General features: G+C 64.2%; 46 protein-coding genes (2 of these 46 only partly in view). 21 read left to right on the top strand and 25 right to left on the bottom strand.

What is annotated here, in order from left to right; translation table 11 throughout:
* Window positions 1-1479, top strand: partial view of a YifB family Mg chelatase-like AAA ATPase gene (locus CAG18_RS18430; RefSeq protein WP_085721338.1) — the 3' portion only. It extends 12 nt beyond the left edge of the window; 1479 of the gene's 1491 nt are visible here — the last part of the coding sequence; its start codon lies beyond the left edge, outside the window; it ends in the stop codon at window positions 1477-1479.
* 128 nt (window positions 1480-1607) lie between these two features.
* Here CAG18_RS18430 and CAG18_RS18425 read toward each other — a convergent pair whose 3' ends face one another.
* Together CAG18_RS18425 and CAG18_RS18420 are read right to left on the bottom strand one after the other, a co-directional pair.
* A complete protein-coding gene (locus CAG18_RS18425) occupies window positions 1608-1976 on the bottom strand; it encodes a response regulator transcription factor (RefSeq protein ID WP_178075734.1) in 369 nt (122 codons plus the stop codon).
* Entirely contained in the window at window positions 1973-2965 is a 993-nt protein-coding gene (locus CAG18_RS18420) for a response regulator (protein WP_085721337.1), read from the bottom strand. Before CAG18_RS18420 ends, CAG18_RS18425 begins: the two co-directional genes overlap by 4 nt.
* Window positions 2966-3203: 238 nt before the next feature.
* On the opposite strand from CAG18_RS18420, the gene CAG18_RS18415 reads away from it, so the two are divergent.
* The gene (locus CAG18_RS18415; protein ID WP_085721336.1) at window positions 3204-8252 is read left to right on the top strand and encodes an ATP-binding sensor histidine kinase; all 5049 of its coding nucleotides are present in this window, start codon (window positions 3204-3206) and stop codon (window positions 8250-8252) included.
* A gap of 54 nt (window positions 8253-8306) precedes the next feature.
* On the opposite strand, the gene ycaC (CAG18_RS18410) is transcribed toward CAG18_RS18415, so the two are convergent.
* Window positions 8307-8933, bottom strand: coding sequence for an isochorismate family cysteine hydrolase YcaC (gene ycaC, locus CAG18_RS18410; protein WP_004375560.1), 627 nt, complete (start codon window positions 8931-8933; stop codon window positions 8307-8309).
* Between the two features lie 73 nt (window positions 8934-9006).
* The gene (locus CAG18_RS18405; protein WP_013974756.1) at window positions 9007-9369 is read right to left on the bottom strand and encodes a helix-turn-helix domain-containing protein; all 363 of its coding nucleotides are present in this window, start codon (window positions 9367-9369) and stop codon (window positions 9007-9009) included.
* Window positions 9370-9549: 180 nt separating this feature from the next.
* Between CAG18_RS18405 and CAG18_RS18400 the strand changes: the two genes are divergently transcribed.
* From CAG18_RS18400 to CAG18_RS18390, 3 genes are all read left to right on the top strand, one after another.
* Window positions 9550-10527: a GlxA family transcriptional regulator gene (locus CAG18_RS18400; protein WP_085721335.1), complete on the top strand. Its 978-nt coding sequence runs from the start codon at window positions 9550-9552 to the stop codon at window positions 10525-10527.
* 439 nt (window positions 10528-10966) lie between these two features.
* The gene (locus tag CAG18_RS18395; protein ID WP_085721334.1) at window positions 10967-12754 is read left to right on the top strand and encodes a monovalent cation:proton antiporter-2 (CPA2) family protein; all 1788 of its coding nucleotides are present in this window, start codon (window positions 10967-10969) and stop codon (window positions 12752-12754) included.
* Window positions 12755-13476: 722 nt separating this feature from the next.
* Complete coding sequence (locus CAG18_RS18390; protein WP_015272306.1) at window positions 13477-13770, top strand: hypothetical protein; 294 nt, start codon at window positions 13477-13479, stop codon at window positions 13768-13770.
* A gap of 177 nt (window positions 13771-13947) precedes the next feature.
* Here the strand turns inward: CAG18_RS18390 and ycaC (CAG18_RS18385) are convergent, their stop codons facing one another.
* Window positions 13948-14577, bottom strand: coding sequence for an isochorismate family cysteine hydrolase YcaC (gene ycaC, locus CAG18_RS18385; RefSeq protein WP_085621550.1), 630 nt, complete (start codon window positions 14575-14577; stop codon window positions 13948-13950).
* Between the two features lie 280 nt (window positions 14578-14857).
* Between ycaC (CAG18_RS18385) and CAG18_RS18380 the strand changes: the two genes are divergently transcribed.
* The 3 genes from CAG18_RS18380 to CAG18_RS18370 all read left to right on the top strand — a co-directional run bounded on the left by CAG18_RS18380 (window position 14858) and on the right by CAG18_RS18370 (window position 18835).
* Window positions 14858-15769: a LysR substrate-binding domain-containing protein gene (locus CAG18_RS18380; protein WP_075046740.1), complete on the top strand. Its 912-nt coding sequence runs from the start codon at window positions 14858-14860 to the stop codon at window positions 15767-15769.
* A gap of 203 nt (window positions 15770-15972) precedes the next feature.
* Window positions 15973-17235: an OprD family porin gene (locus tag CAG18_RS18375; RefSeq protein ID WP_085721333.1), complete on the top strand. Its 1263-nt coding sequence runs from the start codon at window positions 15973-15975 to the stop codon at window positions 17233-17235.
* A 1-nt stretch (window position 17236) separates the two neighbouring features.
* A complete protein-coding gene (locus tag CAG18_RS18370; protein WP_085721332.1) occupies window positions 17237-18835 on the top strand; it encodes an MFS transporter in 1599 nt (532 codons plus the stop codon).
* A 169-nt stretch (window positions 18836-19004) separates the two neighbouring features.
* Here the strand turns inward: CAG18_RS18370 and CAG18_RS18365 are convergent, their stop codons facing one another.
* The 4 genes from CAG18_RS18365 to ycaC (CAG18_RS18350) all read right to left on the bottom strand — a co-directional run bounded on the left by CAG18_RS18365 (window position 19005) and on the right by ycaC (CAG18_RS18350) (window position 23133).
* Window positions 19005-20846: an amidohydrolase gene (locus CAG18_RS18365; RefSeq protein WP_015272310.1), complete on the bottom strand. Its 1842-nt coding sequence runs from the start codon at window positions 20844-20846 to the stop codon at window positions 19005-19007.
* A 376-nt stretch (window positions 20847-21222) separates the two neighbouring features.
* The gene (locus CAG18_RS18360) at window positions 21223-22041 is read right to left on the bottom strand and encodes an alpha/beta fold hydrolase (RefSeq protein WP_085721331.1); all 819 of its coding nucleotides are present in this window, start codon (window positions 22039-22041) and stop codon (window positions 21223-21225) included.
* A gap of 39 nt (window positions 22042-22080) precedes the next feature.
* Window positions 22081-22389, bottom strand: coding sequence for a hypothetical protein (locus tag CAG18_RS18355; protein ID WP_085721330.1), 309 nt, complete (start codon window positions 22387-22389; stop codon window positions 22081-22083).
* A 114-nt stretch (window positions 22390-22503) separates the two neighbouring features.
* Complete coding sequence (gene ycaC / locus CAG18_RS18350; RefSeq protein WP_015272313.1) at window positions 22504-23133, bottom strand: isochorismate family cysteine hydrolase YcaC; 630 nt, start codon at window positions 23131-23133, stop codon at window positions 22504-22506.
* A 320-nt stretch (window positions 23134-23453) separates the two neighbouring features.
* Between ycaC (CAG18_RS18350) and CAG18_RS18345 the strand changes: the two genes are divergently transcribed.
* Window positions 23454-24881, top strand: coding sequence for a mechanosensitive ion channel family protein (locus CAG18_RS18345; protein ID WP_085721329.1), 1428 nt, complete (start codon window positions 23454-23456; stop codon window positions 24879-24881).
* Window positions 24882-24983: 102 nt separating this feature from the next.
* Here the strand turns inward: CAG18_RS18345 and CAG18_RS18340 are convergent, their stop codons facing one another.
* Together CAG18_RS18340 and CAG18_RS18335 are read right to left on the bottom strand one after the other, a co-directional pair.
* Window positions 24984-26270 carry an FAD-binding oxidoreductase gene (locus tag CAG18_RS18340; protein ID WP_013974769.1) on the bottom strand — a complete coding sequence of 429 codons (1287 nt, stop codon included), beginning with the start codon at window positions 26268-26270 and terminating at the stop codon, window positions 24984-24986.
* A 167-nt stretch (window positions 26271-26437) separates the two neighbouring features.
* Window positions 26438-27928, bottom strand: a complete 1491-nt coding sequence (locus CAG18_RS18335) for an aldehyde dehydrogenase family protein (protein WP_003253547.1) — start codon at window positions 27926-27928, stop codon at window positions 26438-26440.
* Window positions 27929-28064: 136 nt separating this feature from the next.
* On the opposite strand from CAG18_RS18335, the gene CAG18_RS18330 reads away from it, so the two are divergent.
* On the top strand, window positions 28065-28955 hold the full coding sequence (locus CAG18_RS18330; RefSeq protein ID WP_015272315.1) for a LysR family transcriptional regulator: 891 nt from the start codon (window positions 28065-28067) through the stop codon (window positions 28953-28955).
* A gap of 221 nt (window positions 28956-29176) precedes the next feature.
* On the top strand, window positions 29177-30571 hold the full coding sequence (locus tag CAG18_RS18325) for a VOC family protein (RefSeq protein ID WP_085721328.1): 1395 nt from the start codon (window positions 29177-29179) through the stop codon (window positions 30569-30571).
* A 194-nt stretch (window positions 30572-30765) separates the two neighbouring features.
* Here CAG18_RS18325 and CAG18_RS18320 read toward each other — a convergent pair whose 3' ends face one another.
* Window positions 30766-31692 carry a LysR substrate-binding domain-containing protein gene (locus CAG18_RS18320; protein ID WP_015272317.1) on the bottom strand — a complete coding sequence of 309 codons (927 nt, stop codon included), beginning with the start codon at window positions 31690-31692 and terminating at the stop codon, window positions 30766-30768.
* Window positions 31693-31848: 156 nt separating this feature from the next.
* On the opposite strand from CAG18_RS18320, the gene CAG18_RS18315 reads away from it, so the two are divergent.
* Window positions 31849-33237, top strand: coding sequence for a NorM family multidrug efflux MATE transporter (locus CAG18_RS18315; RefSeq protein ID WP_085721327.1), 1389 nt, complete (start codon window positions 31849-31851; stop codon window positions 33235-33237).
* 100 nt (window positions 33238-33337) lie between these two features.
* Here CAG18_RS18315 and CAG18_RS18310 read toward each other — a convergent pair whose 3' ends face one another.
* Window positions 33338-35005, bottom strand: coding sequence for a bifunctional diguanylate cyclase/phosphodiesterase (locus CAG18_RS18310; RefSeq protein WP_085721326.1), 1668 nt, complete (start codon window positions 35003-35005; stop codon window positions 33338-33340).
* 253 nt (window positions 35006-35258) lie between these two features.
* On the opposite strand from CAG18_RS18310, the gene rep reads away from it, so the two are divergent.
* Window positions 35259-37268: a DNA helicase Rep gene (rep, locus tag CAG18_RS18305; protein ID WP_015272320.1), complete on the top strand. Its 2010-nt coding sequence runs from the start codon at window positions 35259-35261 to the stop codon at window positions 37266-37268.
* Between the two features lie 64 nt (window positions 37269-37332).
* Window positions 37333-37905, top strand: coding sequence for a xanthine phosphoribosyltransferase (locus CAG18_RS18300; RefSeq protein ID WP_003253535.1), 573 nt, complete (start codon window positions 37333-37335; stop codon window positions 37903-37905).
* Between the two features lie 121 nt (window positions 37906-38026).
* On the opposite strand, the gene CAG18_RS18295 is transcribed toward CAG18_RS18300, so the two are convergent.
* From CAG18_RS18295 to dadA, 5 genes are all read right to left on the bottom strand, one after another.
* On the bottom strand, window positions 38027-39889 hold the full coding sequence (locus CAG18_RS18295; RefSeq protein ID WP_085721325.1) for an acetyl-CoA hydrolase/transferase C-terminal domain-containing protein: 1863 nt from the start codon (window positions 39887-39889) through the stop codon (window positions 38027-38029).
* A 275-nt stretch (window positions 39890-40164) separates the two neighbouring features.
* Complete coding sequence (locus CAG18_RS18290) at window positions 40165-40569, bottom strand: cytochrome c5 family protein (RefSeq protein ID WP_038408395.1); 405 nt, start codon at window positions 40567-40569, stop codon at window positions 40165-40167.
* 154 nt (window positions 40570-40723) lie between these two features.
* Window positions 40724-41272 (bottom strand): cupin domain-containing protein, encoded by a 549-nt coding sequence (locus tag CAG18_RS18285; RefSeq protein WP_013974777.1) that lies wholly within the window; start codon window positions 41270-41272, stop codon window positions 40724-40726.
* A gap of 109 nt (window positions 41273-41381) precedes the next feature.
* Window positions 41382-42455 carry an alanine racemase gene (alr, locus tag CAG18_RS18280; protein ID WP_085721324.1) on the bottom strand — a complete coding sequence of 358 codons (1074 nt, stop codon included), beginning with the start codon at window positions 42453-42455 and terminating at the stop codon, window positions 41382-41384.
* Window positions 42456-42603: 148 nt separating this feature from the next.
* Complete coding sequence (dadA, locus tag CAG18_RS18275; protein ID WP_013974779.1) at window positions 42604-43908, bottom strand: D-amino acid dehydrogenase; 1305 nt, start codon at window positions 43906-43908, stop codon at window positions 42604-42606.
* Window positions 43909-44064: 156 nt separating this feature from the next.
* Between dadA and dadR the strand changes: the two genes are divergently transcribed.
* Entirely contained in the window at window positions 44065-44553 is a 489-nt protein-coding gene (gene dadR / locus CAG18_RS18270; protein ID WP_003258963.1) for a transcriptional regulator DadR, read from the top strand.
* Between the two features lie 2 nt (window positions 44554-44555).
* Here the strand turns inward: dadR and CAG18_RS18265 are convergent, their stop codons facing one another.
* Window positions 44556-44909: a YkgJ family cysteine cluster protein gene (locus CAG18_RS18265; protein WP_013974780.1), complete on the bottom strand. Its 354-nt coding sequence runs from the start codon at window positions 44907-44909 to the stop codon at window positions 44556-44558.
* Between the two features lie 200 nt (window positions 44910-45109).
* On the opposite strand from CAG18_RS18265, the gene CAG18_RS18260 reads away from it, so the two are divergent.
* A complete protein-coding gene (locus CAG18_RS18260) occupies window positions 45110-46402 on the top strand; it encodes an FAD-binding oxidoreductase (protein ID WP_085721323.1) in 1293 nt (430 codons plus the stop codon).
* 150 nt (window positions 46403-46552) lie between these two features.
* Here CAG18_RS18260 and CAG18_RS18255 read toward each other — a convergent pair whose 3' ends face one another.
* Window positions 46553-46783 (bottom strand): DUF1127 domain-containing protein, encoded by a 231-nt coding sequence (locus tag CAG18_RS18255; protein ID WP_015272324.1) that lies wholly within the window; start codon window positions 46781-46783, stop codon window positions 46553-46555.
* 178 nt (window positions 46784-46961) lie between these two features.
* On the opposite strand from CAG18_RS18255, the gene CAG18_RS18250 reads away from it, so the two are divergent.
* Window positions 46962-48392 (top strand): PLP-dependent aminotransferase family protein, encoded by a 1431-nt coding sequence (locus CAG18_RS18250; RefSeq protein WP_178075733.1) that lies wholly within the window; start codon window positions 46962-46964, stop codon window positions 48390-48392.
* Window positions 48393-48452: 60 nt separating this feature from the next.
* A complete protein-coding gene (locus tag CAG18_RS18245; RefSeq protein WP_085721321.1) occupies window positions 48453-50009 on the top strand; it encodes a phospholipase D family protein in 1557 nt (518 codons plus the stop codon).
* 121 nt (window positions 50010-50130) lie between these two features.
* On the opposite strand, the gene CAG18_RS18240 is transcribed toward CAG18_RS18245, so the two are convergent.
* Entirely contained in the window at window positions 50131-51270 is a 1140-nt protein-coding gene (locus CAG18_RS18240; protein ID WP_085721320.1) for an MFS transporter, read from the bottom strand.
* Between the two features lie 130 nt (window positions 51271-51400).
* Window positions 51401-52894: an aldehyde dehydrogenase gene (locus tag CAG18_RS18235; RefSeq protein WP_013974786.1), complete on the bottom strand. Its 1494-nt coding sequence runs from the start codon at window positions 52892-52894 to the stop codon at window positions 51401-51403.
* Between the two features lie 196 nt (window positions 52895-53090).
* Here CAG18_RS18235 and CAG18_RS18230 point away from each other — a divergent pair, with 196 nt between their 5' ends.
* Window positions 53091-53450: a cupin domain-containing protein gene (locus CAG18_RS18230; protein WP_003258971.1), complete on the top strand. Its 360-nt coding sequence runs from the start codon at window positions 53091-53093 to the stop codon at window positions 53448-53450.
* Window positions 53451-53520: 70 nt separating this feature from the next.
* Here the strand turns inward: CAG18_RS18230 and rpmG are convergent, their stop codons facing one another.
* Complete coding sequence (gene rpmG, locus CAG18_RS18225) at window positions 53521-53676, bottom strand: 50S ribosomal protein L33 (RefSeq protein WP_003253507.1); 156 nt, start codon at window positions 53674-53676, stop codon at window positions 53521-53523.
* A 10-nt stretch (window positions 53677-53686) separates the two neighbouring features.
* Window positions 53687-53923 (bottom strand): 50S ribosomal protein L28, encoded by a 237-nt coding sequence (rpmB, locus tag CAG18_RS18220; protein ID WP_003258972.1) that lies wholly within the window; start codon window positions 53921-53923, stop codon window positions 53687-53689.
* Between the two features lie 361 nt (window positions 53924-54284).
* On the opposite strand from rpmB, the gene CAG18_RS18215 reads away from it, so the two are divergent.
* A complete protein-coding gene (locus CAG18_RS18215) occupies window positions 54285-55892 on the top strand; it encodes an ABC transporter substrate-binding protein (protein ID WP_085721319.1) in 1608 nt (535 codons plus the stop codon).
* A gap of 117 nt (window positions 55893-56009) precedes the next feature.
* On the opposite strand, the gene radC is transcribed toward CAG18_RS18215, so the two are convergent.
* Window positions 56010-56690, bottom strand: a complete 681-nt coding sequence (gene radC, locus CAG18_RS18210; protein ID WP_054572025.1) for a DNA repair protein RadC — start codon at window positions 56688-56690, stop codon at window positions 56010-56012.
* Window positions 56691-56818: 128 nt separating this feature from the next.
* Here radC and coaBC point away from each other — a divergent pair, with 128 nt between their 5' ends.
* Window positions 56819-57671, top strand: partial view of a bifunctional phosphopantothenoylcysteine decarboxylase/phosphopantothenate--cysteine ligase CoaBC gene (gene coaBC, locus CAG18_RS18205; RefSeq protein WP_085721318.1) — the 5' portion only. Its footprint extends 359 nt past the window's final position; only the first 853 of its 1212 coding nucleotides appear in the window; the start codon lies at window positions 56819-56821; the stop codon falls past the right edge of the window.

Below are 57671 nucleotides of genomic sequence, written 5' to 3'. Positions count from 1 at the left end.
CTCGTCCACAGCCGCGCCCAGGTGGGCGTGCAGGCACCGGCGGTCAGCGTCGAAACCCACCTGGCCAACGGCTTGCCCCATCTCACGCTGGTCGGTCTGCCGGAAACCACGGTCAAAGAGAGCAAGGACCGGGTACGCAGCGCCATCGTCAACTCCGGTTTGAACTACCCGCAGCGGCGCATCACCCAGAACCTCGCCCCCGCCGACCTGCCCAAGGATGGCGGGCGCTATGACCTGGCAATTGCCCTGGGTATCCTCGCCGCCGATGGCCAGGTACCAACGGCCACCCTTGCCGAGGTCGAATGCCTGGGCGAACTGGCGCTGTCTGGCAAGTTGCGCCCGGTGCAGGGCGTGTTGCCCGCAGCACTGGCGGCACGCGAAGCTGGCCGGGCGCTGGTGGTGCCGCGGGAGAATGCCGAGGAAGCCAGCCTGGCAGGCGGGCTGGTGGTGTATGCAGTGGGGCACCTGCTGGAACTGGTCGCCCACCTGAACGGCCAGGTGCCGTTGCCACCGTATGCCGCCAACGGCCTGATCCTGCAGCAACGTCCGTACCCGGACCTGAGCGAAGTGCAGGGCCAACTGGCGGCCAAGCGTGCGCTGCTGCTAGCGGCGGCCGGGGCGCACAACCTTTTGTTCACCGGGCCTCCCGGTACCGGCAAAACCTTGCTTGCCAGCCGCTTGCCGGGGCTGCTGCCACCACTGGACGAGCACGAAGCACTGGAAGTGGCGGCGATACAGTCGGTCAGCGGCCATACGCCACTGAGCTGCTGGCCGCAGCGGCCCTTCCGCCATCCGCACCACTCCGCCTCCGGCCCGGCACTGGTCGGCGGCAGCAGCCGGCCGCAACCGGGCGAAATCACCCTCGCCCACCATGGCGTGCTGTTTCTGGATGAACTCCCTGAGTTCGAGCGTCGCGTGCTGGAAGTGTTGCGCGAACCGCTGGAGTCGGGCGAGATCGTGATTGCCCGGGCCCGCGACAAGGTGCGCTTCCCCGCACGTTTCCAGCTGGTGGCGGCAATGAACCCCTGCCCTTGCGGCTACCTGGGCGACCCCACTGGCCGCTGCCGCTGTAGCACCGAGCAGATCGCGCGGTATCGCAACAAGCTGTCCGGGCCATTGCTGGACCGTATCGACCTGCACCTGACCGTGGCCCGGGAGAGCACCACGCTGAACAACCAGCCCTGCGGCGAGACCAGTGCCGATGTGGCGGCCAAGGTAGCCGAAGCACGTGAACTTCAACAGCGGCGGCAAGGGTGTGCGAATGCATTTCTCGACCTTGAGGGGTTGCGCTGCCATTGTGGGTTGGCGGCGGCGGACCAGGCCTGGTTGGAGGGGGCCTGTGAGCGGCTGACCCTGTCGTTACGTGCGGCTCACCGGTTACTGAAGGTGGCGCGGACGCTGGCGGACCTGGAAGGTAACCAGGCAATTGGCCGGGCGCATCTGGCCGAGGCCCTGCAGTACCGGCCGGGGAGCAGTTAGATTGCCGGGGGCTGCTTTGCAGCCCATCGCGACACAAGGCCGCTCCCACAAGAGTGACCACAGTTTCAAGGGTTGTGGATCCCTTTGGGAGCGGGCAAGCCCGCGAAAGGGCCGGCACAGGCAAAGCATCACTGGCTGCCCACCAAAGCATCCTCAACCACCTTCAGCAGCACCTCTTCAGAAAATGGCTTGCCCAGGCAGACCAGCGCCCCAAGCGCCATCGCCGCCCGCACCGCCCCTTCATCCCAGTGCGCCGACATGCAGATCACCGGCAAACGCCACTCCAGTCGGGCCAGTTCGCGCTGCACCGCCAGCCCGCTCATTCCAGGCATCCTCAGGTCGAGCAGCACACACCCCGCTTGCCGCGCCAGTGCCGAGGCCAGGAACAGGTCCCCGGCAGCAAAAGACAAGGTCTCGAAACCTGCCGAACGTAGCAGGTTGGCCAGGCTTTTGCGCACCGAAGCATCGTCGTCAACGATGCACACCGTGCTGCTCATGCGCCGCCCAGGCCCTCAGGCTGCGCCCCGATAACGTTGTGCATGGCCACCAGTTCAAGCAGCGAGCGGGACTGCATCTTGTTCATGATGTTCTTCTTGTGCACCTTGGTCGTCACCTCGCTGGTGCCGATCTGCCTGGCGATCTGCTTGTGCGACAGGCCACCGACCACCAGCGAGAACACCTGGCGCTCGCGCTGGGTCAGGCGCTGGTACTTTTCCTCGACCTGCCGCGCATGGTGCCATTTGCGCCCTTCGGCCACGGCACGCGTGCGCACCGCCTGCAGCAGTGTCAGCAGTTGGTCTTCGTCGAACGGTTTGGTCAGGAACTCCACGGCCCCGGCACGCATGGCCTGGACGGTCATCGGGATGGTGCCGAAGCCGGTCATGAACACGATCGGCCAAGGCAGCGCCAGTCGGCGCAGCGCATCTTGGACCTCCAGGCCGCTGGTATCGGGCAGGTGCATGTCCAGCAACAGGCAGGCATAGGGGGTTTCCAGGCGGGCCTCGAACAACGCCTCGGCACTGGCGAACAAATGATGCGGAATGTCCTGCGAGCGCAGCAGGCGGCCCAACGCCGTGCGCACCGACGGGTCGTCATCCACCACCAGCACCGGCACGTTCAAGTGCTCATCGAACAACTCGACAGGTTCGGCCGCGGCGCACAGCGGCGATTTGCCCGCCGCCTTGCCAGGCAACTCGAGGCTGATCTCGGCGGCCAGGCGGTAGCCCCGGCGTGGCACGGTCTGGATCAGGCCACGGTCGCCAAAGGCCTTGCGCAGCAAGGACACCTGCACCTGCAGGTTGTTGTCCTCGACTACCGTGCCGGCCCACACCTGGCTGAACAGCTCGTCCTTGTCGACCACCCGCCCCTTGGCCTTGATCAGCGTCGCCAGCACTTCGAATGCCCGCCCCCCCAACAGGACAGGCTTACCGTCAATAAAGGCTTCGCGCCGCTCCAGCGACACCTGGGCATTACCTATTCGGATCATGGCTTCCTCGCGCGGGCACGGGCGTTTCCCAGCCCAGGGCAGCCTAGGCCAGCGTACGCCTTCAGACAATTATCCCGAGGGATAGGTTGGCCTGAGGACTATACAAAAGCCCGCCAGCCCCCAGGGGACGATAACGGACAACAGCGTACCCTTTCCTGCCAAGCAGCCTGCAGCCCGCATCCCTGCTGGGTCCGCTGCGTATACTCGTGCGTCAGGATGTCGCTAGCAGGGGTGCCTTATGCTCGATGAACGCCTTGCCCACAGGCCCATCGATTACGACCAGTCCGTCGACGAGGGTTGGCTGAACCGGTGCGACATCAACGCGCTGGGCCAGGAAGGTGAACTCAGTTACTTCCGCCTTCGCGATCCAGCCACCGACCAGGCATGGATCGCCGTGCGCGCCCCGCGCGAGGTCCCCGCCGCCTGCCAGCGCCTGGAACGCGACTACCGCCTGCAACTCGACCCGCAATGGGCGGTGATCCCCTCGGCGTTCGTGCGCTCAGCCGAAGGCCCCCTGCTGGTGTACCCGGCCGGCCGCTCCATCGCCGACCTTATCGCAGAGGGCCCTGCCGCCCTGGCGCCGTTTCTCGAGATTGCGGTGAATGCAGCCACTGCCTTGGCCCAGGCACACGAACGCAATGTGCTGCACGGCGCGCTGCAGCCCGAACATGTGTGCCTGCGCGCGGACCAGCGAGTGCGACTGGGCTGCTTTCGCGCCGACCCGGCGGAACTGATCAGCGAACAGGGCACCCCGCTCGGCAACTGGGCTTACCTGGCGCCTGAACAGGTCTGCCCGCACGGCAGCAGCAGCGACCGACGCACCGACATCTATGCCCTAGGCGCGATCCTCTACCAGCTACTGCTGGGCGAATTGCCGCTGGCCGGACGCGACACCCAGCACTGGCGCCAGCTGCATGCCGGCGTGCAGCCACGAGCGGCCTGCGAAGTGGACAGCAATGTGCCGCAACCTCTCAGCCGGATCCTGGCCAAGGCCTTGGCCAAAGAGCCGGACGCCCGCTACCAGAGTGCTCGCGCCCTGGCGGTGGACTTGGCCTATTGCCAGCGACAGTGGGCCGCCAGCAAGTCCATGGAGGCCTTCGAACCAGGCTGTGCCGACCCGATGACGCCCGACCGCGCACGCCTGTATGGCCGCAGTGCCGAACAGAAGGCCATCGCCCTGCTGCTCAAGGCACAGCGCCGTGACAGCAAGCCACAAGCCCTGTTCATCAATGGGGCTACGGGCATGGGCAAGTCGAGCCTGGTCGAGGCAGCGCTCAGGGCCAACGCCCAGGGTTACTGGGCCATCGGCAAGTGCAACGGCGTTGCCCAGGCCGTGCCCTACGCGCCCTGGGTCGAAATTCTCGGCGCGCTGACCACCCAGTTGCTGGCCAAGAACAGCCAGGACCTCGACGCCTTGCGCTGCGAGATTCTGCGCCGTATCAAAGGCCACGGCCGGCTGCTCGGCAAGCTGGCACCAGACCTGCAACTGATCCTCGGCCCCTTGCCCGACTTGCCGGCCAAGCCCACGCGTCTGGCGCTACAGAAGGAGCTGCGGGCGATCGTCGAATTCCTGCAGGTATTCAGCCGCCCCGACCAGCCGCTGGTGCTGTTCTTCGATGACATGCATTGGGTCGACGACTCCAGCCAGCAACTGCTGGCGCAACTTCTGGCTCACTCGCCCGGCAACCTGTTGCTGATCTTCGCCCGGCGCAGTGATGCGCCAGCCAGCAGTACACCCCTTGCCCTGCCCGCAGCGGTGCGCAGCACCACGCTGAACCTGCGGCCCCTGGCGGTGAGCGCGGTGACCGAGTTGATCGGCGAGCGCTACCACGTCGGCCCCGAGGACGCATTGCAGGTGGCCGAACTGGTACACGACAAGACTGCGGGCAATCCGTTCTTCATCAATCAGATCCTCCGGGCCATGGTCGAGGACCAGCTGTTCACCTTCGATACCCAGGCCATGCGCTGGTCATGGTGCCTGAAGGCCGTGGCCCGCCACCGCTATTCCGACAATGTCGCCGACCTGATGATCCACCGCCTGGTGCGCCTGCCCGAGCCGCAGCGCGACCTGCTGCGGGTGGTCAGTGCGGCTGGCAGCCGCTGTGATGAACGCCTGCTTCACCAGGTACTCTCTCAAGCGCCCGGCGAGCCGTTGAAAGCCTTGATTGGCGCGGGTTTCCTGCAACCGGGCCAGAACGGCCTGGGCTTCGCCCATGAACGGGTGATGGAAGCTGCGTACGCTCTCACGCCAGCGCGCGCACGTGCCCAACTGCATGCACGTATTGCCCAGGCCATGCGCCAGGCCTGGCCGGGACGCCTGCAGGAGGTACTCTTCGAGCTTGCCAACCAGCTGCAACGCGCCAGCCCATGCGGGTTTGCAGCGGATGACTGCGAAGCTTTTCTGCAGCTTTTACGCGAGGCAGCAGCACGCGCACGCGATGGCGGCGCATTCGAACAATCGGCTGGCTACCTGCACACGGCCGAGCAGTTGCTGCAGCGCGGCGCAACGCTGGAAAGCCGCGCCACGCATGGCTTTGCCATCGCCTGCATGGCCACCGAGTGCGACATGCAACTGTCGCGAATGGTCGCGGCCGAGGCCCGCATCACTGAATGCCGCCTGCGCGCGCGCTCGGCGTTGGACCAGGCGCGGGTATGCCGCCTGCAGGCGCTGCTGTACACCTTGCGCGGCGACTATCAGGCGGCCATCGACAGCGCCATTTCCGGCCTGGACTTGCTGGGTATGAGCCCGGTGCGAGGTGTCGACTGGCAACAGGTCGAAGCCAGTCATGCCCATGTACAGACCTTGGTCGAACAGAAAGGCCGACACTGCCTGGAATCGCTGCAGCGCACCGATTCGGAGGAAGTGACAGTTGCCATCAGCCTGCTGGCCACCCTGTCGTCATCGTTTTTCGTGAAGGACGACATCTGCTTCCTGCACCTGGCCAAGCTCATGGAGCTGTCACTGCTGCACGGCGTCGCCCCGGGCAGCACCTACGGCATGGCCTGGTACGGGGTGATGATTGCCGAGCGCTTCGGCGCCTACCATGATGGCCACGCTTGCTGCCTGGCTGCGCTCAAGCTGATAGAGCGGCACGGTTTCGACGCTGACTTGACCAGCGCGCTGCTGGCCCTGGACCAGGTCAGCGCCTGGACCTCGCCCATGGAGTTCGCCCGCCGTACCGCACTGGATGCGGTCGACTCGGGGCGCCTGAGCGGCGACCTGGCGATGAGCTGCTATGCCTGCAACCACTTGGCTTCCGATTCGCTGTTCATGGGCCGCTACCTGCCGGACGTGGTGGAGGAACTGGCGCAAGGCCTGGCCACCGTGCGTCGCTACGGTTACCGCGACATCGAGCAGATCCTGCAGGCCCAGCAAGCGTTCGTCGCCAAATTGAGCGGCACGCCCTGCCCGGCCTCGGCCACAGCCTCGAAATCGCCCACCACGCGGTTCTTCCAGTACCTGATGGCCGGCATGGGCGACTTCTACCTGGGTAACATCCCGCAGGCCATGCGCAACCTGGCACTGGCCGGGGACAACACCTGGGCGGTACCGGCGCACATCAACCTGGCCGACTATCACCTGTTCCGCGGCCTGGCCCTGGGCAGCCCCGAGGCCATTGGCAGCCTTGCCGACAAGCTGCGCGAGCTGCAGGCCCTGCGCGAGCGCTTCGGCCGCTGGGCCGGCTTCAACCCGGCCACCTTCCGCAACAAGCTGTTGCTGATCGAAGGCGTGATCGCCAAGCTCGAAGGCGACGGCCTGGCCGCCATCCGCTGCTTCGACCAGGCACAGATCGCCGCCACCGCCGCCGGTTTCATCCACGAGCAGGCGCTGGCCCACGAACAGCTGGCCGAGGTATGCATCCCCAGCGGCCTGATCTCCGGCGCCAACCTGCACCTGCGCATCGCCCGCGACTGTTTCCATATCTGGGGCGCGACCGGCAAGGTGCACCAGCTGGAGGCGTTGCACCCGTTCCTGCGCACCCAGCCAATCCAGGAAAGCCACCGCGCAACCCACCAGGCCAAGCTCGACCTGGAAGCCGGCATCGAGGCAGCACGGGCACTGTCCGAGGAAGTGCTGCTCGAAGGCCTTATCGAAACCCTGATGGGCCACCTGACCCAGCATTCCGGCGCCGACCACGGTGCGCTGCTGATCGTCAGCGGTGCCGAATTCCAGATGGCTGCCCTCGCCTACATCGACGACGCCGGGCTGCACGTGAGCATGGACGACTGCCAGAAGTTCATGACCCAGGCACCGCTGTCGATCATCAACGCCACCATGCGCACCAAGAAGCCCCTGGTACTCAACGATGCCCAGAGCGATTGCCCCGAGGCCTTCCGCCAGCAGTTGCAGGCGCGCAAGGCCCGTTCGGTACTGTGCCTGCCGCTGGTGATCCAGGGCGTGCTGATCGGCCTGGTGTACCTGGAAAACCGCCTGGTACCGAACCTGTTCGGCAGCCAGCGCCTGGCCATGCTGGAAATCCTCGCCTCGCAGGCAGCGGTGTCGCTGCAAACCGCCAAGTTCTACACACGCCTGGCCGAAGACAACCAGACCCGCGCCCAGATGGAGGCCGAGTTGCGCCGCTCCCGCGCGGAGTTGGCGCGCACGGCGCACCTGCAGGTGATGAACGAGCTGTCCGCGTCCATCGCCCACGAGATCAGCCAGCCGCTGCTGGGCATAGCCTCCAACGCCGCTGCCAGCCTGCGCTGGCTGAAGCGCGCCAAGCCCGACCTGGAAGAGGCGATTGCCGGCCTGGAAGACATCCGCAACGACAGCGAACGGGCCGCTAACATCGTGCGTGCACTGCGCTCGCTGGCCAAGCAGTCACCGATGCAGCTCAAGGTAGTGAAGCTGGACGAACTGATCCGCGAAGTGGTGCGCCTGACCTCGGCCGATGCCGCCAAGGGCACGGTGGACGTGCAGATGCGCTTGCAGGCGGGGGTGAGCGTGATGGCCGACCCGGTGCAGTTGCAGCAGTTGGTGTTCAACCTGATTACCAATGGCCTGGAGGCGCTGGCGGGGTATCGCAGCGATGGGGTGCTGCGGATTGCGTCGGCGGTGGTCGGGGATGGGGTGGAAATCTGCGTGGACGACAACGGGCCGGGGATTGCAGCGGATGAGCGCGAGCGAGTGTTCGATGCGTTTCATACCACCAAGATCGGTGGCATGGGGATGGGCTTGGCGATCTGCAACTCGGTGGTGCAGGCCCATGGTGGGCAGTTGCAGGCGCTGGTGTCAGAGCTGGGGGGGTGTCGGATTCGCCTCACTCTGCCTGTGAATCATTCTTAGCCTGTACCGGCCTCTTCGCGGGCGTGCCCGCGAAGGGGCCGATACAGGTTTACATCAACGGGCGCTCAGGGCCGCATAGCTGTTCATCAGGTTGCGGTAGTTGGGAATGCGCTGCGACAGCAGGTTACCCAGCCCTTCGATGTCATTGCGCCAGTCGCGGTGCAGCTCACAGGCCACCGAGAACCAGTTCATCATCTGTGCACCCGCCTGGGTCATGCGCACCCAGGCCGCCTGCTGCACGGTTTCGTTGAAGGTGCCCGAAGCATCGGTCACCACGAACACTTCAAAACCTTCCGCCAGCGCCGACAGGGTCGGGAACGCCACGCACACATCGGTCACCACGCCTGCGATGATCAGCTGCTTGCGACCAGTGGCCTTGATCGCCTTGACGAAGTCTTCGTTGTCCCAGGCGTTGATCTGGCCAGGGCGGGCAATGTACGGCGCATCCGGGAACATCTCTTTCAGCTCGGGCACCAGCGGGCCGTTCGGGCCTTGCTCGAAGCTGGTGGTGAGGATGGTCGGCAGGCCGAAGAACTTGGCCAGGTCGCCCAATGCCAGCACGTTGTTCTTGAACTCGTTGGGCGAGAAGTCCTGCACCAGCGAAATCAGGCCGGTCTGGTGGTCGACCAGCAGCACCACGGCGTCGTCTTTGTTCAGGCGCTTGTAATCGGGTTGGCTCATCGGGGTGACTCCTTGGGTTGGGAAAACGGGCCAGCACTGTCCACAAGGGGCTATACCGGCGGATAGGTTCGGCTTAAGGATGGGCCTGCGCCTGGCGCCAGGCCTTGGGCGGCTGGCCGACCAGGCGGCTGAAGGCGCGGGTGAAATGGGCCTGGTCGCAGAAGCCGCATTCCAGGCTCACGTGGGTGATCGGCGCCTCGGTGGCGAGCAGGCGCTTGGCCTTTTCCATGCGTGCCAGCAGGCGCCAGGCCTGGGGCGAGAGGCCGGTGTTGACCTTGAATGCGCGGGAGAAGTGGCTGCGGGTGAGGTTGCATAACCCGGCGATTTCGATGATCGACAACGGGCTGTGCAACATCAGTTCCTTGGCCCGGCGCAAGCGCGCCGGCGTCAGTGCGCCGGGGGTTTGCAGCGGCGCTTGGGGCGTCCCGGGGTGCATGGCGGCTCTCCTGTTCAATGCAGAAAGTCTCGCCCCCGGCACATGACAAAGTCCTGAGCCAAACCTGAATTGTTATTAATTGCGCGCTGCTGGCCCTGACGGTTTTGCCGATACCTTAAGATGCGTTTCGTATTCAGCTTCGGGCCGCTGGTGGCGGCCGGCATTTAAGGCATAAGAGCGATGCAGGAAAAAACCGCCCACCGCACCGTGGCCATGGTGTTGTTCAATGATGTGCTGTTGCTGGACGTGACCGGGCCCATGGACGCGTTTGCCATTGCTAACCGCTTCCTTCCTGCTGAGCGGAAGTACCGGCTGCTGACCCTGGCCGAAGGGCAGGCAGCGGTGCGCGGCTCCTGCGGGTTGAAAGTGGTAGCCGACCTGCGTCTGGAGGATTTGCCGGAAGCCGTCGACCTGTTGCTGGTGCCAGGCGGCCCGGGCGCCTATGACATCGCCCTGCCAGGCATCGAGCGCTGGCTGCCCCAGGCCGTGCGCCGGGCCAAACGCTTTGGTGCAATATGCACCGGGGTATTCCTGCTGGGCCGGGCCGGGCTGCTGGACGGCTATCGCTGCACCACCCACTGGAACTACGTGGAGCGCCTGGCACAAGCGTTCCCCGAGGCGAAGGTCGAGACCGAGCAGATCTACGTGATCGACCGTTGCCTGATTACCTCGGGCGGCATCACCGCAGGCATCGACCTGGCACTGGCAGTGGTGGCCGAGGACCACGGCAAGGCGCTGGCCCTGGAAGTGGCCAAGGTGCTGCTGGTCGCCCGCCATCGCCAGGGCGGGCAAACGCCTTACGGGCCACTGCTGGCGGCTGTACCGCGGGATGATTCGCCGATTGCACGGGTGCAGGCGTATATCGTCGACCATATCGAGCAAGCCTTCACTGTGCAGAAGATGGCCGACCTGGTGGCCATGAGCGGGCGCAACTTCGCCCGCACCTTTCAACGCGAGGTGGGCATCACGCCGCTGCAATACTTGCAGAACGCACGCATCGACCGCGCGCGCAAGCTGCTGGAAAGCAGCGACCTGCCATTGAAAGTGGTGGCGACGCAGTGCGGTTTTGGCAGTGACCGGCATTTGCGCAAGGTTTTCTGCGAGCGGATTGGCATGACGCCGGCGCAGTATCGGGCGCAGTTTGGTGGCGGTGAATAGTCAGATCTGCGCTGCCTTCTTCGCGGGCACGCCCGCTCCCACAGGGATAACAACGGCCTCAGGGGCAGTGTTGTACCTGTGGGAGATTACCCAGCCCTTTTGGGCTGCGCTGTCGCGCAGAGAACAAATATCGCTCGTCTGACGCGTCCTTTGTAGGAGCAGCCTTGTGCTGCGAAGAGGCCGGTACTGACAAAGCCTGTCTGTTGCTTGTACCGACCTCTTCGCAGCACAAGGCTGCTCCTACAGAACCTCGCCGAACCAATGAGTCATGTGTTGTTCTATGAGAGCGGGCGTGCCCGCGAAGAGGTCACCACAGGTTGTCACCTGTACCGGGACAATGTTTCTCCCCGATAGCAGATTGTCTGACTTCATCTCAACGCCCAGAATTGTCCGCCAAACTGATCTAACGCTGCCCCGGCAGCTCATGGAGTACGAGCCAATGCCACACGAAGGCAGCCTTCTGCAAACCGCGGTGATCTTTCTGCTTGCCGCTGTTCTCGCCGTCCCGCTGGCCAAGCGACTGAAACTGGGGGCCGTGCTCGGCTACCTGCTCGCCGGCGTGATCATCGGCCCGCAGGCGCTGGGCCTGATCCGCGATACCGAAAGCGTGGCGCACATTTCCGAGCTGGGCGTGGTCCTGCTGTTGTTCATCATCGGCCTCGAGCTGTCGCCCAAGCGCCTGTGGCTGATGCGCAAGTCCGTATTCGGCGTCGGCACCGCCCAGGTGCTGCTGACCGGTGCGCTGATCGGCGCCATCGCCCTGTTCGGCTTCAGCCAGACGCTACCGGCGGCCATCGTGCTCGGTCTGGGCCTGGCGCTGTCGTCCACCGCCCTTGGCCTGCAGAGCCTGGCCGAGAGCAAGCAGCTCAACGCCCCGCACGGCCGCCTGGCGTTCGCCATCCTGCTGTTCCAGGACATCGCCGCCATCCCACTGATCGCATTGGTTCCACTGCTGGCCGCCAGTGGCCCGGACACCAGCCACGGCGACAGCCTGGAGCATGGCCTGAAGGTATTCGCCAGCATCGCCGTGGTTATCGTCGGTGGCCGCTACCTGCTGCGCCCGGTGTTCCGCACCGTGGCCCGCACCGGCCTGCCGGAAGTGTCCACCGCCACCGCGCTGCTGGTTGTGATCGGCACGGCCTGGCTGATGGAAGAAGCCGGCATCTCCATGGCCCTGGGTGCCTTCCTCGCCGGCCTGCTGCTGGCCGACTCGGAATACCGCCACGAGCTGGAATCGCAGATCGAACCGTTCAAAGGCCTGCTGCTGGGGCTGTTCTTCATCAGCGTCGGCATGGGTGCCAACCTGCGCCTGCTGCTTGAAATGCCTTTGGTGGTGCTGGGCCTGACCCTGCTGCTGGTGGCCGTGAAGCTGGTACTGCTGATCGGCGTCGGGCGCCTGGCCGGTGGCCTGAACAGCGCCAGCGCCCTGCGCCTGGGCATGGTGCTGGCTGCCGGTGGCGAATTTGCCTTCGTGGTGTTCAAGCTGGGCAAGGACCAAGGCCTGTTCGACACCCAGACCTACGACCTGCTGCTGATGACCATCACCCTGTCGATGGCCATTACCCCGCTGCTGATGATTGGCTGCGCCCACGCCCTCAAGCGCCCGCAACCTGCGCGTGAGGTGCCGGAGCATTACAAGCAGATCCAGGCTGACACGCCACGGGTGGTGATCGTCGGCATGGGCCGCATGGGCCAGATCGTCGCGCGCATCCTGCGGGCACAGAAGATTCCGTTCATTGCCCTGGAAACCTCGGTGGACACCATCGAGATGACCCGTATGTTCGAACAGGTACCCGTGTTCTACGGCGACCCGCTTCGCCCCGAGGTGCTGCATGCCGCCAAGGTGGGCGAGGCGGAATACTTCATCATCACCATCGATGACCCGGAAGCTGCCATTCACACGGCGGAACGGGTGAAACGCCTGTACCCGCACCTGAAAGTGCTGGCCCGCGCGCGTAACCGCCAGCATGTGCACAAGTTGGCGGATGTCGGCGCCGAGCCGATTCGCGAGACGTTCTACTCCAGCCTGGAGATGACCCGCCGGGCATTGGTGGGGTTGGGGTTGAGCGAGGCGCAGGCGGCGGACCGGATTGCGCGGTTTACCCAGCATGACGAAGAGGTGCTGGTGGCCCAGGGGCAGGTGCGTGATGACCGGGCCAAGGTGATGCAGACGGCCAAGGAGGCCCGGGCGGAGTTGGAGCGGTTGTTTGATTCGGATGCGGATTGAGGATCTCGAGCGCATGACTGTAGAGATGCAGCGCCCTTGCGATCGAGCGCCGCCCGCGCGGCGCTTCGCGGGACAAGCCCGCTCCCACATTTGTTTCGGGCCAATTATTCCTGTGCCAGGTGGGTTGCAGCCTTGGTGTATGGCTGAAGATGAATGAAGAGCAATTGCGCCCCCTTCGATATCGAATGGAACAAACAAGGCGGACAGAGGTGACTTCACAGGAGTGACTGGCCCGAAACAGATGTGGGAGCGGGCTTGTCCCGCGAAGCGCCGCCCGCGCGGCGCTCGGTCTCATAGGCGCCAGAAATCTATCGCCAGGCACCTGGAGGCCATTCTGCAACCTCCCGACGGTCACCTCCCTGCCATTACGCGGATACCAAAAAACCATCAAAAAATCGTCCGTCTCTCAGCAAGGTCCTACCTCCTAGCGAACCATTTCCTACGTTAATGCTGACCCTGACGAATTATCCTACGCACCGTGTCGAAGCCCGTCTGATTGTCCGGGGAAAGCCTGCTCTCTAGGCTTGCCGGGTCGCTGTCGGTTCAGCGATCGGGTGTGGAAACCCGGCAGGTAAATCGGAATAGCTGTTGTCATGGCAGCTGCGCGCGGGAGGCCGAATGGCCTGCCGGGGTTCCGATAGCCTGGCTTTCCACCCCGCGTGCAGCCGCCACCCTTCGCGTGGAAACGGATGGTGCCGGCCAACCTCTATCGGAGTTTGGCTATGAAAAAAATTGTCCCCAATCCACCTCTTCCCGACACCAAAGAGCGCGCTTTCAGCCGCTGCGATGCCGGCCATCCACCTTTGTTTACAGTAAACCCGGGCGTCTCTGCCCACGACGCCCTGGTGCATGTCGCCCAGTACCTGCGCGGCGCCTACGACTGTGGCTACAAAGCCCTGGAACACCTGGATGAAACCGGCAAGAGCCTGTTCTGGAGCAACCTGAATGCGCTCGAAATGGCGGAAGGATTGGTTGAGGCATTGCTGGATGGGATTGAGTCGCAGCCCATGAATTGATGTTGTCCTTGCTGGCCTCTTCGCGGGTGAACCCGCTCCCACAAGGATCACCACAGGCGCTGAAACTGTGCAGTACCTGTGGGAGCGGGTTTACCCGCGAAAGGGCCAGCGCAGCAAACAAAAAAGGCCAGCTCCCTACAGAGGGAGCCGGCCTTTTTGCATTCAACTAACGGGCTGTTACTTACCCGCAGTCAACGCGCTGTAGCTGGTAATCAGGTTGCGATAATCCGGAATGTGGTTGGAGCACAGCGCCGCCAGCCCTTCGATGTCGTTGCGCCAGTCGCGGTGCAGCTCACAGGCCACGCCGAACCAGGTCATCATTTGCGCGCCGGCGCGGCTCATGCGGTCATGGGCAGCATCGCGGGTCATTTCGTTGAAGGTGCCGGAAGCATCGGTCACCACGAACACTTCGAACTCCTCTTCCAGGGCCGACAGCGCCGGGAACGCTACACAGACCTCAGTCACCACGCCAGCAATGATCAGCTGCTTCTTGCCGGTGGCCTTCACCGCCTTGACGAAGTCCTCGTTGTCCCAGGCGTTGATCTGGCCTGGGCGGGCGATGTACGGGGCGTCCGGGAACAGGGCTTTCAGCTCTGGTACCAGCGGGCCGTTGGGGCCTTGTTCGAAGCTGGTGGTGAGGATGGTCGGCAGGTTGAAGAACTTGGCCAGGTCGGCCAGGGCCAGCACGTTGTTCTTGAACTTGTCCGGCTCGATGTCACGGACCAGGGACAGCAGGCCAGCCTGGTGGTCGACCAGCAGGACAGCGGCATCGTCTTTGTTCAGGCGGTTGTAGGTGAATTTGCTCATGGTCTGTGCTCCTGAGGGTTATGAATTTTTCAGCATTCGGGGGTGTTTCGCGTTGATGGGCACAGATTAAAATCATCACCTTTGTGGCGGTAGATAGCAGAATTTGGCTTTAGCGTTCCGTTTTATGAACGATAGATTTGCAGGGGCTGTGCCGGCCTCTTCGCGGCTAAAGCCGCTCCCACAGGGATGGCGCCGGGCTTGAGCCCTGTGCAGTACCTGTGGGAGCGGCTTTAGCCGCGAAAGGGCCGGCACAGGCAACCAAGTACCTGGAGACCGATCATTGGAAGACCTCAACTCCCTCTACTACTTCACCCAGGTAGTCGAGCACGGTGGCTTCGCCCCGGCTGGCCGGGCGCTGGACATGCCCAAATCGAAGCTCAGCCGGCGCATCGCCGACCTCGAAGACCGCCTGGGCGTGCGTCTGCTGCATCGCACCAGTCGTCACTGCTCGCTCACCGAGATCGGCCAGGCCTACTACAACCGCTGCCTGGCCATGCGCGTGGAAGCCGAGGGTGCGGCAGAGATCATCGAGCGCAACCGCAGCGAGCCGCGCGGCCTGGTGCGTATCAGTTGCCCGACCACCCTGCTCAATTCCTGGGTCGGGCCGATGCTGACCCGCTACATGCTCAAGTACCCGCAGGTGGAGCTGTTCATCGAGAGCACCAACCGCCGCGTCGACCTGCTGCACGAGGGCTTCGACATCGCCCTGCGGGTGCGCTTTCCACCGCTGGAGAACACCGACATGGTGATGAAGGTATTGAGCAACAGTACCCAGTGCCTGGTCGGCCAGCCGCAGTACCTGGAGCAGTTGCCCAAGGGCTTCGACCCGCAGTTGCTCGGCACGCTGCCGAGCCTGCATTGGGGCAGCGCCCAGCGTGAGTACCAGTGGGAGCTGTTCCAAGGCGAAGACAGCAGCCGCAGCATCGTCATCCCGCACACACCGCGTATGGTGACGGACGACCTGTTCGCCCTGCGCCATTTCGTGGTGGCCGGGGTGGGTATTGCGCACCTGCCGCGGGTGGCGGTGCGTGAAGACCTGGCGGCGGGGCGGCTGGTGGAGTTGTTGCCGGAATGGCACCCGCGTTGCGGCATCGTGCATGCGATCTTCCCGTCACGGCGGGGGTTGCTGCCATCGGTGCGGGCGCTGATCGATCATCTGGCCGAAGAATTCGCCATCAGCGACATGGCTTGAGCCGGTTGCCGCCTGTGCCGGCCTCTTCGCGGGTAAACCCGCTCCCATAGGGTCACTACTAGCCTCAAGGTTTGTGCAGTATGTGTAGGAGCGGGTTCACCCGCGAAGAGGCCGGCACAGGCAAGACCAGCCAGAGCACACGCATACAAGACCCCTGGCCTATCCTTCCTCCACAGTCTCGGATCATCCCTCCCGGAGCCCCCATGATCCGCGCCACCCACGGACCAGGCCGCGCCCTGCTCGCCACCCTCGCCCTGTGCCCGGCGCTCAGCCAGGCCGAAGAGCCCGGCTGGTCGCTGCTCAGCCGCAACTACTTCCTGCACAGCGACTTCCGCTCGCCCTCCGGCAGTAGCCAGAACTACCGCCAGGAATGGGCCCAGGGCTTCATTGGCGAAATCCGCTCCGGCTTCACCGAGGGCACACTCGGCGTCGGCATCGATGCCCATGGTTTTCTCGGCCTCAAGCTGGACGGGGGCCGCGGCCATGCCGGCACCGGCCTGCTGCCGCGCGACAGCGATGGCCGCGCCGAGTCCGACTACTCCAGCGCCGGCGCCGCACTCAAGCTGCGGATGGGCAATACCCAACTGCGCTACGGCGAAATGACCGTGGAAACCCCGGTGTTCGACACCAGCGACAAACGCCTGCACCCGGAGTACGCCACCGGCTGGTTCCTGGACAACACCGACCTGCCCGACTGGCGCCTGCAGGCCGGGCACTTCACCGCCTTCAACAACCAGGACAACAGCTCCAGCCATGATGACTTCAGCGGCTACGGCGCCACCACCGACAACCGTGCCATCAGCCTGGCCGGTGCCGCGTTCGCACCCGACGGGCCATTCGGCGGCGCACTGTACGCAGGCCAGCTGGAGGACACCTGGCGCCAGGCCTACCTCAACCTGAACCTGGCCGAGGGCAACTGGCGCCTGGACGGCAACCTGTACAAGACCCACGACACCGGCAATGCCAGTGCCGGGGCAATCGACACCCTCGCCTACAGCCTGCTGGCCAGGTACTGCTTCGGCGCCCAGGCGCTGAGCCTGGCCTACCAGAAGGTCGAGGGCGATACCCCGTTCGACTTCGTCGGCGGCGACTCCATCTACCTGGCCAACTCGATCAAGTACGCCGACTTCAATGGCCCCGGCGAGCGCTCATGGCAACTGCGCTACGACCTCGACTTCGCCACCCTCGGCGCCCCCGGCCTGAGCCTGATGGGCCGCTACGTCAGCGGCCGTGGCATCGACGGCAGGCATGCCCCGGCAGGCGGCGTCTATGTGGGCCAGTACGGCGCCGGCGGCAAGCACTGGGAGCGCGACATCGACCTGAAATACGTGGTGCAGTCGGGCGCCGCCAAGGACCTGAGCCTGTCGTTTTCCCACGTCAGCCACCGCGCCAACCAGGCCCAGGCCGGCGATGACATCGACCGGATCTACCTGATCATCGAATACCCACTCAAAGGCAGCTTCTGACATGAGCACGACCCCTTCAGGCGCCTGGAGCCCATTGCGCAACGCCACCTTCCGCATGCTGTGGATCGCCACCATCGCTTCCAACATCGGCACCTGGATGCATGAGGTGGGCGCCGGCTGGCTGATGACCACGCTGTCGGCCAGCCCGTTGCACGTGGCCCTGATCCAGGTAGCCGGCTCGCTACCAATGTTCTTCCTCGCCCTGCCGGCCGGCGCGGCGGCGGATATCGTCGACAAGCGCCGCTACCTGTTGCTGGTGCAACTGTGGATGTCTTCGGTGGCCGTGGTGCTGGCGGCCCTGACCCTGCTCGGGCTGATGAACGTCACCCTGCTGCTGGTGCTTACCCTGGCGTTGGGCATCGGCACGGCACTGATGATGCCGGCCTGGAGCGCGCTGACACCGGAGCTGGTAGGCAAGGACGACCTGGCCAACGCGGTGGCGCTTTCCAGTGTCGGTATCAATGTGTCGCGCGCCATCGGCCCGGCTTTGGCGGGCGTGGTGGTGAGCATGGTAGGCCCGTGGTTGACCTTCGCCCTGAATGCCATCTCGTTCGCCGGGGTGATCCTGGTGCTGTTCCTGTGGAAGCGCGAGGTGAAGGAGCCGCTGCTGCCGGCCGAGCGCTTCGTCGGCGCCATGCGCACCGGGCTGCGTTTCGCGCGCAGTGCCAAACCCTTGCAGGCGGTGATATTGCGCGCCTTGGCATTCTTTTTCTGCGCCAGCGCGGGCACCTCGCTGCTGCCGTTGATCGTGCGTGGCGAGATGCATGGCACCGCCGCCGATTTCGGCCTGCTGCTGGCGGCCATCGGCATCGGCGCGGTGGCCGGCGCCACCTTGCTGCCACGCCTGCGCGAACGCATCAGCCGCGACCGCCTGGTGCTGCTCGCCAGCCTGCTGTATGCCCTGTTCCTGCTCGCCCTGGCGCTGGTGCGCAACTTCTATGTGCTGCTGCCGGCAATGCTGCTCAGCGGCGCGGCGTGGATTGCCGTGCTGTCCAACCTGCAGGTGGCGGCGCAGACCTCGGTGCCGGCCTGGGTACGGGCGCGTGCGCTGTCGGTGTACATCCTGATCTTCTTTGGTGCCATGGCCAGTGGCGGGTTGCTGTGGGGCACGCTGGCCAGCCATGCAACGATCACCTTGAGCCTGCTGCTGGCCGCAGGAGGCCTGGCACTGGGCACGCTGCTGACCTGCAAGGTGACGCTGCCGGAAACCGCAGCCGAGGAGCTGACGCCGTCACTGCATTGGCCGGTGCCGCTGCTGAGCGACGACATGGACAAGGAAAGCGGGCCGGTGATGGTCACCGTGGAATACCACATCGACCCGGCCAAGGCCGAGGCGTTCCAGCAGGCAGCGCGGGAGCTGGAGGCGATGCGCAAGCGCAATGGCGCGTTGTCGTGGGGGTTGATGCGCGACAGCGCGGACCCGGCGTTGTGGCTGGAGTTCTTCTTCGAGGAATCGTGGCTGGAGCATTTGCGGCATCACCACCGGGTTACCCGGGGTGAGCTGAAGATCGAGGCCAGGGTGCGGATGCTGCAGACCGATGGGGTGGAAGTGAAGATTCGGCATCTGTTGGCTGGAGCTGAGTACAAGGCTCACCATTGATGTTGGCCTTTCCGGCCTCTTCGCGGGCACGCCCGCTCCCACAGGTGCACCACAGCCCTCAGACTTTGTGCGATCCCTGTGGGAGCGGGCGAGCCCGCGAAGGGGCCAGCACTGAAGGAACAAAAAAGGGGGCCAATAACTGGCCCCCCTTTTTTCACATCAGCTCAGCTTAGAAAGCAAAGCACGAACAACCCAGCGCCCCCCAGAAGCCCTGGAAGTCATTCACCGGCACACTCGAATGCCGTGCCTTCTCATGGCTGTGCGCATGCACCCCGCAAGGCCCGACACACTGGTGCGCCACCGCTGCCAGCGACGGCGTGCCCACGCGCCAGTGGCCCGGCACCTTGGTCACCGGAGACCACTCCGGCAGCACCGGCACCTGGGGCGGGCCGAGCTTGTCGAATTCCGCCGCGCCATACACCACCTTGCCATCGACCACGGTCAGCACCGACTCGATGCCTTTGATCGCCTCTTCATCGACACTGAAGAAGTCCAGCGACAGCGCCGCCAGGTCAGCCAGCTGGCCCACCTTGATCTGGCCTTTCTTGCCCTGCTCGCTGGAGAACCAGGCGCTGCCCTGGGTGAACAGCTGCAGCGCAGTGTCACGGCTGAGGCCTTCCGGGTACAGCTCCATGCCACCGACGGTCTTGCCGCTGACCAGCCAGTACAGCGAGGTCCACGGGTTGTAGCTGGACACGCGGGTGGCGTCGGTACCGGCGCCCACCGGCACGCCCATGTCGAGCATGCGCTTGATCGGCGGGGTCTGCTCGGCAGCCTTGGCTCCGTAGCGGTCGACGAAATACTCACCCTGGAAGGCCATGCGGTCCTGGATCGCGATACCGCCGCCCAGCGCACGCACACGCTCGATGTTCTGCGGGGTGATGGTTTCGGCATGGTCGAAGAACCACGGCAGGCCATTGAACGGGATGTCCCGGTTGACCTTCTCGAACACGTCGAGCATGCGCGTGATCGATTCGTTGTAGGTGGCATGCAGGCGGAACGGCCAGCGCTGCTCGACCAGGTGGCGCACCACCGGCTCCAGCTCTTGTTCCATGGTTTGCGGCAGGTCCGGGCGCGGTTCGAGGAAGTCCTCGAAGTCGGCGGCGGAAAACACCAGCATCTCGCCGGCGCCATTGTGGCGCAGGAAGTCGGTACCGCTGTGCAGCTTCACGCTGGAGGTCCACTTGCGGAAGTCGTCCAGCTCTTCCTTGGGCTTCTGGGTGAACAGGTTGTAGGCAATGCGCACGGTCAGCTGGTTGTTGTCGGCCAGCTCCTGGATCACCTGATAGTCGTCCGGGTAGTTCTGGTAGCCACCACCGGCATCGATGGCACTGGTCAGGCCCAGGCGGTTGAGCTCGCGCATGAACTGGCGGGTGGAGTTGACCTGGTATTCCAGCGGCAGCTTCGGCCCCTTGGCCAGGGTGGCGTAGAGGATCATCGCGTTGGGGCGGGCGATGAGCATGCCGGTCGGGTTGCCGAACTTGTCACGCTGGATCTCGCCGCCCGGCGGGTTGGGCGTGTCCTTGGTGTAGCCGACTGCCTTGAGCGCGGCGCGGTTGAGCAGTGCGCGGTCATACAGGTGCAGCAGGAATACCGGGGTGTCAGGTGCGGCCTGGTTGATTTCCTCCAGGGTGGGCATGCGTTTTTCGGCGAACTGGAACTCGTTCCAGCCGCCGACCACACGCACCCACTGCGGGGTCGGCGTGCGCGCGGCCTGGTCCTTGAGCATGCGCAGGGCATCGGCCACCGAAGGCACGCCTTCCCAGCGCAGCTCCAGGTTGTAGTTCAGGCCACCACGGATCAGGTGCAGGTGCGAGTCGTTCAGGCCAGGGATGACCGTACGCTGCTTGAGGTCGATGATCTGCGTGGTGGCGCCCTTGTGGGCCATGGCTTCGGCGTCGTTGCCCACGGCGATGAAACGGCCATCCTTGATGGCGACGGCGGTCGCGGTGGGCTTTTCACGATCAACGGTGTGCAGTTTGCCGTTGAACAGAATCAGATCGGCGGTCATGGAACCTCCTTGGGTGGATGCGTGAGCGGAACCGGCGGAACCGGTAAAGGGCAATGCGGACCAGAGCGCGCCAGCGGCACCGAGCACGGTACTGGTGGCGAGGAACTGGCGACGGGTCTTGTCGTTGCGGTCCTGGGACATGGGGTTCTCCGTCTGGTGCGGCAGCGGGCAGGCGCAACTGCGGAGCATGCCGGTTGGTGTAGGGGCAAGGCTTGGATGGATGTGCGGTGGGTGGTTGAAGGTTAGCCCTGTTCAGCATTTGTGCTGCCTGGGCAGGCCTCTTCGCGGGCACGCCCGCTCCCACAGGAGGTACCACCGTCTTCAAGGCCGGTGGTGTCCCTGTGGGAGCGGGCGTGCCCGCGAATGCCTCCCACAATTACTGCTGAAGGAACGCCAGCAGGTCCTCGTTCAGTTGCTGTGCATGAGTCACCGCAAACCCGTGCGGCGCCCCCGCATACACCTTCAGCTCAGCCCCACGAATCAGCTCCGCCGCCCGCTTGCCGGTGCTCTCGAACGGCACGATCTGGTCGTCGTCACCGTGGATCACCAGGGTCGGCACATCGATCTTGGCCATATCCGGGCGGAAGTCGGTTTCGGAGAACGCGGTCACGCAATCCAGGGTGCCCTTGATCGATGCCATCAGCGCAATGTTCAAGGTCTGGGTCTGCACACCCTGGGACACCTGCTGCCCATGGTTGATGCCATAGAACGGCGTGGCGAAATCGGCGATGAACTGCGCCCGGTCGGCACGCAGGCCGGCGCAGATACCCTCGAACACCGATAGGTCGACACCTTCAGGGTTGTCGTCACGCTTGCCGAACACCGGCGTCACCGCGCCCAGCAGCACCAGCCCGGCCACACGCTCGCTGCCGTGGCGGGCGATGTAGCGGCTGACGTCGCCGCCACCCATCGAGAAGCCCACCAAGGTCACGTCGCGCAGGTCGAGGTGTTCGATCAGCTGGGCGATGTCATCGGCGAAGGTGTCGTAGTCGTAGCCGTTCCATGGCTGGCTCGAACGTCCGAAACCACGGCGGTCGAAGGCGATGGCGCGGTAGCCGCGGCTGGCCAGGAATTCCATCTGCGAATCCCACATGTCGGCATCCAGTGGCCAGCCGTGGCTGAACAGCACAGGTTTGCCGCTGCCCCAGTCCTTGAAGTAGATCGAAGTGCCATCGCGGGTAACGAACGTGCTCATGTCGGTATCTCCTTGAAAATGTCGAGGTAAAGGCCGGGCTCAGCCACGCAGCCAGTTGGCGCAGCGGCGGGTTACCCAAGGCATGATGTAGAACACCACGGGCAGGATGACGAACAGGTTGACGATCAGGTTGCCGGTGATCGCGCCCCCCAACTGCGGAAAGCGTGCGAACAACGGTGCCAGCAGTTGTGGAATGATCATGGTCATCGGGCAGATCACCAGGTAGGTCAGCAGGGCCTGCTTCCAGCGCGGCGGTTGCGCCGGCGTAGCGCCCGTCGAACTGGCGATTACCTTGTGTTGCAGGCATACGGTCACTACGTCGTGGTTGTCTTGGGGTGCGGTGTTCATCGGCGTTCCTTGGGATGAGCTTGCCCGCATCCACTGTGCAACGGCGGACGGGCGCTGGATTGGACAGGTGTGCTGCCTTGGCGGGCACCGGCTGGCGGTGCCCGCGCATCTGGCTTACTTGCTGGCGTTGAAAGCGTTGTAACTGGTGATCAGGTTGCGGTAGTCCGGGATGTGGTTGGAGCACAGCGCGGCCAGGCCTTCGATGTCGTTGCGCCAGTCGCGGTGCAACTCACAGGCCACGCCGAACCAGGTCATCAGTTGTGCGCCGGCCTGGCTCATGCGGTCGTGGGCGGCGTCGCGGGTCATGGCGTTGAAGGTGCCGGAGGCATCAGTGACCACGAACACTTCGAACTCTTCCTCCAGGGCCGACAGCGCCGGGAAGGCTACGCACACTTCGGTCACCACGCCGGCGATGATCAGCTGCTTCTTGCCGGTGGCCTTCACCGCCTTGACGAAGTCCTCGTTGTCCCAGGCGTTGATCTGGCCTGGGCGGGCGATGTAGGGGGCGTCCGGGAACAGGGCTTTCAGCTCTGGTACTAGCGGGCCGTTGGGGCCTTGTTCGAAGCTGGTGGTGAGGATGGTCGGCAGGTTGAAGAACTTGGCCAGGTCGGCCAGGGCCAATACGTTGTTCTTGAACGCGTCCGGCTCAATGTCGCGGACCAGGGACAGCAGGCCAGCCTGGTGGTCGACCAGCAGGACAGCGGCGTCGTCTTTGTTCAGGCGGTTGTATTTGAAGTTGGTCATGGTCGTTGCTCCTAAGGTTTTGATCTTTTCAGTAAGTTGGGTGTTTCGCGTTGATGGGAGAAGATTAAAACCATGACCTTTTGGGCGGTAGATAGCAGTTTTTGGCTCTAGCGTTCTGTTTTGTGAACGATGGATTGATGCTGGATTTGCCGGCCTCTTCGCGGGCTTGCCCGCTCCCACAGGGATCGCGCATCCATCAACTCATGCACAACATCTGTGGGAGCGGGCAAGCCCGCGAAGAGGTCGGCACAGGCTGTCATTGCCTGCCCGGCCAACCTGCTCTATTACTACCCACAGCCCTCCCCTCACCCGAGACCACCATGCTGGCGTTCATCCAGTCATACCCGTTGTTGCTCGGCACCGCCCTGGTCCTGCTCGACCTCGTGCTCTGGCAACTGATTCCTCTCCAGCAACGCGCCTGGCGTATCGGCACGCGGTTGGTGCTGTTCCTGCTGTTCAGCTCGGTACTGGTGGCTGCCGGCATGAGCCCGATGCAACCACCACCCTGGCCCGATGATGTCTCGCGCAACCTGATCGCCACGGTCCTGGCGATCGGCTGGTGGCTGTTCGGCGCACGCACGGTGACGGTGGTGTTCGGCCTGTTGCTGGGTGCCCGTGGCAGCCATGGCGGGCGTTTGCTGCAGGATGTGCTGGGGGCGCTGATCTTCCTGGCTGCGGTGGTCGCCGCCGCAGGTTATGTGTTGCAGTTGCCGGTGAAGGGCCTGCTGGCTACATCGGGGGTAATGGCCATCGTCATCGGCCTGGCGCTGCAGAGCACATTGGCCGACGTGTTCAGTGGCATCATCCTGAACACCACGCGGCCGTATCAGATTGGCGACTCGATCTCCATCGACAGCACCGAAGGCAAGGTGCTGGAAATCGACTGGCGCGCCACCCGCCTGCTTACCAGCACCGGCAGCCTGGCGGTGATCCCCAACTCGGTGGCGGCCAAGGCCCGGCTGCTCAACCACAGCCGCCCGGCCGATGTGCACGGGGTGTCGGTCAGCGTGGTGGTACCGGCCAAGGTGCGGCCCAAACGGGTGTTCGATGCTCTGGAAAAAGCCTTGCAAGGCGTCAGTGCCATCCTGGCTACACCAAGACCAAAGGTGACGGTGAAAGCCTCGACGCTGGAGTCAGTGGAGTACGAAGCCAGCGGCTTCGTGGCCGACGCGGGCGCCAAGGGCGACGCGCGCAATCAGCTGTTCGACCTGGCCCACCGGCACCTGGAGGCCAGCGGGGTAATGTGGAACACCGACCTGGCCATGCCACCACGCAGCCGCCAGCGCGAGGTGCTGGATGAGGTGCGGGTGTTCCGCTCGCTGAGCGCTGAAGAGCGCGATACGTTGAGCCAGCGCATGACGGCGGTGGAATACCTGGCCGACCAGGTAATCCTGGGCGTGGGCGAGCATTCCGATCATTTGCTGGTGATTGGCAGCGGGGTGGTTTCGGCGTCGATCCGCGATGGCGACAAGCTTGTCGAGGCCGGGCGCATGGGACCGGGCGAGGTGCTGGGGATCGAAGGAATCATCGACGAAGAGGACTCGCTGGCCGAGTTCCGCACGCTGACCGGTTGCGTGCTGTATCGGATCGACAAGGAACAGGTGAAGAGCTGCCTGGTGCAACGCGGCGATGTGCAAACGGCGTTGAGCAAGTTGCAGCGGTTTCGGCGGCAGAGCCGGGAGTCGTTGTTGCTGCAGAAGCCGGTTTCGATCAAGAAGGGCGGTTTTCTCAGCTGGTTGCACAAGTAAGCCTGTGCCGGCCCTATCGCCGGCGAGCCGGCTCCCACTGCACAGGCTTTAAGAGCAATGCGATCAATGTGGGAGCTGGCTTGCCGGCGATAGGGCCGGTGCTTACAACACAACCCTTAGGCATTGCCCCGCGTGGTACAGCGAGAACCCGGACTCATAGAACGCAGTCCGCAGCGAGGGCGCACTCACGCCCTTCATCGGCGAGAACGGAATCGGCAGGCTGCCCGCCTCCCCCTTCAGCAGGAACTCGGCAAACGCCCGGCCAATCACGGTCCCGGTGGTATTGCCCCGCCCGTTGTACCCGGTTACCGCCACCAGCCCCGGCGCCGGTTCGAACAGGCGCATCAGGTGGTCTGGGGTGAAGTCGATGCAGCCGGTCCAGTGCATTTCCCACTCGACCTTGCCCAGCTCCGGGTAATAGTGGCTCTGGATGCGGTCAGCCCAGCTGCGCACGAACCACGCCGGTTTGTTGTCGACCCGGCCCAGGCTACCGAGCAGCAGGCGACCCTGGTCGTCGCGACGGATGCTGCTGAGCACGGTGCGGGTGTCCCACGAGCCTTGGCCATGTGGCAGCACCTTGTCGGCTGCAGCACCCTGCAACGGCTTGGATGCCACCTGGTAGTAGTAGCCACGGAAGAACTGCTTCTGCAGGTTGCTCCAGTCGCCTTCGGTGTAGGCACCAGTGGAAATCACCACCTTGTCGGCGCGCACCGAACCACGTGCGGTCTTCACCCGCCAGGCATCGCCGTCACGCTCCAGGCCTTCGACCGAAGATTGCTGGAACAGCTTGCCCCCGAGGCGTGCCACCGCTGCGGCCAGGCCCTGGGTGTAGCCCATGGGGTTGATGGTGCCGGCGCGGCGGTCGAGCAGCGCGGCGGAAATCTTGTCGGTGCCGCAGTATTCCTGGCATTGGGCGCCGGTCAGCAGCTCCACATCGGCACCACGGCGGCGCCATTGCTCGTGGCGGGCCTCCAGGTCGGCGATACCGGTGGCGTTGTGCGCCATGTGCAGCGTGCCTTTGTGCTGGGCCTGGCAGTCGATGCCAAGGCGCTCGATCATGGCGAACACTTCAGCCGGGGCCTCGCCGAGCACCTTGTTCAGGCGGCTGCCCTGCTGCAGGCCGAGGGTGGCCTCGACATCGTCGGGGCGGATCCAGGTACCGGCGTTGACCAGGCCGACGTTGCGCCCGGAGCCACCGTGACCGATCTTCCAGGCCTCCAGCAGGATCACCGACTTGCCCTGTTCGAGCAGGTGGATGGCCGCCGACAGGCCGGTAATACCGCCACCGATCACACAGACATCGGCCTTGTGCTCACCGGCCAGGGCCTGGGCGGCGACGGTCGGTTTGCTGACGAATTCCCACAAGCATTCTTGACGCAGTTCGGACATGGCCCGGCTCCAGCAATTTGTTCTTGTTTGGGGCCGTTGTGCGACCCATTCGCGGGTAAACCCGCTCCCACAGGTGCATCACAGGTTTCGAAAACTGTGTTGTACCTGTGGGAGCGGGTTTACCCGCGAACCGGGGGCCAGGCCCCCGGCCATGCAGCATCAGCCGATCAGTCGAACACGATACCCTGCGCCAGCGGCAGTTCGCGCGAGTAGTTCACGGTGTTGGTCTGGCGACGCATGTAGCCTTTCCAGGCATCCGAACCGGACTCACGGCCACCGCCAGTCTCCTTCTCGCCACCGAACGCACCGCCGATCTCGGCGCCGCTGGTGCCGATGTTGACGTTGGCGATGCCGCAGTCGCTGCCCGAGGCGCTCTGGAAGCGTTCGGCCTCACGGATGTCGGTGGTGAAGATGCACGACGACAGGCCTTGTGGCACTTCGTTGTTCAGGCGCAGGGCCTCTTCGAAGTCGTCGTAGGCCAGCACGTAGAGGATCGGGGCGAAGGTTTCGTGGCGCACCACGTCGCTCTGCGCCGGCATTTCGGCGATGGCAGGCGATACGTAGTAAGCGTTCGGGTACTGATCGGCCAGCTGACGCTCGCCACCAAATACCTGGCCACCTTCGTCGCGGGCCTTGGCCAGCGCGCCCTGCATGGCGTCGAACGACTGCTTGTCGATCAGCGGGCCCACCAGGTTGTCCTTGCGTGGGTCACCGATGCGCACCTTGCCGTAGGCGGCTTTGACGCGGGCAACCACTTCGTCCTTGATCGAACGGTGCACGATCAGGCGGCGCAGGGTGGTGCAACGCTGGCCGGCGGTGCCGACTGCGGAGAACAGGATGCCACGCACGGCCAAGTCGAGGTCGGCGCTCGGGGCCAGGATCATGGCGTTGTTGCCGCCCAGTTCGAGGATGCTGCGGCCGAAGCGGGCAGCCACACGTGGGCCGACTTCGCGCCCCATGCGGGTGCTGCCGGTGGCGCTGACCAGCGGTACGCGCGGGTCGTCGACCATGGCTTCGCCGGCTTCACGGCCGCCGATCACCAGTTGTGCCAGGCCAGCCGGGGCATCACCGAAGGCTTTCAGGGCTTTTTCGAACAGCGCCTGGCAAGCCAGGGCGGTCAGCGGGGTCTTCTCGGACGGTTTCCATACCACCGAGTTACCGGCGACCAGGGCCAGGGCGGTGTTCCAGGCCCAGACTGCGACCGGGAAGTTGAAGGCGCTGATCACGCCGACCACGCCCAGCGGGTGCCAGGTTTCACGCATGTGGTGGCCAGGGCGCTCGGAAGCGATGGTCAGGCCGTACAGCTGGCGCGACAGGCCAACGGCGAAGTCGCAGATGTCGATCATTTCCTGCACTTCGCCCAGGCCTTCCTGGGTGATCTTGCCGGCTTCGATCGAAACCAGCTCGCCGAGGTCGGCCTTGTGCTCACGCAGCACTTCGCCGAACAGGCGCACCAGCTCGCCGCGGCGCGGGGCCGGCACGCTGCGCCAGGCTTCGAAGGCGCTCTGGGCCTGATCGATGCGGGCGATGGTCTCGGCCTTGCCGAGCAGTTTCACCGAGGCGATCTGGCTGCCGTCGATCGGCGTGTGAACAGGGTAGTCGCCCTGGGTGTAAGCCTCGGCAGCAACGCCAAGGCGCTCGAGCAGTCCAGCAACCATTTGTGCATCTCCTACATCGGGTGATGGGGTGGAAAAATGATGTGGATCAGTATTAATCCGATCACACCGGTGCAACAAACGACCTTTATTCCGCATATCATTCCGTCAGGTAATGATTTGAGCCGCAGAGACCGCTATGTCCAAACGCCTGGTGCCCTCCATGACCGCCCTGCAGTGCTTCGAAGCTGCAGCCCGCCATTTGAGCTTTACCCGTGCCGCCGAAGAGCTGCACCTGACCCAGAGCGCGGTCAGCAAGCAGGTGGCGCAGCTTGAAGACATGCTGCGCCACCACCTGTTCCTGCGTATCCGCCGCCGTCTGCAGCTGACGCCGGCGGGCAGCCTGTACCTGGCCGAGGTCAACAAGATCCTCACCCAGGTGGATATGTCCAGCCGCTATGTGCTCACCTACGGCGAGCAGACCGAGATATTGAAGGTAGCCACTCAGCCGAGTTTTGGCGTGCGCTGGTTGATCCCGCACCTCAAGGGTTTTGGCAAGCGCCACAACAACATCCACCTGGACATCCGCAACGAGATGGAGCCTTTCGCCCTGCTGCAAGGCTCGGCGGACGTGGTGTTCTTCTATGGCCAGGGTACTTGGCCGGGGGCCACCTGCGTGGAGCTGTTCGGTGAAGAGGTGGTGCCGGTATGTGCGCCGGAGTTGCTGGCCGGGCGTGAACTGAACGATGCCGGGGAGCTGGCCGACCTGGTGCTGCTGCAGAGCACCTCGCGGCCAGAGGCCTGGCACGAGTGGTTCCTGGAGTTGGGCTTGCAGAGCGTCAGTGCCTACCACGGGCCGCGCTTCGATACCTTCTACATGGCCTTGAGCGCGGCGCAGGCCGGGTGCGGGGTGGCGTTGGTGCCGCGCTACCTGGCGGCGAAGGAGCTGGCCGAGGGGAGTTTGGTGGTGCCATGGAACCATGCGATGCGCAGTGCCGGGGCGCATTACCTGGCGTATGCCGAGCATGCGGCGGAGGTGCCCAAGGTAAGGGCGTTGGTGGAATGGATTCGCGAGCAGCTTCAGGCTTGAGATTGCCGGGGCCGCTTTGCGGCCCATCGCCGGCAAGCCAGCTCCCACAGGGAGCTCCACAATTGCTGAATCCTGTGTCCAACCTGTGGGAGCTAGCTTGCCGGCGATAGGGCCCTTGAGGTCGATCAAAAAAGGAATGACACACTCACTTTTTTTCGCTTGTGAGCAAAGTGCATTCCCAGCTTTCATGTAAGCGTCCGAACCCAACCAGGAAGCTAGCGATGCCCGCCCACGATTTCGTCAGCCCCGACAGCATCCGCGCGCAGTTCTCTGCCGCCATGTCGCTCATGTACAAACAGGAAGTGCCCCTGTACGGCACGCTGCTGGAGCTGGTGAGCGAAATCAACCAGCAGGTCATGGTCCAGCAACCCGAGGTTGCCGAGGCCCTGCGCTGGACCGGCGAAATCGAGCGCCTGGATCAGGAGCGCCACGGCGCCATCCGTGTCGGCACCGCCGCAGAGCTGGCCACCATCGCACGGTTGTTCGCGGTCATGGGCATGCAGCCAGTCGGCTACTACGACCTCAGTTCCGCCGGCGTGCCGGTGCATTCCACCGCCTTCCGCGCGGTGCACGAGCAGTCACTGCACGTCAGCCCGTTCCGCGTATTCACTTCGCTGCTGCGCCTGGAGCTGATCGACAACCCGCAATTGCGCGAGCTGGCAGAGAGCATCCTGGCCAAGCGCCAGATCTTCACCGCCCGCGCCCTTGAGCTGATCGACCAATGCGAGCGCGATGGTGGCCTGAATGCCGCCGATGCCGAGGCGTTCGTGCAGGAAGCGCTGCACACCTTCCGGTGGCACCATGACGCCACCGTCACTGCCGAGCAGTACCAGCAGTTGCACGACCAGCACCGCCTGATCGCCGATGTGGTGGCCTTCAAGGGCCCGCACATCAACCATCTGACCCCGCGCACCCTGGACATCGATGCAATCCAGCTTGGCATGCCGGCCAAGGGCATCCCGCCAAAGGCCGTGGTCGAAGGCCCGCCCACCCGCCGTCACCCGATTCTGTTGCGCCAGACCAGCTTCAAGGCCCTGCAGGAAAAGGTCGCGTTCAGCGACCAGCAGGGCAGCGAAGGTAGCCACACCGCGCGCTTCGGCGAAATCGAGCAACGCGGCGCGGCGCTGACGCCGAAAGGCCGCCAGCTGTACGACAAGCTGCTAGACGCCACCCGCGCCGCCCTGGGTGGCGCCCCGGCCGAGGCCAATGCCGAACGCTACATGGCGTTGTTGAAGGACACCTTTGCCGAGTTCCCGGACGACCTGGCGCAGATGCGTGAACAAGGGCTGGCCTACTTCCGCTACTTCGCCACCGAGAAAGGCCTGGCTGCGCGCGACCAGGACGACCGCCCGACCACACTGGATGGGCTGATCGAGGCTGGCCATGTGCATTTCGAGGCGCTGGTGTACGAGGACTTCCTGCCGGTGAGCGCGGCGGGGATCTTCCAGTCCAACCTGGGTGACGATGCGCAGGCCGAGTACGGCAGCAACGCCAACCGCGATGCGTTCGAAGCAGCGCTGGGGCTGCAGGTGCAGGATGAGCTGGCGCTGTATGCGCAGAGCGAGCGTCGGTCGCTGCAGGCGTGTGCACAGGCGTTGAACCTGGGCTCGATGTAAGGCTGTAGATCGCAGGGGCCGCTTCGCGGCCCTATCGCCGGCAAGCCAGCTCCCACAGGATGGCATCGAGCCTGAGGCAAATGCAGTCCCTGTGGGAGCTGGCTTGCCGGCGATGAGGCCAGGGCAGGCAACACAGACAGTTGCCCCCAAACCTGTGGGAGCGGGCAAGCCCGCGAAGAGGCCGGCACAGGCGATCAAAGGGGCGGCAGGATCTGCACATCCGGCAAATCCATCGCCGCCACCTCCTCTTCCAGAAACGCGCTCAAACGCCGCAACCGCTCGCCCCCTGGCCGAGTGCGCGGCCACACCAGGTAATAATCCATCCCGCTGGGCACCGCCGTCGGCCAAGGCAGGCTCAAGCGCCCCTGCGCCACATCCTCGGCCACCATCAGCAAATCACCCATGGAAATGCCATAGCCACGCGCCGCGGCAATCATGCCCAGCTCCAGGGTGTCGAAGACCTGCCCGCCCTTGAGCGAAACCTTGTCACTCAGCCCCATGCGCTCCAACCATTCCCGCCAGTCGCGCTTGTCCACCGTGGGGTGCAGCAGCTCTATGCAGGCCAGCCGACGCTCGTCCCAGGGTTCCTCGTCGAGCAGGTCTGGCGCACCCACGGGGATCAGCAGCTCCGGGAACAACCTGCGCACCTCCCATTCCGGCGGGAACACCCCGTCGCTGAGCAACACCGCGCAATCGAACGGCTCCTGGTTGAAGTCCACATGGTCGACATCCATCCAGGCGCTGGTCAGCTGCACTTCGTTGCCAGGCTGCAAGTGGCGAAAGCGGCTAAGGCGCGCCAGCAACCAGCGCATGGTCAGGGTCGAGGGAGCCTTCATGCGCAGGATGTCATCCTCACCGCGCAAGGTATCGCAAGCCCGTTCCAGCGCGGCAAAGCCTTCACGCACACCAGGCAGCAGCACCCGCGCCGCTTCGGTCAGTTGCAGGCTGCGGCCGCTGCGCACGAACAGGCGGCAGGCAAAATGCTCCTCCAGCGTACGGATATGCCGGCTGACCGCGCTCTGGGTAATCGACAGCTCTTCGCCGGCACGGGTGAAGGAGCTTAGCCGCGCGGCGGCTTCGAATGCGCGCAGGGCATACAGCGGGGGGAGCTGACGGGACATGAGGCACCTGCCATACGGGGCTGTGAAATGAATCACCGGGAAGCATATATACATGAGTCAGACTCATGCCAATGATCGCTTTTATCCTTTTGTGCAAAGTTGACCAAAGCCTCAGAATCGCCCTTCGTTGATCACCCCAGGAAAAGGACTGCCCCCATGCATGTCGCGCCCACCACAGAACTCAAGGCTTTGCTGCGCCTGGCCGGGCCGCTGATCGCCTCGCAGTTGGCGCACATGCTGATGGTGCTGACCGATACCCTGATGATGGCCCGCATCAGCCCGCAAGCCCTGGCTGGTGGCGGCCTGGGCGCGGCGAGCTACTCGTTCGTGTCGATCTTCTGCCTTGGCGTGATCGCTGCGGTCGGCACCCTGGTGGCCATTCGCAAGGGCGCCAACGACATCGAGGGCGCCACCCGCCTGGCGCAGGGTGGCCTGTGGCTGGCCTGGGGCCTGGCGCTGTTCGCTGCGCTGGTGCTGTGGAACCTTGAGCCGGTACTGCTGCTGTTCGGGCAAAAGCCCGAGAACGTTGCATCGGCCGCCGAATTCCTCACCCTGCTGCCACTGGCGCTGCCCGGCTACCTGACCTTCATGGCGTTGCGCGGCTTCACCAGCGCGCTGGGCCGGTCTACGCCGGTGATGGTCATCAGCCTGGTCGGCACGGTGCTCAACTACCTGTTCAACGTGGTGCTGATCGAAGGCATGTTCGGCCTGCCCAAGCTGGGCCTGATGGGCATCGGCCTGGTCACCGCGGTGGTGTCGATGGGCATGGCCATTGCCTTGGCACTGTATATCCGCTGGCACCGCGCCTATGCCGCCTACCCACTGCGCAAGGGCCTGTCGCGCCCTTCGCTGCCGGCCCTGCGCGAGCTGTGGCGGCTGGGCCTGCCGATTGGCGGCACCTACATGGTGGAAGTCGGCCTGTTCGCCTTTGCCGCGCTGTGCATGGGCGTGCTGGGCAGTACCGAGCTGGCGGCGCACCAGATCGCCCTGCAGATCGTCTCCACGGCGTTCATGGTGCCGACCGGGTTGTCGTATGCGGTGACCATGCGCGTGGGGCTGTACTACGGCGCCGGCAACCTGCTGGCGGCGCGCAGCGCCGGGCGGGTGGGCATCGGCTTCGGGGCGATGATCATGTTTGCCTTCGCCGCGCTGTTCTGGCTGCTGCCCGATGCGCTGGTGGGGCTGTTCATCGACCGTGACGACCCGGCATTTGCGGCGATCTTCCAGCTGGCGGTGCAGTTGCTGATGGTGGCTGCGTGGTTCGAGCTGTTCGATGGCATGCAGACGATCGCGATGGGCTCGATCCGTGGGCTGAAGGATGCCAAGACTACCTTCCTGATCGGGCTGGTGTGCTACTGGCTGGTGGGGGCGCCGAGCGCCTGGCTGTTCACCTTTACCCTGGGCGGTGGCGCGGTCGGGGTGTGGTGGGGGCTGGCGTTGGGGCTGGCGTGTGCGGCGGTGGCGCTGACCTTTGGCTTTGAGTGGCGGATGAAGCGGCTTTTGGGCAAGGCCGGGATTGGTGGAGCGGCGACGGCTTCGGCCTGACTTGCGGGCCTCTTCGCGGGTAAACCCGCTCCCACAGGGACTGCGCAGGGTCTGAATCCTGTGCAAAGCCTGTGGGAGCGGGTTCACCCGCGAAAGGGCCCTAAAGGGCTGTGCCCAACTGGCAGCCGGTCGCCTGCAGCAAGAACTCCATCAACTCCCCCACCGGCAGCGGCTTGCTGACCAGGAAGCCCTGCACCTGGTCACAGCCAAACCCGCGCAGCAACGCCATCTGCTCTTCACTCTCCACACCTTCGGCCACTACCTCGAGGTTGAGGTTGTGCGCCAGGTTGATCATGGCGTGCACAAGCTTGCGGTTCTCCTCGCGCATTTCCATCTCCGCGACAAAGCTGCGGTCCACCTTGAGCAAGGTGATCGGCAGGCTGTTTAGGTGCACGAACGAAGAGAACCCGGTACCGAAATCATCGAGCGAGAAGCGCACACCCAGGCGCCCCAGGGCGTCCATGGTCTGGCGTACCAGCTCGTTGCGGCGCATCACCGCCGTTTCGGTGAGCTCGAATTCGAGCCAGCGGGCATCCACACCATGTTCGAGAATCAGGCGGCTCAAGGTCGCCAGCAACTGGCTGTCCTGGAACTGGCGGAAGCTCAGGTTGACCGCCATGTGCAGCGGCTCCAGGCCGCGCTCGCACAGCGCCTGCATGTCGCGCAGGGCTCGGGAAATCACCCAGTAGCCCAGCGGCACGATCAGGCCGCTCTGCTCGGCCAGCGGCACGAACTCGCTGGGCGGCAACAGGCCACGCTCGGCATGCCGCCAGCGCACCAGCGCCTCGAGGCCGACGATGCGCCCGTCAGCCAGGTTCAACCGCGGCTGGTAATGCAGCTCCAGCTCGTCCCGGCGCAGGGCGCGGCGCAATTCGCTTTCCAGATCCGCAAGGCTGCGGGCGTTGCGGTTGATGCGCTCGTTGAACACATGAAAAGTGCAGCCCTGGCTGCCCTTGGCCTGGCGCATGGCGATGTGCGCGTGCCACATCAGCGGGTCGGCACCACCCTGGGCGCGGGCATGGGCCAGGCCCAGGCTGCAGCCCAGCAGCAGGCTTTCGCCGTCGATCCAGTAGGGTTCGGCCAACGCCTCGACAATCCGCTCGGCAATCCACTCGGCACGGTTGGGGTCGCGTCGGGTGTCGATCAGCAGGGCGAACTCGTCGCTGCCCAGGCGCGCCAGTTGGTCGCCCGCCTCCAGTTGCTGTTTCAGCCGCGCCACCACCTGCAGGATCAGGCGGTCGCCGCTCTGGTGGCCAAGGGCGTCGTTGACGTGGCGGAAGTTGTCCAGGTCCAGGTGGCCGAGGGCAAGCCCACGGCCGTCGTTCTCGGCCAGGCGCGCGGTCAGCAAGGCCTGGAAGCCCTGGCGGTTGGCGATGCCGGTCAGCGGATCCTGCTCGGCCAGGCGCTGCAAGGTGGCCACCAGCACGCCGCGCTCGCGCACATGGCGCAGCGAGCGACGCAAGGTGTCGGCATTGAGCTGGTCACGCACCAGCCAGTCACTGACGGCGCTGGGCGCTAACTGAGGCTCGTGGTCGAGCAGCAGGATGGTCGGCAGCTCGCAGCGCCCAGGCGCGGGCTGCAGGGCCGGGGTTGCCAGCACGACAGCCTGGCGGTCCTGGTTGAACAGGTTGTCGACCGAGTCCCAGTTCGGCGCCGTCAGCAGCACGGCACTGCCACCCTGGGCAGGCATGCACTCGCGTAGCAGCGCGCCCCATTCCGGCTCATCGGCCAACAGCAGCAAACGCAATGGTTCGACAGGCGTGGACAAGCGGGCTCCTTAGGCTTCACGGTGCAACGGAAACTGCCAGGTATGCTACTGCATTAATGAAAATGGTTTTCAATTTAATACATGTTTTTACGGGTGTAGCATCCCGACGTATTTTGTCGTGCATCCTGCGCGAAACTGCGCCAGCCGGCAAATCCCGTTTACATATTTGACTCAGACGTCAGACGGTCGCGCCACAAACGCCCCATGCCTGTTAGAATGCGCGGCTATTTTCTGGCGACCCCCGGTTTCTAGCATGTCCCGACTCAATCCCCGGCAGCAGGAAGCCCGTGACTATGTCGGCGGCCCTCTTTTGGTGCTCGCCGGTGCAGGCTCGGGCAAGACCAGCGTGATTACGCGCAAGATTGCCCACCTCATCCAGAACTGCGGCATCCGTGCCCAGTACATCGTGGCGATGACCTTCACCAACAAGGCCGCCCGCGAGATGAAGGAACGGGTCGCCACCCTGCTGCGCCCGGGGGAAGGCCGCGGCCTGACTGTGTGCACATTCCACAACCTGGGCCTGAACATCATCCGCAGGGAGCACGAGCGCCTGGGCTACAAGCCGGGTTTCTCGATCTTCGACGAGTCCGACATCAAGGCGTTGCTGTCGGACATCATGCAGAAGGAATACTCCGGCGACGACGGCATCGACGAGATCAAGAACATGATCGGTGCCTGGAAGAACGACCTGATCCTGCCCGCCGAGGCCCTGGAGAAGGCGCGCAACCCGCGCGAGCAGACTGCCGCCATCGTCTACACCCACTACCAGCGCACGCTCAAGGCGTTCAACGCGGTGGACTTCGACGACCTGATCCTGCTGCCGGTCAAGCTGTTCCAGGAACACCCCGATGTGCTGGAGCGCTGGCAGAACCGCGTGCGCTACCTGCTGGTGGACGAATACCAGGACACCAACGCCAGCCAGTACCTGCTGGTGAAGATGCTGATCGGCATGCGCAACCAGTTCACCGTGGTGGGCGACGACGACCAGTCGATCTATGCCTGGCGTGGCGCCCGGCCGGAAAACCTGATGCTGCTCAAGGAGGACTACCCCTCCCTGAAGGTGGTGATGCTGGAGCAGAACTACCGCTCCACCAGCCGCATCCTGCGCTGCGCCAACGTGCTGATTGCCAACAACCCGCACGCGTTCGAGAAGCAGCTGTGGAGCGAGATGGGCGTGGGCGACGAGATCCGCGTCATCCGCTGCAAGAACGAGGAAGCCGAGGCCGAACGCGTGGCCATGGAAATCCTCACCCTGCACCTGCGCACCAACCGCCCGTACAGCGACTTTGCCATCCTCTACCGCGGCAACTACCAGGCCAAGCTGATCGAACTGAAGCTGCAGCACCACCAGGTGCCGTATCGCCTGTCGGGCGGCAACAGCTTCTTCGGCCGCCAGGAGGTCAAGGACCTGATGGCCTACCTGCGTCTGCTGGTGAACCCGGACGATGACAACGCCTACCTGCGGGTGATCAACGTACCGCGCCGCGAAATCGGCTCCACCACCCTGGAAAAGCTCGGCAACTACGCCACCGAGCGCGGTATTTCGATGTACGCCGCCAGCGAGGAGCTTGGCCTGGGCGAGCATCTGGACGCCCGCTACACCGAGCGTTTGCAGCGCTTCAAGCATTGGCTGGACGGGGTGCGCCACAAGGTTGCCCTGGAAGACCCGATTGCCGCGCTGCACGAGATGATCCGCGATATCGACTACGAGAACTGGATCCGTCAGCAGACCGCCAGCGACAAGGCTGCCGAGTTCCGCATCAGCAACGTCTGGTTCCTGGTCGAAGCGCTGAAGAACACCCTCGAGAAGGACGAAGAGGGTGACATGACCATCGAGGACGCCATCGGCAAGCTGGTGCTGCGCGACATGCTCGAGCGCCAGCAGGAAGAGGAAGAGAACGCCGAAGGTGTGCAGATGATGACCCTGCATGCCTCCAAGGGCCTGGAATTCCCCTACGTGTTCATCATGGGCATGGAAGAGGAAATCCTCCCGCACCGCTCCAGCATCGAGGCCGACACCATCGAAGAGGAACGCCGCCTGGCCTACGTGGGCATCACCCGCGCGCGCCAGACCCTGGCCTTCACCTTCGCCGCCAAGCGCAAGCAGTACGGTGAAATCATCGACTGCACGCCCAGCCGGTTCCTCGACGAACTGCCACCGGACGACCTGGCCTGGGAAGGCCTGGACGATGCGCCGGTCGAGGTAAAGGCTGCACGGGGCAACAACGCCTTGGCCGATATCCGGGCAATGCTCAAACGCTGATCAACCATTACTCTTTAACTTTGCCGCTATTTGCGGCCACCTTTGCTACATCGAGGAAAACAAAGTGGAAGCACTGCATCAGAAGATTCGCGAAGAAGGCATCGTGCTTTCCGATCAGGTTCTCAAAGTCGACGCGTTTCTCAACCACCAGATCGATCCGGCGCTGATGCAGCTGATCGGTGACGAGTTCGCCCGCCTGTTCGCCGACGCGGGCGTGACCAAGATCGTCACCATCGAAGCCTCGGGCATTGCCCCGGCGGTGATGACTGGCCTGAAGCTGGGCGTGCCGGTGATCTTCGCCCGCAAGCACCAGTCGCTGACCCTGACCGAGAACCTGCTGACCGCCTCGGTGTATTCCTTCACCAAGCAGACCGAGAACACCGTGGCCATCTCGCCGCGTCACCTCAACAGCAGCGACCGCGTGCTGGTGATCGACGACTTCCTGGCCAACGGCAAGGCGTCGCAGGCCCTGATCTCGATCATCAAGCAGGCCGGCGCCACCGTGGCCGGCCTGGGTATCGTGATCGAGAAGTCGTTCCAGGGCGGCCGTGCCGAGCTGGACAGCCAGGGCTATCGCGTCGAGTCGCTGGCCCGGGTGAAGTCGCTGGAAGGTGGTGTGGTCAGCTTCATCGAGTAAGCCTGTAGCGGCCCTATCGCCGGCAAGCCAGCGCCCACGGGGAGCTCGCAGGACCCAAGCCTTGCGCAGTACCTGTGGGAGCTGGCTTGCCGGCGATGGGCTGCAAAGCAGCCCCGGCAATTCATCCGGTTGCCGCCAACCCCGCCAGCAGCAACCGCTGGTAAAGCTCTTCCTTCAGCCCCTGCGGCTGATCCAGCTGCATCCGCACAAGATGCCTCGCATAGCCCTCCGGCCCCGGCGCATCCAGCGCTGCCTTGCCCAGCTCCAGCACCTCGCTCAGCTTGAACTTGCTCTTCAACCAGTTCAGCGCCCGCAGCAAATCCCGCTCTTCAGCCGTAAAGTCCGTGCCCAGCGGATACTCCGGGAACAACCGCGAATGCCGCGCCCTGATCGCCTCCAGCCGCTGCGGCGTATTGTCGGTAAAGCACGCCTCCAGTTGAAAATCCTTGGCCAGCTTGCCGGCATCCTTTGCCTGCTCGATCAGCCCCTGCTGGAACCGCGAATCACATACCGCCAGCAACCGCGCAATCACCTCGCTGTCGGTCTGCCCACGCAGGTCGGCAATGCCGTACTCGGTCACCACGATATCGCGCAGGTGCCGGGGGATGGTGCAATGGCCATAGTTCCAGAACAGGTTCGAGGTCACCTCCCCGCCCGCCTCACGCCAGCTGCGCAGCAGCAGGATCGAACGCCCGCCCTCAAGCGCATGGCCCTGGGCGACGAAGTTGTACTGCCCGCCCACGCCACTGAGTACTCGGCCATCCTCCAGCTGGTCAGCCACCCCAGCGCCAAGCAGGGTCATGCCGAATACGCTGTTGATGAAGCGCGCATCGCGGCGTTGCCGGCGCTTGAGCTCCTCCTGCCCGTACAGCTCGTTGATGAAGCTGATACGAGTCATGGCAAACCGTGCGCGCTGTTCCAGCGGCATGTCGCGCAAGCGCTGGTAGAACGCCTGGGGGCCGAGGAAGAAACCGCCATGCAGCTCTGCCGCCACCTGCTCGTCCGCCGGGCGCCGCAACAGGCCCGCTTCGGCCAGCGCCAGCAAGCCGTTGACGAACATCTCGCTGCAGCCGTACAGGCCTTGGGCGAAGGTATCCAGGCCCCCTTCCCGTTCGATCAGCGCTTGCCACGAGCCAGCACCCAGCGCGTCGAGCACGGCACGATAATCGGCGTTGTCACCCTGGCGCGCCAGCAGTGCGGCAGCTACCGCATCGCCCATGGCACCAATGCCGATCTGTAGCGTGCCGCCGTCGCGAACCAGGCTGCTGGCGTGCAGGCCGATGCAGTGGTCCTGGGTGTTGACCGGCATGTTCGGCGTGGAGAACAGGCGGCGTTGCTCGGCTGTATCGATCAGCAGGTCGAACGCATCGATGGGTAGCTCGGCGTCACCCGGCATGTAAGGCAGCTCGGCATGCACCTGGCCGAGCATGAGGATGGTCTCGCCGGCGGCGCGGCGCTTGGCGATCATCGGCAGCAGGTCGAGGGTGATGTCGGGGTTGCAGGCCAGGCTCAGGTGCACCGGCCTCTCGGGCGTGGCGGCCACCAACTGCGCAATCAGGTTCAGGCCCTTGGCGTTGATGTCACGTGCTGCGTGGCTGTAGTTGCTGCTGATGTAGCTTTGCTGGGCCGAATCGCTATGCAGCAGGCTGCCGGGCTGCATGAAGAATTGTTCAACCTGGATGTTCGGCGGCAGGCTGTCATTGCGCAGGTCGGCGAGGTAGGTAAGTTCTTCATAGTCGGCGAAGACGCGCTCGACGAAGGGCTCGAGAAAGCGCCGCTGCAGGCCATCCCCCAGTGGCGGGCGGCCGAGGGACAGGGCCGTGTAGATGGTCAGCTGCCGTTCGGGCAGCTCGCGGATGCGGGCGTAAAGCGCATTGACGAAGGCATTGGGCTTGCCCAGGCCCAGCGGCAGGCCCATGTGGATATGGGCTGGCAGGCGCGACAGGACTTGCTCGACGGCCTGGTCGATGGAGCAGAGGTGCATCGGGGCCTCCTGAGACATCCATGGGTTCAGGGGTTGGACATGGGCTTTGGTGGGTTGGTTGCCTGTGCCGGCCCTTTCGCGGCTAAAGCCGCTCCTACAGAGACCTCACTGCCCTTGAGTCCTGTGCTGCACCTGTGAGTTCCCATAGGGACCCCACAATCCTTGAAGCCTGCACTGTACCTGTGGGAGCGGCTTTAGCCGCGAAAGGGCCGGTAAAGGCGCCACAAAAACAAAGCCCGCCATCAACGGCGGGCTTCATGCAATTCAGCTGTTTCTCACAGCCCGGACATCTTCTTGATCGCCCCTTTCAGGTCGTCATCCGAGCAGTCTGCGCAGGTGCCTTTCGGTGGCATGGCGTTGATGCCGGTAATGGCCTTGGCCAGGATGCCGTCCAGGCCGCCCTGGTGGTCGGCGCGTTCCTTCCACGCCGCGGTATCGCCAATTTTCGGTGCGCCGAGCAGGCCGGAGCCATGGCAGGCATTGCAGTGCTTGGCGATGATCTCGTCCGGCGTCTTGGCACCACCGCCACCTGCGGCGGCGGCCACTTCCATGCCCTTGCACTCCTGGCCCTGGACGCACACCTGGCCAACCGGCTCCAGGCGCTTGGCGATGTCATCATTGGTCGCAGCGGTTGCGCTCATTGCCCAGAGGGCGAATACGGCTGCTGGTACGGCCAGCATCTTCTTGATTTGGTTCACGCGAACACCCTCATGGTGGCTAATCACGCTCGCGGCCACGGATCGGCGAGCGTTGAAAAGTATAGCGGGAACCCAGAGGCCGTGAAACGACCCCACACGGGAAAGGGGTATTGCCGAATCAATGCACTGCGCTGGATCAAAAGTTTGAAGGCGTCGCCGCACTGATCAACCGCGCCGGCCGGTCGAACGGGTTGCGAAAACGGTGTGGGCGGGTGCTTTCGAAGTAGTAGCTGTCACCCTCTTCAAGGATGAAGATCTCGTTGCCGACTACCAGCTCCAGGCGGCCTTCGAGCAGGATGCCGGTTTCCTCCCCGTCATGGGTAAGCATTTCGGCGCCCGTGTCGGCACCCGGTGGGTACACCTCGGTTAGAAAGGCGATGGCACGGTTGGGGTGCGACTTGCCGACCAGCTTCATGGTCACCGCACCGTCGGAGATATCGATCAGCTCATGAGCCTTGTAGACGATCTGCGTGGGGCTTTCAGGTTCCAGTTCGACCGAGAAGAACTCGACCATGGACATGGGAATGCCGCTCAGCACCTTGCGCAGCGAGCTGATCGACGGGCTCACGCTGTTCTTCTCGATCATCGAGATGGTGCTGTTGGTCACGCCGGCACGCTTGGCGAGTTCACGCTGGGACAGGCCCTTGAGCTTGCGGATGGCTTGCAGTCGTTCGCCGACGTCCAAAGCTGGAGCCTCCTGAAACGGTGGAAAGGGGGGTGGATGTGAACGATATCATGGCAATGCCGTTCAGTATTTACAACACACCGCCCCTCAACCTGTCCGCTTCAGCGTGTCATTCGCCGATGTAGTCCCGAGGTACCCGCTTCAGGTTGCAGAAAATCTGGTACGGAATGGTACCCGCGTGCGCAGCCACTTCACTGGCCAGCACATGTTTGCCCCACAGTTCGACCGGGCTGCCGACGGTGGCTTCTGGCACGTCGGTCAGGTCGATGCTGAGCATATCCATCGACACCCGGCCGATCAGTTGGGTGCGCTTGCCGGCGACCAGCACTGGGGTACCGTTGGGCGCCTGGCGCGGGTAGCCATCGGCATAGCCCATGGCAACCACACCAACGCGGGTTGGCCGTGGGCTGACGAACTTGGCGCCATAGCCCACCGGCTCGCCGGCAGGCAGTTCGCGCAGGCTGATCACCCGCGATTGCAGGGTCATCACCGGTTGCAGGCGCTCGGCCTCGGCCTGGGCCACTTCGAACGGTGTGGCACCGTACAGCATCAGGCCCGGGCGTACCCAGTCGCTAGGGGCCTGCGGCCAGCCCAGCACACCGGGGGAGTTGCGCAGGCTGCACTCGGCGGCCAGGCCCTGGCGTGCGGCCTCGAACACGGCGATCTGCTGGGCGGTAGCGTCGGCATCCAGTTCGTCGGCGCGAGCGAAGTGGCTCATCAGCACGATGCGCGCGACCTTGCCGCTGGCCAGCAGGCGCTGGTAGGCCTCGTGGTAGTCCTTGGGGTGCAGGCCGACGCGGTGCATGCCGCTGTCGAGCTTGAGCCAGACGCTGAGCGGCTTGTGCAGCTGGGTCTTTTCGATCGCTTCCAGTTGCCACAGCGAGTGCACAACGCACCATAGGTCGTGCTCGGCGATCAGGGCCAGTTCGCTGGCTTCGAAGAAACCTTCCAGCAGCAGCACCGGGGCCTTGATACCGGCGGCGCGCAGTTCCAGCGCTTCTTCGATGCAGGCCACGGCAAAGCCGTCGGCTTCGGCCTCCAGGGCCAGGGCACAGCGCACGGCGCCGTGGCCGTAGGCGTCGGCCTTGATCACGGCGAGGGCTTTGGCACCGGTCAGTTCACGGGCCAGACGGTAGTTGTGGCGCAGGGCCTGGAGGTCGATCAGGGCGCGGGCGGGACGCATGGCGGCTGCCTTATGGTGGTTCACAGGTTGAAAACGGTGTTGGGTTCTTCGCGGGCTCGGCCGCTCCCACAGGTACTGCACAGTTTTCAATATCTGTGGTGTTCCTGTGGGAGCGGGCGAGCCCGCGAAGAGGCCGGTACAGGCGAACTTACTGCTGGTGAGCCGGCGCAGTCTGCCCGTGCTTGGCCACTTCCGGGCTGTTGCCATAACGGGAAATGTCCAGGCCTTCGGCACTGATCTGCGGCTTCTTGCGCGCAATCAGGTCGGCCAGCAGGCGACCGGAACCGCACGCCATGGTCCAGCCCAAAGTACCGTGACCGGTGTTCAGGAACAGGTTGCGGAACGCCGTGGCACCAACGATCGGCGTGCCGTCCGGGGTCGCCGGGCGCAGGCCGGTCCAGAAGCTGGCCTGGCTCAGATCACCGCCGCGAGGATAAAGGTCGTTGACGATCATCTCCAGCGTTTCGCGCCGACGCGGGTTCAACGACAGGTCAAAACCGGCGATCTCAGCCATGCCGCCGACGCGGATACGGTTGTCGAAACGGGTAATGGCGACCTTGTAGGTCTCGTCGAGAATGGTCGAGGTCGGGGCCATGTCGGCGTTGGTGATCGGCACGGTCAGCGAGTAGCCCTTCAGCGGGTATACCGGGGCCTTGATGCCCAGCGGCTTGAGCATCTGCGGCGAGTAGCTGCCCAGCGCCAGCACGTAGCGGTCGGCGGTTTCCAGCTTGCCGTCGATCCACACGCCATTGATGCGGTCACCCGCGAAGTCCAGGCGCTGGATGTCCTGGCCGAAGCGGAACTCCACGCCCAGCTTCACGGCCATTTCGGCAAGCTTGGTGGTGAACAGCTGGCAGTCGCCAGTCTGGTCGTTTGGCAGGCGCAGGGCGCCGGCCAGGATGTCCTTGACGCCAGCCAGGGCCGGTTCGACGCGAGCAATGCCGTCGCGGTCAAGCAGCTCGTAAGGCACGCCGGACTGCTCCAGAACGGCAATGTCCTTGGCCGCGGCATCCACCTGGGCCTGGGTACGGAACAGCTGGGTGGTGCCCAGGCTGCGGTTTTCGTAGGCGATGCCGGTTTCGGCGCGCAGTTCGTCGAGGCAGTCACGGCTGTACTCGGACAGGCGCACCATGCGCTCCTTGTTCACCGCGTAACGGCTGGCGGTGCAGTTGCGCAGCATCTGTGCCATCCACAGGTACTGGTCGACGTCGCCGGTGAGCTTGATGGCCAGGGGCGCGTGGCGCTCCAGCAGCCATTTGATGGCCTTCAGCGGCACGCCTGGGGCGGCCCAGGGCGAGGCATAGCCGGGCGAGATCTGGCCGGCGTTGGCAAAGCTGGTTTCCATGGCCACCGCCGGCTGGCGATCGACCACCGTTACTTCGAAACCTTGCCGGGCCAGATAGTAGGCACTGGCGGTTCCGATCACACCGCTACCAAGTACCAGAACTCGCATCGTTTTATCCCTCGCACGCGGCGCGCCGCAGACTTTTATTGAAATGGCATGAATGCGCGCAGTATAGGAATTTGAAGGCAGTGCAATTCACTATATAAAAGCCTATTATTGGCGAGAATTCTCGGCAAAATCGCCTTTCACGGAGGGGCATCCCCTATGAGAACCCAGCACCAGAGCAAGCGTGAACTGGACAAGATCGACCGTAACATCCTGCGTATCCTGCAGAATGACGGGCGTATTTCCTTCACCGAACTGGGCGAGAAAGTTGGGCTTTCCACCACCCCTTGCACCGAGCGGGTCCGCCGCCTGGAGCGCGAGGGCATCATCATGGGCTACAACGCCCGCCTGAACCCGCAGCACCTCAAGGGCAGCCTGCTGGTGTTCGTGGAAATCAGCCTGGACTACAAATCGGGCGACACCTTCGAGGAGTTCCGCCGCGCGGTGCTGAAACTGCCCCACGTGCTGGAATGCCACCTGGTTTCAGGCGACTTCGACTACCTGGTGAAGGCGCGTATTTCCGAGATGGCCTCTTACCGCAAGCTGCTCGGCGACATCCTGCTGAAGCTGCCGCACGTGCGCGAATCGAAGAGCTACATCGTGATGGAAGAGGTGAAAGAGAGCCTTTGCCTGCCGATCCCGGACTGAAGTCAGACAAGCACCTGGCGGGTGGTGGCAATGAACTGGTGGACCAGCTGCTCGGCAGCGGGCTCGATCATCTGTTCAGGGCCACGGCCACGCGGGCAGGCCAGGCGCGGGGTGGTGCCGAACAGGCGGCAGATCATCGGGCGCTCTTCATACACCGTGCAGCCGTTGGGGCCCAGGTGCACACAGTCCAGGCGCTCCAGGGCGGCGTCCTGCTCGGCCTGGGACTTGCGCGGCAGGCGGGCCATTTCTTCCGCCGAAGTGGTGACCGGGCCGCAGCAATCGTGGCAGCCGGGCTCGCACTCGAAGGAAGGGATGAGTTCGCGCAGGAAGTGGATCTTGTGGCGGTTGCAGGACATGGCTTGGGTACAAGTCTGAGAACTGAGGTTGAATTATAAGGCCAATCGCCGGTAAGCCGGCTCCCACAGGTACATCGTCGGTCTCAAGTGCCACGCGGACCCTGTGGGAGCTGGCTTGCCGGCGATGAGGCCGGTTGCCCCTCCCCGAAGCCCCGGCTTATCCTCCTCCCCCTCAGCCCACCAGCCTCAGGACCTGCCCAATGATCCACAGCGCGCAGCACGCCGCCTCCTACTACGCCGCCAGCAGCGCGCCACACCCCGACCACTCCTTCCTGCAAGGCGAGCACAGCGCCGACGTGTGTATCGTTGGCGGCGGCTACTCGGGCCTGAACACCGCCATCGAACTGGCCGAGCGCGGCTTTTCGGTCATCCTGCTGGAGGCGCGCAAGCTCGGTTGGGGCGCCAGCGGGCGCAATGGTGGGCAACTGATCCGTGGCGTCGGCCACGGCCTGGAGCAGTTCCTCCCGGTCATCGGCGAGGAAGGCGTGCGCAGCCTGAAACTGATGGGCCTGGAAGCCGTGCAGATCGTCCGCGAGCGTGTCGAAAGGCATGCCATCGCTTGCGACCTGACCTGGGGTTATTGCGACCTGGCCAACAAACCCGCCGAACTGCTGGGCTTTGCGGAGGATGCTGAAGAACTGCGCAGCCTTGGCTACGCACATGAACTGCGCCTGGTCGGCAAGGACGATATCCACAGCGTGGTCGGCGCCGACTGCTATGTCGGCGGGCTGGTCGACATGGGTTCCGGGCACCTGCACCCGCTCAACCTGGCCCTGGGGGAGGCTGCCGTGGCCAGCCGCCTGGGCGTGAAGCTGTTCGAGCAGTCCGAGGTCACACGCATCGACTACGGCCCGGAAGTACAGGTACACACCGCCCAAGGCCGGGTACGCGCCAAGACTCTGGTGCTGTGCTGCAACGCCTACCACAACGACCTCAACCGCGAACTGGGCGGCAAGGTGCTGCCAGCCGGCAGCTACATCATCGCCACCGAGCCGCTGGGCGAGGAACGTGCCCGTTCGCTGTTGCCGCAGAACATGGCGGTATGTGACCAGCGCGTGGCATTGGACTACTACCGCCTGTCCGCCGACCAGCGCCTGTTGTTCGGCGGTGCCTGCCACTATTCGGGCCGCGACCCTAAGGACATTGCCGCCTACATGCGGCCGAAGATGCTCAAAGTATTCCCGCAACTGGCCGACGTGCACATCGACTACCAGTGGGGCGGCATGATCGGCATCGGCGCCAACCGCCTGCCACAGGTTGGCCGCCTGGCCAGCCAGCCGAACGTGTATTACGCCCAGGCCTACTCCGGCCATGGGCTCAACGCCACCCACTTGGCTGCGCGCCTGCTCGGCGAAGCCATCAGCGGCCAGGAAAGCGGGCGGTTCGACCTGTTTGCCAAGGTGCCGCACATCACCTTCCCCGGCGGCAAGCACCTGCGCTCGCCGCTGCTGGCGCTGGGGATGCTGTGGCATCGCCTGAAAGAGCTGATCTGAGCCACCGCACCTGCCCTGTGGGAGCGGGCATGCCCGCGAACACCGGCGAAGCCGGTGCCAGCCACCGCGTCGCCTGTTTCGCGGCGGTTCGACGCCTCGACACGCCCGCTCCCACAGGGACTGTACAGTCTTCAAAAACCGGTATGAACTTCAGTCTTTCCAGAAGGGCTTACGCCCCTCGGCCCGGGCCTGCTCCCAGCTCAGCCCGATATCGCGCAACTCGTCATCAGTCAACTGCAGCAGCGCCCTGCGGGTGTGCCAGCGATGCAGCATCAGCCCCCAACGCCCCAACCCTTCCGGCGCGTTGAACACCTTGGCTTGCTGCCCGGCTTCCAGTTCCTTGGCCAACAGTTGCAAGCGCACATCGCTCATGCCACCCATCACCGCATCCTCTCGTTCAGTTGATACTGTGGAGAAAGCATGCGCGTCGACAGCACCGGCAATACAGATCCAATACAGCCTTATTATTCCCATACAGAATTGGCCGCAGGCCGACTGAATGCTGTATTTTCAGCGCAACTGTACCGGTCGCCACGCTATTACAGCGCAGGAGTATGCCGTGACCCTTTACCTGAACCTCGCCGAACTGCTCGGTGCCCGTATCGAACAGGGCCTCTACCGCCCCGGCCAGCGCCTGCCGTCAGTGCGCGCCCTGAGTGTGGAGCACGGGGTCAGCCTGAGCACCGTGCAGCAGGCCTACCGCATGCTGGAAGACAGCGGCATGGTCTCGCCCCGGCCCAAGTCCGGCTACTTCGTCAACGACCACCGCCACCTGCCAGCCCTGCCCGCCGTCAGCCGCCCGGCCCAGCGCCCGGTGGACATCTCGCAATGGGAGCAGGTGCTGGAACTGGTGCGCAGCACCCCACGCCAAGGCGTGATCCAGCTCGGCCGCGGCATGCCCGACATCGACAGCCCCACCCTCAAGCCACTGCTGCGCAGCCTCGCCCAGCTGAGCCGGCGGCAGGACATGCCCGGCCTGTACTACGACAACATCCACGGCAACCTGGCCCTGCGCGAACAGGTGGCCCGGCTGACGCTCGACTCCGGCTGCCGCCTGGGCCCGGCCGACCTGGTGATAACCACCGGCTGCCATGAGGCGCTGTCATGCAGCATTCGCGCGGTGTGCGAGCCGGGCGATATCGTCGCGGTCGACTCGCCCAGCTTCCACGGCGCCATGCAGACCCTCAAGGGCCTGGGCATGAAAGCCCTGGAGATCCCCACCGACCCGGTCACCGGCATCAGCCTGGAGGCGCTGGAGCTGGCCTTGGAGCAGTGGCCGATCAAGCTCATCCAGATCACCCCCAGCTGCAACAACCCGCTCGGCTACATCATGCCCGAGGCCCGCAAGAAGGCCCTGCTGAGCCTGGCACAGCGCTACGACGTGGCGATCCTCGAAGATGATGTATATGGCGACCTGGCCTACACCTACCCGCGCCCACGCACCCTCAAGTCGTTTGACGACGACGGCCGCGTGCTGCTTTGCAGTTCGTTCTCCAAGACCCTCGCCCCCGGTCTGCGGATAGGCTGGGTGGCACCCGGTCGTTACCTGGAGCGGGTGCTGCACATGAAATACATCAGCACCGGAAGCACGGCCAGCCAGCCACAGTTGGCCATTGCCGACTTCATCGCCGACGGGCACTACCAGCCCCACGTACGGCGCATGCGCAGCCAGTACCAGCGTGGCCGCGACCTGATGAGCGACTGGGTGACCCGCTACTTCCCGGCGGGCACCCGGGTCAGTCGACCGCAAGGTGGCTTCATGCTGTGGGTGGAATTACCCGAACATTTCGATACGCTGCGCCTGAACCGGGCTTTACTGGAGCAGGACGTGCAGGTTGCCGTGGGCAGTATTTTCTCGGCCTCGGGCAAGTTCCGCCACTGCCTGCGCATGAACTTCGCCGCACGGCCCACGCCGCAGATCGAAGCTGCCGTGCGCAGGGTTGGTGAAACCGCCCTTCGTCTACTGGAAGAAGAAAGCGCCGGCGCGTAACTTTGCGCCGCCCGCCACGGTCCAACCATTTAAGCCTTTGCTGCACAGGACGATCCACCCTTGAGACTCCAGCGAGCCCTGCCTCTGCTGCTGGTGCTACTGCTTGGTCTTGCCGGCTGTGCCAGCGTCGGCACGCCCCGCGAAACCAGCCAGGCGTTACCCGCCAACGACTCGGCCTTCGGCCGCTCGGTACTGCGCCAGGCCGCGCCGTACGACGGCCGCTCGGGCTTTCGCCTGCTGCCCAACAGCAACGAGGCGTTCCGCGCCCGTGCCGAACTGATCCGCAACGCCCAGGCGAGCATCGACCTGCAGTACTACATCGTCCACGATGGCCTCAGCACTCGTGCACTGGTTCATGAACTGCTGCGCGCCGCCGACCGTGGCGTGCGTGTGCGCATCCTGCTCGACGACACCACAAGCGATGGCCTGGACGTCATCATGGGCACCCTCGATGCCCACCCGAACATCCAGATACGCGTGTTCAACCCGCTACACCTGGGCCGCAGCACCGGCGTGACGCGCGCGGTGGGCCGCCTGTTCAACCTGTCGCGCCAGCATCGGCGCATGCACAACAAACTGTTCCTGGTGGACAACAGCATGGCCATCGTCGGCGGGCGCAACCTGGGCGATGAGTATTTCGATGCCGAACCCAACCTCAACTTCACCGACATCGACTTGCTGGGTGTCGGCCCGGTGGCCGAACAGCTCGGCCACAGTTTCGACCAATACTGGAACAGCGCCCTGAGCCGGCCGATTACCGACTTTCTCTGGCGCGACCCGGATGCCAGCGACCTGCGCGCCAGCCGCCACCGCCTGGAAATTTCACTGGCCGAAGCCAGGACCCAGCGCAAAGCCCTGTATGACCGCTTGATGGCCTACCAGTCGCAGCCGCGCCTGGATGTGTGGCGCAACGAACTGGTCTGGGCCCATGCCCAGGCGCTGTGGGATGCGCCGAGCAAGGTGCTGGCCGATGACGAACCGGACCCGCAACTGCTGCTGACCCAGCAACTGGCCCCTGACTTGAGCAAGGTGCAACACGAGCTGATCCTGGTATCGGCGTACTTCGTACCCGGCGAGTCCGGCCTGCTGTACCTGATCCACAGCGCAGACGCGGGTATCTCGGTCAAACTGCTGACCAACTCGCTGGAAGCCACCGACGTGCCGGCAGTGCATGGCGGCTATGCGCCGTATCGGCGGGCGCTGCTGGAGCATGGCGTGCAGCTGTACGAACTGCGCCGCCAACCCGGTGACCCCAGCGCCAGACACAGCTTGAGCTTCCATGGCAGCTCCGACTCGAGCCTGCACAGCAAGGCGATCGTGTTCGACCGGCGCAAGACCTTCATCGGCTCGTTCAACTTCGACCCACGTTCGGTGTTGTGGAATACCGAGGTCGGGGTGCTGGTGGACAGCCCGGAGCTGGCCGAGTACACCCGCGCGCTGGCGGTACAGGGCATGGCCCCGGCCTTGAGCTACCAGCCGACGCTGGTGGGTAACCAGATGGTGTGGGTGACCGAGGAAAATGGCAGGCGACGCATGCTCACGTCCGAGCCGGGCGGGATTTGGCGGCGGTTCAATGCCTGGATCAGCAAGGCGGTTGGCCTGGAGAAGATGTTGTAGCGGCGATTTTGGGGCTGCTTTGCAGCCCATCGCGACGCAAGGCCGCTCCTACATGGGATCGCGTATCTCCTGTAGGAGCGGCCTTGCGTCGCGATGGGCCGCATAGCGGCCCCAAAATCCATCAGGCAGAAGCCGGCTCAAACGCCCCGCGCCGCCGGGTCAACACCACCAACCCCGCAGCCCCCGCAGCCATCAGCAACGGCAACGCATGCCCGCTGATCCACTGGCTGCCGGCCCCGGCCAGCAGCGGCCCGAGCAGGCAGCCAATACCCCACAGCTGCGCCACATGGGCGTTGGCCCGCACCAGCGCATCATCCCGGTAGCGCTCACCAATCAGCACCAGCGACAAGGTGAACAAGCCCCCCGCACTGGCCCCGAACAGCACCCACAGTGGCCAGATCGCTGGTGTATGCAGCAGCACCGGGATCGCCAGGCTGGATACCAGAAGAGTGACCGCACAGCCAGTGAACAGAGCGCGCCGCGACATATGATCGGCCAGCGCACCGATGGGCAGCTGCAGCACCGCGTCGCCCACCACCACGGTACTGACCATGAAAAGGGCGATTTCGGTGTTGAAGCCCTGTTGCAGGCAATACACCGGCAGCAAGGTCAGGATCATTGCCTCGAACGAGGCAAACAGGGCAATGGCCCAGGCGATCACCGGCAAGCGCCGGCAGAAGGCGAACAGGTCGCCGAAGGTGACGCTGCAGGCCTCTGTGCTGGGTGCCCCGCCACGGCCCAGGAGAATCAGCGGCGCCACCAGCAGCAGGCCGGTAGCGGCCCAGAAGCCGAAGTCGTCATCCGAGCCAAGAAAGCCCAGCACCAGCGGCCCGGCCAGCTGGCTTAGGGCATAGCTGCTGCCGTACAGCGCCACCAGGCGGCCACGCCATTGCTCGACTACCAGCTGATTGATCCAGCTTTCACCCAGTATGAACACCACGGTCAGCGACATACCGATCAGCAACCGCAGCAGCAGCCACAGCGGGTAACTGGGCAGCAGTGCGACCAGGCCAATCGACAGCGCCCCGCCCCACAGGCACAGGCGCATGGCTGAGGGCACACCGACCCAGCCGGCCAGGCGGCTGGCCAGGCTGGCACCTACCAGCACGCCCAGCGCCGGCATCGCGGCCATCACACCGATGGCGAAGCTGCCGTAGCCCCAGGCCTCCAGGCGCAGGGATACCAGCGGCATGCTCACGCCGAGTGCCAGCCCGACGCTTAGCACCGATGCCAGTACGGCGAAGTAGGTACCCCAACGCATCCTTGACCTCTTGAGTTCTTGGGGCTGCTTTGCAGCCCATTCGCGGCACAAGGCCGCTCCTACAGGGAAACGCATACCCCTGTAGGAGCGGCCTTGTGCCGCGAATGGGCCGCGAAGCGGCCCCACGGGATTACAACTTGATCCAGGTCGCCTTCAGCTCGGTGTACTTCTCCAGCGCATGCAGCGACTTGTCACGGCCGTTGCCCGACTGCTTGAAGCCACCGAACGGCGCGGTCATGTCGCCGCCGTCGTACTGGTTGACCCAGACGCTGCCAGCGCGCACGGCGCGGGCGGTCTTGTGGGCCTTGGAGATGTCCGAAGTCCAGATGCCAGCGGCCAGGCCATACGGCGTGTCGTTAGCAATGGCGACGGCTTCTTCGGCGGTATCGAAGGCGATCACCGACAGCACCGGGCCGAAGATTTCTTCCTGGGCGATCTTCATGGCGTTGGTCACGCCGTCGAAGATGGTCGGCTCGACATAAGTGCCACCGGTTTCTTCCAGGGTGCGCTTGCCGCCAGCCAGCAGCTTGGCGCCGTCCTTGTGGCCAGCCTCGATGTACGACAGCACGGTGTTCATCTGCTGGGTGTCGACCAGGGCACCGACGGTGGTCTGTGGGTCCAGCGGGTTGCCTGGCTTCCAGCCTTTCAGGGCCTCGACCACCATCGGCAGGAACTTGTCCTTGATCGAACGCTCGACCAGCAGGCGCGAGCCGGCGGTGCACACTTCGCCCTGGTTGAAGGCGATGGCGCTGGCGGCAGCTTCGGCGGCAGCTTGCAGGTCCGGAGCGTCAGCGAAGACGATGTTCGGGCTCTTGCCGCCGGCTTCCAGCCAGATGCGCTTCATGTTCGATTCGCCCGCGTAAACCATCAGCTGCTTGGCGATCTTGGTCGAACCGGTGAATACCAGGGTGTCGACGTCCATGTGCAGGGCCAGGGCCTTACCCACGGTGTGGCCGTAGCCTGGCAGCACGTTCAGCACGCCAGCCGGGATACCGGCTTCGATGGCCAGCTGGGCGATGCGAATGGCCGTCAGCGGCGACTTTTCGGACGGCTTGAGCACTACCGAGTTACCGGTGGCCAAGGCCGGGCCGAGCTTCCAGCAGGCCATCAGCAGCGGGAAGTTCCACGGTACGATGGCACCGACCACACCCACCGCTTCGCGGGTGACCAGGCCGAGCTGGTCATGCGGGGTCGGGGCGACTTCGTCGTAGACCTTGTCGATGGCTTCGGCAGTCCAGTGGATGGCATTGGCCGCGCCAGGTACGTCGATGCTGGAGGAGTCGCCGATCGGCTTGCCCATGTCCAGGGTTTCCAGCAGCGCCAGCTCTTCGACGTTCTTGCGCAGCAGGTCGGCGAAGCGGATCAGCTTGGCCTTGCGCTTGGCCGGGGCCAGCTGCGACCACACGCCGGAGTTGAAGGTGGCACGGGCGTTTTCCACAGCGCGGTTGGCATCGGCCAGATCGCAGCTGGCAACCTTGGCCAGGAAGCGTCCGTCGACCGGGCTCAGGCACTCGAAGGTTTCACCAGATGCGGCATCGGTGTATTCGCCGTTGATGAAGGCACGGCCTTCGATCTTCAGTTGCTGGGCACGTTGTTCCCAGTCCGCACGAGTCAGGGTGGTCATACGAAACTCCTCCTCTTGTTTAGGTGCAACGCCGCACTGAGGACTCACAGGCGTTGTCAGAATTCTGCCCCAGCGTCGAGGGCATTTTGGCTACCGACACCCTAAACCAGCCGGTGTAAACTATCAATATATTTGACACGAAAGGCTCAAAAGCCTACTCATGTGCATTTTATTAAACAACAACAGGAGCCGAACCATGAGTATCGACAGCATAATCGACTTCGCGCAGGTCATTACCGAGGCCGAACGCTACCGCCCGGCGGCGGAAAAAATCCTCAAGGGCGAGCCAGACCAGGCGGTCTACAATCATTATTCCAGCCCGTGCGGGCAGTTTGCCGCGGGCGTGTGGGAAGGCGAGGTCGGGCAGTGGACGGTGAACTACACGGAGCATGAGTACTGCGAGATCGTCCAGGGCGTTTCGGTGCTGCGTGACCAGGACGGCGGAGCCAAGACCCTTCGCGCCGGTGACCGGTTTGTCATCCCGGCCGGCTTCAAGGGCACCTGGGAGGTGCTGGAGCCTTGCCGCAAGATCTATGTGATGTTCGAGCAGAAATGATCTGAGGCCCGAACAGGCATAAAAAAACCCGCATCCTTTCGGAGGCGGGTTTTTTCAGGTCGCCGATCAATTACTTGATCTTGGCTTCCTTGTACACCACGTGCTTGCGAACAACCGGATCGTATTTCTTGATCTCGATTTTGTCCGGAGTGGTGCGCTTGTTCTTGTCGGTGGTGTAGAAGTGGCCAGTGCCAGCACTCGAAACCAGACGGATCAATTCACGCATGACGTTCTCCTTAGAACTTTTCGCCGCGAGCGCGCAGCTCGGCCAGCACTACGTCGATACCACGCTTGTCAATAACGCGCATGCCTTTGGCAGATACGCGCAGACGCACGAAACGCTTCTCGGATTCAACCCAGAAACGGTGGTGCTGCAGGTTCGGCAGGAAACGACGACGGGTTTTGTTGTTTGCGTGGGAAATGTTGTTCCCGGTTACTGGACCCTTACCAGTAACTTGACAGACTCTCGACATGACTCAGCCCTCTAAAACCACATGCCCAACCCGGCATGGGTTGGCCGCTTAATCTCTCAGTCTTTGGCGCCTGGGCGCCGTGATTCTGGAGGTCTTATCGGCCGCATTCGCTGATGCGACAGGCCGAGCCCCTAGAAAAGAGCGCTGCTTTATACCAGAAAGACTCGGCCGCAACAACATTAGATGAATATTGACACGAGCCCCGACGCGCCGGGCCAGCATAGCGGCAGGCCCCGCCAGCCGTCGACCGCTCGTCGCCAATTTTGTAAAAAAGGGTGTGGTCATTTCCCGACGAGCACACTAGGGTAGGCCTTTTCCAGACTGCACTGGCAGATGGGCCACTGATAGCCAAGGAGCCACTATGCGTGCCGCCGCCCTTTCCTTATTGTTCAACTCCTTGTTCGCCGCAGGCGCCCTGATCGCCGCCAGCGTTGCCCAGGCCGCCCCGCTGAGCGTCTGCAGCGAGGCCAGCCCCGAAGGCTTCGACGTGGTGCAGTACAACTCACTGACCACCACCAACGCCACAGCCGATGTGCTGATGAACCGCCTGGTGGAGTTCGACGCGGCGCAAGGCAAGGTGGTGCCGAGCCTGGCGGCCAGCTGGACGGTATCGGCCGACGGCCTGATCTACGACTTCACCCTGCGCGATGATGTGAACTTCCACACCACCGCCTACTTCAAGCCAAGCCGCCCACTGAACGCCGACGATGTGCTGTTCAGCTTCCAGCGCATGCTCTACCCCGCCCATGCCTGGCACAAGACCGCGCCGGGCGGCTACCCGCATGCCCAGTCGCTGCAACTAGGCAGCCTGATCAAGGCGATCGAGGCACCCGCGCCAAACACCGTGCGCTTCACCCTCAACCACCCGGACGCCACGTTCCTGGCCACGTTGAGCATGGGCTTCGCATCGATCTACTCCGCCGAGTACGCGGACAAACTGCTCAAGGCCGGCACGCCGGAGAAGCTCAACAGCCAGCCGATCGGCACCGGGCCGTTCATCTTCCAGCGCTTCCAGAAGGACGCCGTAGTACGCTATCGCGCCAACCCTGACTACTTCGCCGGCAAGCCGGCGGTCGACCCGCTGATCTTCGCCATCACCACCGATGCCAACGTGCGCCTGCAGAAGCTCAAGCGCGGCGAGTGCCAGGTCGCGTTGTCGCCCAAGCCGCTGGACATTGCCGAAGCTGGCAAGGACGGCAACCTCAAGGTGGCCACCACCCCGGCGTTCATGACCGCCTTCGTCGCCATCAACAGCCAGCACCCGCCGCTGGACAAGCCGGAGGTGCGTCAGGCCATCAACTTGGCCTTCGACAAGCAGGCCTACCTCAAGGCCGTGTTCGAAGACTCCGCGGTGGCCGCCAACGGCCCCTACCCGCCCAATACCTGGAGCTACGCCAAGGACCTGCCCGGCTACCCGCTGGACCTGAAGAAAGCCAAGGCCCTGCTGACCAAGGCCGGCCTGGCCGAGGGCTTCAGCACCACGATCTGGACCCGCCCGTCGGGCAGCCTGCTCAACCCTAACCCCAGCCTCGGTGCGCAGATGCTGCAGGCCGACCTGGCCAAGATTGGCGTCAAGGCAGAGATCCGCGTGATCGAGTGGGGCGAGCTGATCCGCCGCGCCAAGGCGGGCGAGCATGACCTGCTGTTCATGGGCTGGGCGGGCGACAACGGCGACCCGGACAACTTCCTCAGCCCGCAGTTTTCCTGCGCCGCGGTGAAGTCGGGGACCAACTTCGCACGCTTCTGCGACAGCCGCCTGGACCAGTTGATCAGCGCCGGGCGCACCACCAACGACCAGAGTGTGCGCAGCCGGCTTTACCAGCAGGCACAGACGCTGATCCAGCAACAGGCGCTGTGGGTGCCGCTGGCGCACCCGACAGCGGCGACGCTGCTGCGCCAGGGGGTCGAGGGGTACCAGGTGAGCCCGTTCGGGCGGTTGGATTTCAGCAAGGTATCAGTGAACAAATAAGCCTGCACCGGCCTCTTCGCGGGCTTGCCCGCAGGGACCTCGCCAACTTTCAACATGGCACTATTCCTGTAGGAGCGGGTTTACCCGCGAAAAGGCCGGGACAGACAGCACAAGTGCCTAAGCCACAATCCACCCATGCTCGACCATCGACAGCGGCTCCCCGTCACCGATGATGATGTGATCCAGCACCCGCACATCGATCAACGCCAGCCCCCGCTTCAACGACAGGGTCAAATGCACATCATCCTGGCTCGGCTCGTTGTTGCCTGAAGGATGGTTGTGGCACAGGATCAACGCCGCCGCGTTGTGCAGCAGTGCCCGCCGCACTACCTCCCGCGGGTAAACACTCGCCCGGTCTATCGTGCCCCTGAACAGGATCTCGAACGCCAACGGCCGGTGCTTGGTATCCAGAAACAGGCAACCGAATACTTCACTGATCTCATGGCGCAGCATGGCCTTGAGATAACGCCGCACCGCCGCTGGGCTTTCGAGAGCCGCTGCGCGCTCGATGTCCTCATCCAGATAACGCCGGCCAATTTCCAAAAGCACCTGCAACTGTGCGTATTTCACAGCGCCAATGCCCGGCTCGCGAAGCACTGCTGCGCGATCGGCCTCGAGAAACTGCCTGAGCCCACCAAAACGCCCCAGCAGCCCCCGCGCAAGGTCCAGCACATTCCGCCCGGCAACCCCCGACCCTAACAGCACGGCGAGCAGTTCGGCATCCGACAGCGCTGCCGCCCCGCGCTGCAGCAACTTCTCCCTCGGCCGCTCTTCAGCCGGCCACTCCCTGATATTCATCCCGCTCCTCTGCCCTTGCTGCGGCCCATTTCGGCCCTGTGTTAATCTATTTCGCCTCGTACATGCGACGTTCCGCCGCAGGCATTTTCAAACGTCGTCGCCCGCTCTCACTGGAAAAAGGCAAGCCTATGCAGCGGCTGTATCGCAAGCGCATCGTTCTCGGCGTGGGTGGCGGCATTGCCGCCTACAAAAGCGCCGAACTGATTCGCCGACTCCTGGAGCACGGCGCGCAGGTGCGCGTCGTCATGACCCGTGGTGGTGCAGAGTTCATCACCCCGCTAACCCTGCAAGCGCTGTCAGGCCACCCGGTGCACATGGACCTGCTCGACCCTGCCGCCGAAGCGGCCATGGGCCACATCGAACTGGCCAAGTGGGCTGACCTGGTGCTGATCGCCCCGGCCACCGCCGACCTCATGGCGCGCATGGCCCAAGGCATGGCCGACGACCTGCTGACCACCTTGGTACTGGCTACCGATGCCACTGTCGCCGTGGCCCCGGCCATGAACCAGGCCATGTGGCGCGACCCGGCCACCCAGGCCAACCTCGAACTGCTCAAGAGCCGGGGCATCCAGGTGTTCGGCCCAGCGTCCGGCAGCCAGGCCTGTGGCGACGTCGGCCTGGGCCGCATGCTCGAAGCCACCGACCTGGCCTGGTGTGCCGCGGAAAGCTTCAAGCGCCAGGCCCTGACCGGCAAGCACGTGCTGATCACTGCCGGCCCGACCCAGGAAAACATCGACCCGGTGCGCTACATCACCAATCATAGCTCCGGCAAGATGGGCTTCGCCTTGGCTGAAGCCGCCGCCGAAGCCGGGGCTCGGGTCACCCTCGTCACCGGCCCGGTGCACCTGCCGACCCCCGACCGGGTCAGCCGTATCGACGTGGTCAGCGCGCGGGACATGCTCGCGGCCTGTGAAGCGGCCATGCCATACGACCTGTTCATTGCCTCTGCGGCGGTAGCGGACTACCGCCCGGAAGTCGTTG

It is taken from the genome of Pseudomonas sp. B22(2017), assembly GCF_002113105.1.
GTDB lineage: Bacteria > Pseudomonadota > Gammaproteobacteria > Pseudomonadales > Pseudomonadaceae > Aquipseudomonas > Aquipseudomonas asiatica.
This window is presented reverse-complemented; position numbering and strand designations above follow the sequence as displayed.

Bases quoted from the DNA above. Each gene is read 5' to 3' on its own strand.
- CAG18_RS18425 (WP_178075734.1), bottom strand. From the start codon at position 1,976: ATGAGCAGCACGGTGTGCATCGTTGACGACGATGCTTCGGTGCGCAAA.
- CAG18_RS18420 (WP_085721337.1), bottom strand. From the start codon at position 2,965: ATGATCCGAATAGGTAATGCCCAGGTGTCGCTGGAGCGGCGCGAAGCC.
- CAG18_RS18415 (WP_085721336.1), top strand. From the start codon at position 3,204: ATGCTCGATGAACGCCTTGCCCACAGGCCCATCGATTACGACCAGTCC.
- ycaC (WP_004375560.1), bottom strand. From the start codon at position 8,933: ATGAGCCAACCCGATTACAAGCGCCTGAACAAAGACGACGCCGTGGTG.
- CAG18_RS18405 (WP_013974756.1), bottom strand. From the start codon at position 9,369: ATGCACCCCGGGACGCCCCAAGCGCCGCTGCAAACCCCCGGCGCACTG.
- CAG18_RS18400 (WP_085721335.1), top strand. From the start codon at position 9,550: ATGCAGGAAAAAACCGCCCACCGCACCGTGGCCATGGTGTTGTTCAAT.
- CAG18_RS18395 (WP_085721334.1), top strand. From the start codon at position 10,967: ATGCCACACGAAGGCAGCCTTCTGCAAACCGCGGTGATCTTTCTGCTT.
- CAG18_RS18390 (WP_015272306.1), top strand. From the start codon at position 13,477: ATGAAAAAAATTGTCCCCAATCCACCTCTTCCCGACACCAAAGAGCGC.
- ycaC (WP_085621550.1), bottom strand. From the start codon at position 14,577: ATGAGCAAATTCACCTACAACCGCCTGAACAAAGACGATGCCGCTGTC.
- CAG18_RS18375 (WP_085721333.1), top strand. From the start codon at position 15,973: ATGATCCGCGCCACCCACGGACCAGGCCGCGCCCTGCTCGCCACCCTC.
- CAG18_RS18370 (WP_085721332.1), top strand. From the start codon at position 17,237: ATGAGCACGACCCCTTCAGGCGCCTGGAGCCCATTGCGCAACGCCACC.
- CAG18_RS18365 (WP_015272310.1), bottom strand. From the start codon at position 20,846: ATGACCGCCGATCTGATTCTGTTCAACGGCAAACTGCACACCGTTGAT.
- CAG18_RS18360 (WP_085721331.1), bottom strand. From the start codon at position 22,041: ATGAGCACGTTCGTTACCCGCGATGGCACTTCGATCTACTTCAAGGAC.
- CAG18_RS18355 (WP_085721330.1), bottom strand. From the start codon at position 22,389: ATGAACACCGCACCCCAAGACAACCACGACGTAGTGACCGTATGCCTG.
- ycaC (WP_015272313.1), bottom strand. From the start codon at position 23,133: ATGACCAACTTCAAATACAACCGCCTGAACAAAGACGACGCCGCTGTC.
- CAG18_RS18345 (WP_085721329.1), top strand. From the start codon at position 23,454: ATGCTGGCGTTCATCCAGTCATACCCGTTGTTGCTCGGCACCGCCCTG.
- CAG18_RS18340 (WP_013974769.1), bottom strand. From the start codon at position 26,270: ATGTCCGAACTGCGTCAAGAATGCTTGTGGGAATTCGTCAGCAAACCG.
- CAG18_RS18335 (WP_003253547.1), bottom strand. From the start codon at position 27,928: ATGGTTGCTGGACTGCTCGAGCGCCTTGGCGTTGCTGCCGAGGCTTAC.
- CAG18_RS18330 (WP_015272315.1), top strand. From the start codon at position 28,065: ATGTCCAAACGCCTGGTGCCCTCCATGACCGCCCTGCAGTGCTTCGAA.
- CAG18_RS18325 (WP_085721328.1), top strand. From the start codon at position 29,177: ATGCCCGCCCACGATTTCGTCAGCCCCGACAGCATCCGCGCGCAGTTC.
- CAG18_RS18320 (WP_015272317.1), bottom strand. From the start codon at position 31,692: ATGTCCCGTCAGCTCCCCCCGCTGTATGCCCTGCGCGCATTCGAAGCC.
- CAG18_RS18315 (WP_085721327.1), top strand. From the start codon at position 31,849: ATGCATGTCGCGCCCACCACAGAACTCAAGGCTTTGCTGCGCCTGGCC.
- rep (WP_015272320.1), top strand. From the start codon at position 35,259: ATGTCCCGACTCAATCCCCGGCAGCAGGAAGCCCGTGACTATGTCGGC.
- CAG18_RS18295 (WP_085721325.1), bottom strand. From the start codon at position 39,889: ATGCACCTCTGCTCCATCGACCAGGCCGTCGAGCAAGTCCTGTCGCGC.
- CAG18_RS18290 (WP_038408395.1), bottom strand. From the start codon at position 40,569: ATGCTGGCCGTACCAGCAGCCGTATTCGCCCTCTGGGCAATGAGCGCA.
- alr (WP_085721324.1), bottom strand. From the start codon at position 42,455: ATGCGTCCCGCCCGCGCCCTGATCGACCTCCAGGCCCTGCGCCACAAC.
- dadA (WP_013974779.1), bottom strand. From the start codon at position 43,908: ATGCGAGTTCTGGTACTTGGTAGCGGTGTGATCGGAACCGCCAGTGCC.
- dadR (WP_003258963.1), top strand. From the start codon at position 44,065: ATGAGAACCCAGCACCAGAGCAAGCGTGAACTGGACAAGATCGACCGT.
- CAG18_RS18265 (WP_013974780.1), bottom strand. From the start codon at position 44,909: ATGTCCTGCAACCGCCACAAGATCCACTTCCTGCGCGAACTCATCCCT.
- CAG18_RS18260 (WP_085721323.1), top strand. From the start codon at position 45,110: ATGATCCACAGCGCGCAGCACGCCGCCTCCTACTACGCCGCCAGCAGC.
- CAG18_RS18255 (WP_015272324.1), bottom strand. From the start codon at position 46,783: ATGGGTGGCATGAGCGATGTGCGCTTGCAACTGTTGGCCAAGGAACTG.
- CAG18_RS18240 (WP_085721320.1), bottom strand. From the start codon at position 51,270: ATGCGTTGGGGTACCTACTTCGCCGTACTGGCATCGGTGCTAAGCGTC.
- CAG18_RS18235 (WP_013974786.1), bottom strand. From the start codon at position 52,894: ATGACCACCCTGACTCGTGCGGACTGGGAACAACGTGCCCAGCAACTG.
- CAG18_RS18230 (WP_003258971.1), top strand. From the start codon at position 53,091: ATGAGTATCGACAGCATAATCGACTTCGCGCAGGTCATTACCGAGGCC.
- rpmG (WP_003253507.1), bottom strand. From the start codon at position 53,676: ATGCGTGAATTGATCCGTCTGGTTTCGAGTGCTGGCACTGGCCACTTC.
- rpmB (WP_003258972.1), bottom strand. From the start codon at position 53,923: ATGTCGAGAGTCTGTCAAGTTACTGGTAAGGGTCCAGTAACCGGGAAC.
- CAG18_RS18215 (WP_085721319.1), top strand. From the start codon at position 54,285: ATGCGTGCCGCCGCCCTTTCCTTATTGTTCAACTCCTTGTTCGCCGCA.
- radC (WP_054572025.1), bottom strand. From the start codon at position 56,690: ATGAATATCAGGGAGTGGCCGGCTGAAGAGCGGCCGAGGGAGAAGTTG.